52 protein-coding genes (2 of these 52 cut by a window edge) are annotated in these 56575 nt (G+C 66.4%); 31 read left to right on the plus strand and 21 right to left on the minus strand.

Features of this window, described 5'->3' with window-relative positions; genetic code table 11:
- The 4 genes from AC5QAB_RS15865 to rpmH form a co-directional block, all read right to left on the minus strand.
- On the minus strand, window positions 1-610 hold the 5' end (the start) of the coding sequence (locus AC5QAB_RS15865; protein ID WP_197561542.1) for a polysaccharide deacetylase family protein. It extends 2063 nt beyond the left edge of the window; 610 of the gene's 2673 nt are visible here — the first part of the coding sequence; its start codon is at window positions 608-610; the stop codon falls past the left edge of the window.
- Between the two features lie 115 nt (window positions 611-725).
- A complete protein-coding gene (gene yidC / locus AC5QAB_RS15870; protein ID WP_014648955.1) occupies window positions 726-2441 on the minus strand; it encodes a membrane protein insertase YidC in 1716 nt (571 codons plus the stop codon).
- The gene (gene rnpA / locus AC5QAB_RS15875; protein WP_080053031.1) at window positions 2441-2935 is read right to left on the minus strand and encodes a ribonuclease P protein component; all 495 of its coding nucleotides are present in this window, start codon (window positions 2933-2935) and stop codon (window positions 2441-2443) included. The genes yidC and rnpA overlap by 1 nt, the downstream gene beginning before the upstream one ends.
- Before the next feature lie 5 nt (window positions 2936-2940).
- On the minus strand, window positions 2941-3081 hold the full coding sequence (rpmH, locus tag AC5QAB_RS15880; RefSeq protein WP_005411729.1) for a 50S ribosomal protein L34: 141 nt from the start codon (window positions 3079-3081) through the stop codon (window positions 2941-2943).
- Between the two features lie 255 nt (window positions 3082-3336).
- Here rpmH and dnaA point away from each other — a divergent pair, with 255 nt between their 5' ends.
- The 15 genes from dnaA (at window position 3337) to AC5QAB_RS15955 (ending at window position 20325) form a co-directional block, all read left to right on the plus strand.
- Complete coding sequence (dnaA, locus tag AC5QAB_RS15885) at window positions 3337-4668, plus strand: chromosomal replication initiator protein DnaA (RefSeq protein WP_014645405.1); 1332 nt, start codon at window positions 3337-3339, stop codon at window positions 4666-4668.
- A 275-nt stretch (window positions 4669-4943) separates the two neighbouring features.
- On the plus strand, window positions 4944-6044 hold the full coding sequence (gene dnaN / locus AC5QAB_RS15890; RefSeq protein WP_005411731.1) for a DNA polymerase III subunit beta: 1101 nt from the start codon (window positions 4944-4946) through the stop codon (window positions 6042-6044).
- A gap of 990 nt (window positions 6045-7034) precedes the next feature.
- Complete coding sequence (gene recF / locus AC5QAB_RS15895) at window positions 7035-8129, plus strand: DNA replication/repair protein RecF (RefSeq protein WP_197561541.1); 1095 nt, start codon at window positions 7035-7037, stop codon at window positions 8127-8129.
- 112 nt (window positions 8130-8241) lie between these two features.
- Complete coding sequence (gyrB, locus tag AC5QAB_RS15900) at window positions 8242-10701, plus strand: DNA topoisomerase (ATP-hydrolyzing) subunit B (protein WP_014645407.1); 2460 nt, start codon at window positions 8242-8244, stop codon at window positions 10699-10701.
- 67 nt (window positions 10702-10768) lie between these two features.
- Window positions 10769-11617, plus strand: a complete 849-nt coding sequence (locus tag AC5QAB_RS15905) for a CPBP family intramembrane glutamic endopeptidase (RefSeq protein ID WP_197561540.1) — start codon at window positions 10769-10771, stop codon at window positions 11615-11617.
- Window positions 11618-11688: 71 nt separating this feature from the next.
- On the plus strand, window positions 11689-12495 hold the full coding sequence (locus tag AC5QAB_RS15910) for a M48 family metallopeptidase (protein ID WP_014645409.1): 807 nt from the start codon (window positions 11689-11691) through the stop codon (window positions 12493-12495).
- A gap of 132 nt (window positions 12496-12627) precedes the next feature.
- Window positions 12628-13821, plus strand: coding sequence for a tetratricopeptide repeat protein (locus tag AC5QAB_RS15915; RefSeq protein WP_014035419.1), 1194 nt, complete (start codon window positions 12628-12630; stop codon window positions 13819-13821).
- 143 nt (window positions 13822-13964) lie between these two features.
- Window positions 13965-14633, plus strand: a complete 669-nt coding sequence (locus AC5QAB_RS15920; RefSeq protein ID WP_049408447.1) for an energy transducer TonB — start codon at window positions 13965-13967, stop codon at window positions 14631-14633.
- 94 nt (window positions 14634-14727) lie between these two features.
- Window positions 14728-15489, plus strand: a complete 762-nt coding sequence (gene exbB, locus AC5QAB_RS15925; RefSeq protein ID WP_005411738.1) for a TonB-system energizer ExbB — start codon at window positions 14728-14730, stop codon at window positions 15487-15489.
- A gap of 61 nt (window positions 15490-15550) precedes the next feature.
- Window positions 15551-15976, plus strand: coding sequence for an ExbD/TolR family protein (locus tag AC5QAB_RS15930; RefSeq protein WP_005421196.1), 426 nt, complete (start codon window positions 15551-15553; stop codon window positions 15974-15976).
- A gap of 3 nt (window positions 15977-15979) precedes the next feature.
- Window positions 15980-16393, plus strand: coding sequence for an ExbD/TolR family protein (locus tag AC5QAB_RS15935; protein ID WP_005411740.1), 414 nt, complete (start codon window positions 15980-15982; stop codon window positions 16391-16393).
- 174 nt (window positions 16394-16567) lie between these two features.
- The gene (gene cls, locus AC5QAB_RS15940) at window positions 16568-18028 is read left to right on the plus strand and encodes a cardiolipin synthase (protein ID WP_014645411.1); all 1461 of its coding nucleotides are present in this window, start codon (window positions 16568-16570) and stop codon (window positions 18026-18028) included.
- A 40-nt stretch (window positions 18029-18068) separates the two neighbouring features.
- Entirely contained in the window at window positions 18069-18338 is a 270-nt protein-coding gene (locus tag AC5QAB_RS15945; protein ID WP_014645412.1) for a hypothetical protein, read from the plus strand.
- 9 nt (window positions 18339-18347) lie between these two features.
- Window positions 18348-19091, plus strand: a complete 744-nt coding sequence (locus AC5QAB_RS15950; protein WP_014645413.1) for a pyridoxine 5'-phosphate synthase — start codon at window positions 18348-18350, stop codon at window positions 19089-19091.
- A 142-nt stretch (window positions 19092-19233) separates the two neighbouring features.
- Window positions 19234-20325 carry a PA0069 family radical SAM protein gene (locus tag AC5QAB_RS15955; protein WP_197561539.1) on the plus strand — a complete coding sequence of 364 codons (1092 nt, stop codon included), beginning with the start codon at window positions 19234-19236 and terminating at the stop codon, window positions 20323-20325.
- Window positions 20326-20381: 56 nt separating this feature from the next.
- On the opposite strand, the gene AC5QAB_RS15960 is transcribed toward AC5QAB_RS15955, so the two are convergent.
- The 3 genes from AC5QAB_RS15960 to AC5QAB_RS15970 all read right to left on the minus strand — a co-directional run bounded on the left by AC5QAB_RS15960 (window position 20382) and on the right by AC5QAB_RS15970 (window position 23757).
- Entirely contained in the window at window positions 20382-21089 is a 708-nt protein-coding gene (locus AC5QAB_RS15960; protein ID WP_197561538.1) for a 2OG-Fe(II) oxygenase, read from the minus strand.
- 108 nt (window positions 21090-21197) lie between these two features.
- Complete coding sequence (locus AC5QAB_RS15965; RefSeq protein WP_032957939.1) at window positions 21198-22214, minus strand: class 1 fructose-bisphosphatase; 1017 nt, start codon at window positions 22212-22214, stop codon at window positions 21198-21200.
- A gap of 340 nt (window positions 22215-22554) precedes the next feature.
- Window positions 22555-23757, minus strand: a complete 1203-nt coding sequence (locus tag AC5QAB_RS15970; RefSeq protein WP_014645417.1) for an amino acid aminotransferase — start codon at window positions 23755-23757, stop codon at window positions 22555-22557.
- Between the two features lie 171 nt (window positions 23758-23928).
- Here AC5QAB_RS15970 and AC5QAB_RS15975 point away from each other — a divergent pair, with 171 nt between their 5' ends.
- Entirely contained in the window at window positions 23929-26022 is a 2094-nt protein-coding gene (locus AC5QAB_RS15975; protein ID WP_197561537.1) for a TonB-dependent receptor domain-containing protein, read from the plus strand.
- 79 nt (window positions 26023-26101) lie between these two features.
- Here the strand turns inward: AC5QAB_RS15975 and AC5QAB_RS15980 are convergent, their stop codons facing one another.
- Window positions 26102-26446, minus strand: a complete 345-nt coding sequence (locus tag AC5QAB_RS15980) for a hypothetical protein (protein WP_014645419.1) — start codon at window positions 26444-26446, stop codon at window positions 26102-26104.
- A gap of 146 nt (window positions 26447-26592) precedes the next feature.
- Here AC5QAB_RS15980 and AC5QAB_RS15985 point away from each other — a divergent pair, with 146 nt between their 5' ends.
- The 3 genes from AC5QAB_RS15985 to ligD all read left to right on the plus strand — a co-directional run bounded on the left by AC5QAB_RS15985 (window position 26593) and on the right by ligD (window position 30572).
- Window positions 26593-26991 (plus strand): hypothetical protein, encoded by a 399-nt coding sequence (locus AC5QAB_RS15985; RefSeq protein WP_014035432.1) that lies wholly within the window; start codon window positions 26593-26595, stop codon window positions 26989-26991.
- 164 nt (window positions 26992-27155) lie between these two features.
- On the plus strand, window positions 27156-28076 hold the full coding sequence (ku, locus tag AC5QAB_RS15990) for a non-homologous end joining protein Ku (RefSeq protein WP_197561771.1): 921 nt from the start codon (window positions 27156-27158) through the stop codon (window positions 28074-28076).
- Between the two features lie 3 nt (window positions 28077-28079).
- Window positions 28080-30572, plus strand: coding sequence for a DNA ligase D (gene ligD, locus AC5QAB_RS15995; RefSeq protein ID WP_495233493.1), 2493 nt, complete (start codon window positions 28080-28082; stop codon window positions 30570-30572).
- A 71-nt stretch (window positions 30573-30643) separates the two neighbouring features.
- On the opposite strand, the gene AC5QAB_RS16000 is transcribed toward ligD, so the two are convergent.
- From AC5QAB_RS16000 to AC5QAB_RS16015, 4 genes are all read right to left on the minus strand, one after another.
- Window positions 30644-31036, minus strand: coding sequence for a hypothetical protein (locus tag AC5QAB_RS16000; RefSeq protein WP_049408881.1), 393 nt, complete (start codon window positions 31034-31036; stop codon window positions 30644-30646).
- A 166-nt stretch (window positions 31037-31202) separates the two neighbouring features.
- Window positions 31203-32231 (minus strand): alcohol dehydrogenase AdhP, encoded by a 1029-nt coding sequence (adhP, locus tag AC5QAB_RS16005; RefSeq protein ID WP_014645423.1) that lies wholly within the window; start codon window positions 32229-32231, stop codon window positions 31203-31205.
- A 96-nt stretch (window positions 32232-32327) separates the two neighbouring features.
- Complete coding sequence (gene eda, locus AC5QAB_RS16010) at window positions 32328-32966, minus strand: bifunctional 4-hydroxy-2-oxoglutarate aldolase/2-dehydro-3-deoxy-phosphogluconate aldolase (RefSeq protein WP_014645424.1); 639 nt, start codon at window positions 32964-32966, stop codon at window positions 32328-32330.
- A 117-nt stretch (window positions 32967-33083) separates the two neighbouring features.
- Window positions 33084-33674 (minus strand): cysteine dioxygenase family protein, encoded by a 591-nt coding sequence (locus AC5QAB_RS16015; RefSeq protein WP_014645425.1) that lies wholly within the window; start codon window positions 33672-33674, stop codon window positions 33084-33086.
- 240 nt (window positions 33675-33914) lie between these two features.
- Here AC5QAB_RS16015 and AC5QAB_RS16020 point away from each other — a divergent pair, with 240 nt between their 5' ends.
- The gene (locus tag AC5QAB_RS16020) at window positions 33915-34970 is read left to right on the plus strand and encodes a LacI family DNA-binding transcriptional regulator (RefSeq protein WP_041862907.1); all 1056 of its coding nucleotides are present in this window, start codon (window positions 33915-33917) and stop codon (window positions 34968-34970) included.
- Between the two features lie 106 nt (window positions 34971-35076).
- On the opposite strand, the gene phhA is transcribed toward AC5QAB_RS16020, so the two are convergent.
- Window positions 35077-35970 (minus strand): phenylalanine 4-monooxygenase, encoded by an 894-nt coding sequence (phhA, locus tag AC5QAB_RS16025; RefSeq protein ID WP_032958411.1) that lies wholly within the window; start codon window positions 35968-35970, stop codon window positions 35077-35079.
- Between the two features lie 125 nt (window positions 35971-36095).
- Between phhA and AC5QAB_RS16030 the strand changes: the two genes are divergently transcribed.
- Entirely contained in the window at window positions 36096-36581 is a 486-nt protein-coding gene (locus AC5QAB_RS16030) for an Lrp/AsnC family transcriptional regulator (RefSeq protein WP_049446786.1), read from the plus strand.
- A gap of 39 nt (window positions 36582-36620) precedes the next feature.
- Here AC5QAB_RS16030 and AC5QAB_RS16035 read toward each other — a convergent pair whose 3' ends face one another.
- Both AC5QAB_RS16035 and AC5QAB_RS16040 read right to left on the minus strand, forming a co-directional pair.
- A complete protein-coding gene (locus tag AC5QAB_RS16035; protein WP_032958418.1) occupies window positions 36621-37613 on the minus strand; it encodes a patatin-like phospholipase family protein in 993 nt (330 codons plus the stop codon).
- 203 nt (window positions 37614-37816) lie between these two features.
- Window positions 37817-38836 (minus strand): TIGR00266 family protein, encoded by a 1020-nt coding sequence (locus tag AC5QAB_RS16040; RefSeq protein WP_032962348.1) that lies wholly within the window; start codon window positions 38834-38836, stop codon window positions 37817-37819.
- Window positions 38837-38993: 157 nt separating this feature from the next.
- Here AC5QAB_RS16040 and AC5QAB_RS16045 point away from each other — a divergent pair, with 157 nt between their 5' ends.
- Complete coding sequence (locus tag AC5QAB_RS16045; protein ID WP_046427638.1) at window positions 38994-41264, plus strand: TonB-dependent receptor; 2271 nt, start codon at window positions 38994-38996, stop codon at window positions 41262-41264.
- Between the two features lie 171 nt (window positions 41265-41435).
- Here the strand turns inward: AC5QAB_RS16045 and AC5QAB_RS16050 are convergent, their stop codons facing one another.
- Window positions 41436-42275 (minus strand): acid phosphatase, encoded by an 840-nt coding sequence (locus AC5QAB_RS16050; protein ID WP_100450846.1) that lies wholly within the window; start codon window positions 42273-42275, stop codon window positions 41436-41438.
- Window positions 42276-42533: 258 nt separating this feature from the next.
- Between AC5QAB_RS16050 and AC5QAB_RS16055 the strand changes: the two genes are divergently transcribed.
- Together AC5QAB_RS16055 and AC5QAB_RS16060 are read left to right on the plus strand one after the other, a co-directional pair.
- On the plus strand, window positions 42534-43412 hold the full coding sequence (locus AC5QAB_RS16055; protein ID WP_197561773.1) for a hypothetical protein: 879 nt from the start codon (window positions 42534-42536) through the stop codon (window positions 43410-43412).
- Window positions 43413-43423: 11 nt separating this feature from the next.
- Window positions 43424-44626, plus strand: a complete 1203-nt coding sequence (locus AC5QAB_RS16060; protein WP_046427650.1) for a DUF4785 domain-containing protein — start codon at window positions 43424-43426, stop codon at window positions 44624-44626.
- A gap of 130 nt (window positions 44627-44756) precedes the next feature.
- Here AC5QAB_RS16060 and AC5QAB_RS16065 read toward each other — a convergent pair whose 3' ends face one another.
- Window positions 44757-45578 carry an ABC transporter ATP-binding protein gene (locus AC5QAB_RS16065; protein WP_032962356.1) on the minus strand — a complete coding sequence of 274 codons (822 nt, stop codon included), beginning with the start codon at window positions 45576-45578 and terminating at the stop codon, window positions 44757-44759.
- Window positions 45579-45729: 151 nt separating this feature from the next.
- On the opposite strand from AC5QAB_RS16065, the gene AC5QAB_RS16070 reads away from it, so the two are divergent.
- From AC5QAB_RS16070 to AC5QAB_RS16090, 5 genes are all read left to right on the plus strand, one after another.
- Window positions 45730-46932 (plus strand): DesA family fatty acid desaturase, encoded by a 1203-nt coding sequence (locus tag AC5QAB_RS16070; RefSeq protein ID WP_014645436.1) that lies wholly within the window; start codon window positions 45730-45732, stop codon window positions 46930-46932.
- Window positions 46929-47261: an EF-hand domain-containing protein gene (locus AC5QAB_RS16075; RefSeq protein WP_014645437.1), complete on the plus strand. Its 333-nt coding sequence runs from the start codon at window positions 46929-46931 to the stop codon at window positions 47259-47261. The genes AC5QAB_RS16070 and AC5QAB_RS16075 overlap by 4 nt, the downstream gene beginning before the upstream one ends.
- A gap of 198 nt (window positions 47262-47459) precedes the next feature.
- Window positions 47460-48278, plus strand: coding sequence for a hypothetical protein (locus AC5QAB_RS16080; RefSeq protein WP_197561774.1), 819 nt, complete (start codon window positions 47460-47462; stop codon window positions 48276-48278).
- Window positions 48279-48354: 76 nt separating this feature from the next.
- Window positions 48355-49167: a bifunctional DNA-formamidopyrimidine glycosylase/DNA-(apurinic or apyrimidinic site) lyase gene (gene mutM, locus AC5QAB_RS16085; RefSeq protein ID WP_014645439.1), complete on the plus strand. Its 813-nt coding sequence runs from the start codon at window positions 48355-48357 to the stop codon at window positions 49165-49167.
- 104 nt (window positions 49168-49271) lie between these two features.
- Window positions 49272-50876: an OpgD/OpgG family glucan biosynthesis protein gene (locus AC5QAB_RS16090; protein WP_046427647.1), complete on the plus strand. Its 1605-nt coding sequence runs from the start codon at window positions 49272-49274 to the stop codon at window positions 50874-50876.
- Window positions 50877-51407: 531 nt separating this feature from the next.
- Here AC5QAB_RS16090 and AC5QAB_RS16095 read toward each other — a convergent pair.
- The 3 genes from AC5QAB_RS16095 to AC5QAB_RS16105 all read right to left on the minus strand — a co-directional run bounded on the left by AC5QAB_RS16095 (window position 51408) and on the right by AC5QAB_RS16105 (window position 53477).
- Complete coding sequence (locus AC5QAB_RS16095) at window positions 51408-52028, minus strand: thymidine kinase (protein WP_024958734.1); 621 nt, start codon at window positions 52026-52028, stop codon at window positions 51408-51410.
- 9 nt (window positions 52029-52037) lie between these two features.
- Complete coding sequence (locus AC5QAB_RS16100) at window positions 52038-52607, minus strand: SEL1-like repeat protein (protein WP_014645442.1); 570 nt, start codon at window positions 52605-52607, stop codon at window positions 52038-52040.
- 198 nt (window positions 52608-52805) lie between these two features.
- On the minus strand, window positions 52806-53477 hold the full coding sequence (locus tag AC5QAB_RS16105) for an SEL1-like repeat protein (RefSeq protein WP_197562168.1): 672 nt from the start codon (window positions 53475-53477) through the stop codon (window positions 52806-52808).
- Between the two features lie 99 nt (window positions 53478-53576).
- On the opposite strand from AC5QAB_RS16105, the gene AC5QAB_RS16110 reads away from it, so the two are divergent.
- Together AC5QAB_RS16110 and AC5QAB_RS16115 are read left to right on the plus strand one after the other, a co-directional pair.
- The gene (locus AC5QAB_RS16110) at window positions 53577-55553 is read left to right on the plus strand and encodes a UvrD-helicase domain-containing protein (RefSeq protein WP_053496055.1); all 1977 of its coding nucleotides are present in this window, start codon (window positions 53577-53579) and stop codon (window positions 55551-55553) included.
- Between the two features lie 84 nt (window positions 55554-55637).
- Complete coding sequence (locus AC5QAB_RS16115) at window positions 55638-56162, plus strand: GNAT family N-acetyltransferase (RefSeq protein WP_111205507.1); 525 nt, start codon at window positions 55638-55640, stop codon at window positions 56160-56162.
- A gap of 131 nt (window positions 56163-56293) precedes the next feature.
- Here AC5QAB_RS16115 and AC5QAB_RS16120 read toward each other — a convergent pair whose 3' ends face one another.
- Window positions 56294-56575, minus strand: partial view of a DUF480 domain-containing protein gene (locus AC5QAB_RS16120; RefSeq protein ID WP_197561590.1) — the 3' end only. Its footprint extends 369 nt past the window's final position; the window shows 282 of its 651 coding nt (coding positions 370-651); its start codon lies off the right edge, out of view; the stop codon is at window positions 56294-56296.

The following is a 56575-nucleotide window of genomic DNA, read 5'->3' on the forward strand; positions in this document are numbered from 1 at the left end:
GCTTCAGCTCGATGGCACGGGTGCGCTCGAAGCGGCTGAAGATGCGGGTCAGTTCCTGGTTGTAGTTTCGCTCGATCTCGTCGAGTGCCTCCAGGTCCTCGCCGATGCGCTGGTGCAGCTTGACCGCCGGCAGCGACGAATCAGTGCCGACCCGCTCATGCAGATCACGCAGCACTTCGCGGAAGGCCAGGCGGTCGGCGTCGAACAGTTCCGACGCCGACTCGATGTAGTCCAGCACGGTGCCGAGGGTGGCGAAGCGCTGCGGGCTGGAGCCGCGCAGCAGGGTGTCGAAATGCGCGGCGACCGCCGTGCGCTGTTCCAGGCCATCGTGGAACAGCTGCTGGCCCACACGCGTGGAGGTGACGCGGTCGGCGGCCGATTGCTGTTCCTCGTCTGCCAGCAGCACGATGATCCGGCGGTAGCCGTCGAGCTGCTTCTGCAGCGCCGCCAGCAACGGCGCGGCGGCCGGATCGGCGGCGGCCGCGGCCTGCGCGCTTGGCTGGGTGACGGTGGTCGCCGGCGCCTTCGCGTCCTTGTCGCCGCAGCCGGCAACAACCAGGGTCAACAACAGCGAGGGCAGGAACAGGCGGAACGACGACGCACGCGGCATGGCGGACTCGAAGGTGGGAGGAACGGTGTGCCGGCGATTCTACCGCCGCATGCGAAAAGCCCGCCTTGCGGCGGGCTTTTGCTGGGGTCAGCCGGCCAGCGGCCGGCTCTACCGATTACTTCTTCTTGACCGGGGCCGGAGCGGTGGTGGCCGCAACCGGCTCGCCGCCATGGCGCTTGGTCATCCACCACTGCTGCAGCAGGCCCAGGCCACCGTTGACCACCCAGTACAGGACCAGGCCGGACGGCATGAAGGCCATCATGACGCCGAACACCAGCGGCATGAACTGCATCATCTTCTGCTGCATCGGGTCCATGCCCGGTGCCGGGGTCAGCTTCTGGGTGAACCACATCACTGCCACGTTGATGACCGGCAGGATGAAGTACGGGTCGCGTGCGGTCAGGTCCTGGATCCAGCCGAACCAGGGCGCCTGGCGCAGTTCGACCGATTCCACCAGCACCCAGTACAGGGCGAAGAAGATCGGCATCTGGATGAGGATCGGCAGGCAGCCGCCCATCGGATTGATCTTTTCCTTCTTGTACAGCTCCATCATCGCGGTCTGGAACTTCTGGCGGTCATCGCCATAGCGTTCCTTCAGCTGCGCGATGCGCGGCTGGAAGCGGCGCATCTTGGCACCGCTCTTGTACTGGGTCGCCGACAGCGGGTACAGCACCAGCTTCAGCAGCACCACCAGGCCGACGATCGCCCAGCCCCAGTTGCCGACCAGCTTGTGCACCTGGTTCAGCACCCAGAACAGGCCCTGGCCGATCACCGCCATCATCGAGAAGCGGCTGTAGTCGACCACGCGGTCCAGGCCCGGCACGTCTTCCTTGGCGATCAGGTTGACCAGCTTCGGGCCGACCCACAGGCGGGCCTCGGTGCTGGTGGACTGGCCCGGGGCCACGGTGAAGGCCGGGCCACGCGCTTCAATCAGGTCACGACCGGCCACCTGCGACAGCACGTAGTGCGCGGTCTGGTCCTTCTGCGGGATCCAGGCGGTGAAGAAGTGATGCTGCAGCATCGCCAGCCAGCCGCCGGTGATGTTCTGGTTCAGTGCGCCGTCGTCCAGGTAATCCTTGAACGCACGACGCTGGTACTTCTTGTCGTTGTCGTACCAGGTGGCGCCGTTGAAGCTGAACGAATCCGGGTTGGTCATGCTCCGCGACAGGATGGTCGGGGTGCGGTCCAGGGTGCGGTAGACGTAGCCGTTCCACGGTGCGGCGCCGGCATTGCTGACTTCGTCCTTGAAGCGCACGGCGTACTCGTTGCGCGAGACGGTCAGGGTGCGCTTGATGGTCACGCCGTTGTCGGCGGTCCACACGAACGGGATCTGCAGTTCGTTCTGGCCCTTGGCCAGCACGAAGTCCTTGGTATCACCGACCAGCTTGAAGCCGTCAGCGCCGGGAACCGGGGTGTTCTTGTCTTCGCTGGCCCAGCCACTGATCGCGCTGTACGGATGCGCGGGGTCTTCGGTCAGCAGGCGAACCGGCGGGCTGCCTTCGTCCTTGGTCTGCGGGAACTGCAGCAGCTCGGCATCCAGCACACGGCCGCCGTCCAGTACCAGGCGCAGCACGTCGGTGGTGACGGTCACGCGCTGGCTGGCCGGGGTGGCGCTGGCCTGGGCCTGCACAGCGGCCTGGCCCGGCGCACCCGGGACCTGCGCGCTGGGGATGCTGCCCGGGGTCGCGCCCGGAACACTCTGTGCAGCAGCCGGGGCCGACGTGGTCGTCGGTGCCGGGGTCGGAGCAGCCTTTTCACGGCTCCACTCCATCCACAGCAGCACGGCCACCATCAGCCAGGCAAAAATGAGGAATACGCGGGTCTGGTTCATCAGCGGACAGGCTCGGCGGGGCCGGGACGCGATGCCGGCTCGGTCAAAGAAGGAGTTGCGATGCCATCAGGCGGCGGCATTGTGCCGTCCACGCCCGGCGCGGGCAATGCACGCAGGCGACGCAGCAGGCGCAGGAAGGCCTGGCGGATCTCGTCGTTGCTGGCGGAACGCGCAGCACTACGCGCCACGACGACGAAGTCGCCTGGCTGGATTTCGGTACGTGTCTGACGCAGGATGTCGCGCAGGACGCGCTTGATCCGGTTACGCCCCACGGCGTTCGGATCAACCTTGCGGGAAACCGCCAGACCCAGCCTGGCCGGCCGGTCAGCCGGCAGCCAGTGCAGGGTCATCAGCGGATCGGACACACGGCGGGCGCCGTTGAAGACCGTTGAATATTCGGCACGCGTGCGAACCCGCGCAGAGCGAGGGAATCGCTTGCGCGGGTCTGCAGTATTCACTGTCGAAGGGATTGCGTCTGCCGCGGGGTGCGGCATGGCAATCAGGCGCTCAGGACTTTGCGGCCCTTGGCGCGGCGACGCGACAGGATCTTGCGGCCGTCAGCGGTCTTCATACGGGCACGGAAGCCGTGGTCGCGCTTACGCTTGAGGTTGCTGGGCTGGTAGGTGCGCTTCGTGGCCATTGGGGGCCTCTCGTATGAATGGGACGGAAAGAACCGGAAATTCTAGAGAGGTACCCTACCCCGCGTCAACCCCTGGCAGCTACGCGAATTCACCGGGCTGTGCAATAGCTGTGGATGTTTTTGTGAATAAGTAGGGGACAAGCATTCCGAAGGCGGGCGCTCGGTGGTAGTCTGAGCCATCCATTTCCCCCCTTTCCGGCCTGTGTTTGGGCGCCTTGTCGCGTCCATGCCCCGGCCACCGGACGATTATTGCTGATGGATGCCTGGTCCCGTAGTCTCGAGCGCCTCGAAGCGGAGTTCCCGCCGGAAGACGTTCATACCTGGTTGAAGCCGCTGCAGGCCGATCTGCGCGTGGACAGCCTGGTGCTGTATGCACCGAATGCCTTCATCGTCGACCAGGTCCGCGAGCTGTACCTGGCCCGGATCCGCGAGCTGCTGGCGCATTTCGCCGGTTTCAGCGACGTTTTTCTTGAAATCGGCTCGCGCCCGCGCCCTGTGGAGGCGCAGAACGCGCCGGTTTCCACGCCCTCGGCGCATGTGTCCAGCGAACCGCAGGTGCCCTTCGCCGGCAATCTGGACAGCCACTACACGTTCGCCAACTTCGTCGAAGGCCGCAGCAACCAGCTGGGCCTGGCCGCCGCCTTCCAGGCAGCGCAGAAGCCGGGCGACCGGGCGCACAACCCGCTGCTGCTGTACGGAGGCACGGGCCTGGGCAAGACCCACCTGATGTTCGCCGCCGGCAACGCCATGCGCCAGGCCAATCCAGGTGCAAAGGTGTTGTACCTGCGTTCGGAACAGTTCTTCAGCGCGATGATCCGGGCCCTGCAGGAAAAGACCATGGATCAGTTCAAGCGCCAGTTCCAGCAGGTGGATGCGCTGCTGATCGATGACATCCAGTTCTTTGCCGGCAAGGACCGCACCCAGGAAGAGTTCTTCCACACCTTCAACGCGTTGTTCGATGGCAAGCAGCAGATCATCCTGACCTGCGACCGCTATCCGCGCGAAGTCGAGGGCCTGGAAGCGCGCCTGAAGTCGCGGCTTGCCTGGGGCCTGTCGGTCGCGATCGAACCGCCGGACTTCGAGACCCGCGCCGCGATCGTGCTGGCCAAGGCGCGCGAACGCGGTGCCGAGATTCCCGATGATGTTGCGTTCCTGATCGCCAAGAAGATGCGCTCCAACGTGCGCGACCTCGAGGGCGCGCTGAATACCCTGACCGCCCGCGCCAACTTCACCGGCCGCGCGATCACCACCGAATTCGCCCAGGAAACCCTGCGTGACTTGCTGCGCGCCCAGCAGCAGGCGATCAGCATTCCCAACATCCAGAAAACCGTTGCCGACTACTACGGCCTGCAGATCAAGGATCTGCTGTCGAAGCGTCGGACCCGCTCGCTGGCCCGTCCCCGCCAGGTCGCCATGGCCCTGACCAAGGAACTGACCGAGCACAGCCTGCCCGAGATCGGCGACGCCTTTGCCGGTCGCGATCACACCACGGTGCTGCATGCCTGCCGCCAGATCCGGACCCTGATGGAGACCGACGGCAAGCTCCGCGAGGACTGGGACAAGCTGATCCGGAAGCTGAGCGAATGATGCACGGATGCCGATGAGGCGTCATCGCACAAAACGGTGCAGAATCCGGTAGCAAGCGCGGGACACGTTGTGGATAAAAATGCCGTTTGAAATCGCGCCAGATTTATCCACAGCTTTCCCCACCCCTTGGGGGTCGGTAATGCAGAGGGTTTCGAGGTCTGAAATACCTTTAATTACAAAGACTTAGCATTGTTTTCCAGCGATTCTGTCTCTACCAGCACCACCAAGCTTTTGATTTATTCCACATTTTTTAAAGCATAGGGGCACGGAACCACATGCGTTTCACACTGCAGCGCGAAGCCTTTCTCAAGCCGTTGGCACAGGTCGTCAACGTGGTCGAACGCCGCCAGACCCTTCCGGTTCTGGCCAATTTCCTGGTCCAGGTGCAGAACGGCCAGCTGTCGCTGACCGGTACCGACCTGGAAGTGGAGATGGTGTCGCGGATCGCGGTTGAAGATGCCCAGGACGGCGAAACCACCATTCCCGCCCGCAAGCTGTTCGAGATCATCCGCGCCCTGCCCGACGGCAGCCGGATCACCGTCTCGCAGACCGGAGACAAGATCACCGTGCAGGCCGGTCGCAGCCGTTTCACCCTGGCCACGCTGCCTTCGAACGACTTCCCGTCGGTGGATGAAGTGGAAGCCACCGAGCGCGTGGCCATCGGTGAGGCGACCCTGAAGGAGCTGATCGAGCGCACCGCGTTCGCGATGGCCCAGCAGGACGTGCGCTACTACCTCAACGGCCTGCTGTTCGACCTGCGCGGCGATGCCCTGCGTACCGTTGCCACCGACGGCCACCGCCTGGCGCTGTGTGAAACCGATCTGGCCAAGCCCAGCGGGTCCAAGCGCCAGATCATCGTGCCGCGCAAGGGTGTGACCGAACTGCAGCGCCTGCTGGAAAGCGGCGATCGCGAGATCGAGCTGGAAGTCGGCCGCAGCCACGTGCGCGTCAAGCGCGACGATGTCACCTTTACCTCGAAGCTGATCGACGGCCGCTTCCCGGACTACGAAGCGGTGATTCCGATCGGTGCCGACCGTGAAGTGAAGGTTGATCGCGAAGCGCTGCGCGCCTCGCTTCAGCGCGCCGCGATCCTGTCCAACGAGAAGTACCGCGGCATCCGCGTGGAAGTCTCGCCGGGCAACCTGAAGATCAGCGCGCACAACCCGGAACAGGAAGAAGCCCAGGAAGAGATCGAAGCCGATACCACGGTCAGCGATCTGGCCATTGGCTTCAACGTGAACTACCTGCTGGATGCCCTCTCCGCCCTGCGCGATGAGGAAGTCATCATCCAGCTGCGCGACTCCAACTCCTCGGCGCTGGTACGTGAGTCCAGCAGCGAGAAGTCGCGCCACGTGGTGATGCCGCTGCGTCTCTGACAGCTGCTGTTCCACGTGGAACCGAACGACGCCCGGGATCTTCCCGGGCGTTTTTTTTGCAGGTTCCACGTGGAGCATCGAGAAGACGCAGTTCTCCGGACGACGTCACTTCCGTCGATGGGCTCGGTTGAAATCCGTTGCCTTTCCGGGATGTTCGTCTCGATCGTTGAAAACAGGATCGCTGGATCGTAGCAATGACGAGTCGCGATTGATCGAAAGTCCAGGTGCAGGATCCGATACTCGTCGCCTGTCCCCAGATCTGGCCAGACAGGGACCGATGATCCTGCATCGCGGCGCGATGGACTTCCCTCTGCAAACGCCGCTGTCCACAGGGAAGATTCGATGCAGATTGGGGCAAGCCTAGCTTCTAAATCTGGGTATAAATCTAAAGCATGGTGGTGATGGTAGAGCCAGATCTCGTGGAAAAACACCTTATCTGACTGATTTAAAAGAAATTTATGCAACTGAAACCCCCTGTATATCGGCCTCCCAGCCTGGGGGGGAACCTGTGGATAGTTTCGAAGGCATAGCAAAAGGGCTTTTTATCCACAGATTGCCCATACCTTGTGTATAAGTCATACAGGGCAGCTGTGGACAGCGTGGAACGATCGGTCTGATTTCTTTGAAATCTGTGGAACCGCCCAGGGCGTGGGACCGTAGATTTCGAGGAATCTGCAGGTTCATCCGCTGGTACTCGTCGGCGACGAGGCAAGCGCTGTCCACGGCATCGCCTGAAATCGGCGAAATCCAAGGCTCACACCCCCGCTACCCTTCGCAGAATCGAAGGATTTCCGGGCTTGCCGAGACCCGCATCTGCTGGGATGAGGAAACAGCGCCACGTGGAACCAGCGGTCAGGGCGCAGGCAGACCTGCGGTACCTGCTCCATAGCCGGCCGGATAGCTGGCCGGGCACGTCCGGCTTGACCGATGCAGTAAGCTGATGGATTCCCTGCCCCTCTGCCGCCCCGTGCGGATGGTCTTTCGCGCCCCATGCTTATCCGCCGCCTCGCCCTGCACCAACTGCGTCGCTTCAATGCGGTGGAGCTGTCGCCCCAGCCGGGATTGAACCTGCTGACCGGCGACAACGGTGCCGGCAAGACCAGCGTGCTCGAGGCCCTGCACCTGATGGCCTATGGGCGCAGCTTCCGTGGTCGTGTCCGCGATGGATTGGTGCGCCAGGGCCAGGAAGCGCTGGAAATCTTCGTGGAATGGGACGAACAACGTGCCAATCACCCGCCGCACCGCCGAAAGGCCGGCCTGCGGCACAGTGGCCAGGATTGGAAGGGGCGTCTGGACGGCGAAGACGTGGCCCAGCTCGGCAATCTGTGCGCAGCGCTTGCGGTAGTCACATTCGAGCCAGGCAGCCATGCGTTGGTCAGCGGTGGTGGTGAACCCCGCCGCCGATTCCTCGATTGGGGCTTGTTCCACGTGGAACCTGATTTCCTGTCCCTGTGGCGCCGGTATTCGCGAGCACTGAAACAGCGCAATGCCCTGCTCAAGCAAGGTGGTCCGTCGCGTATGCTTGATACCTGGGATCACGAACTGGCTGAAGCCGGCGAACCGTTGACCAGCCGTCGGCAGCACTACCTGGAGCGTCTGCAGCAGCGCACCGTGGCGCTGGCTTCCAGCCTGGCCCCGCAGCTCGGCATCCAGGCACTGGAACTCAGCCCGGGCTGGCGTCGGCACGAGCTCCCTCTGGCCGATGCGCTGCTTCTGGTCCGGGAACGTGACCGCCAGGCCGGGTACACCTCGGTTGGACCGCACCGGGCGGACTGGAGTGTGGATTTCCAAAGCATTCCGGGTCGCGATGCACTGTCGCGTGGTCAGGCCAAGCTGACGGCATTGGCCTGCCTGCTGGCGCAGGCCGAGGACTACGCGGAACAGCGCGGCGAATGGCCGGTGATCGCATTGGACGATCTGGCCTCGGAGCTGGATCGCACCCACCAAGCGCGGGTTCTGCAGCGTCTGCTCGGTGGGCCGGCGCAGATCTTCATCACCGCCACCGAAACGCCGGCGGCGCTGCAGGAACTGACCCACATCGCCCGGTTCCACGTGGAACATGCACAGATCGTGGCTGTGCCATAGTGCGCACACCAGGGCCGCTCGACCCCGGCTGGTATAATTCGGGTTGGAATCCTTTCATTCTCGGCACATCGCTCCAAGCGGTGGCCGACCTGCGGAGCCTACGGCAAGCGCAATGAGCGACGAACAGAACACCCCGGCAAACAACGGCAATTACGACGCCAACAGCATTACCGCCCTGGAAGGCCTGGAGGCTGTCCGCAAGCGACCCGGCATGTACATCGGCGACGTGCATGACGGCACCGGTCTGCACCACATGGTGTTCGAGGTCGTCGACAACTCGATCGACGAAGCGCTGGCCGGCCACGCCGACCATGTCGCGGTGACGATCCACGCCGACGGCTCCGTCTCGGTGTCCGACAACGGTCGCGGCATTCCGACCGGCAAGCACGAGCAGATGAGCGCCAAGCTCGGTCGCGAAGTGTCGGCCGCCGAAGTGGTGATGACCGTCCTGCACGCAGGCGGCAAGTTCGACGACAACAGCTACAAGGTGTCCGGCGGCCTGCACGGCGTCGGCGTCAGCGTGGTCAACGCGCTGTCGCAGAAGCTGCTGGTGGACGTGTTCCAGAACGGCTTCCACTACCAGCAGGAATTCAGCAACGGCGCCGCCGTGACCGCGCTGGCCAAGCTGGAAACCACCACCAAGCGCGGCACCACCGTGCGCTTCTGGCCGTCGACGGTCGCCTTCCACGACAACGTGGAATTCCACTACGACATCCTGGCTCGCCGCCTGCGCGAGCTGTCGTTCCTGAACTCCGGCGTCAAGATCGTCCTTGCCGACGAACGTGGCGATGGCCGCCGTGATGACTTCCACTACGAAGGCGGCATCCGCAGCTTCGTGGAGCATCTTGCCCAGCTGAAGACCCCGCTGCACCCGAACGTCATCTCGGTCACCGGCGAGCACAACGGCATCGTCGTGGATGTGGCGTTGCAGTGGACCGACTCCTACCAGGAGACGATGTACTGCTTCACCAACAACATTCCGCAGAAGGACGGCGGCACCCACCTTGCCGGCTTCCGCGGTGCGCTGACCCGTGTGCTCAACAACTACATCGAGCAGAACGGCATCGCCAAGCAGGCCAAGATCAACCTGACCGGCGATGACATGCGCGAAGGCATGATCGCGGTGCTGTCGGTAAAGGTGCCGGACCCGAGCTTCTCCAGCCAGACCAAGGAAAAGCTGGTCAGCTCCGACGTGCGCCCGGCGGTGGAAAACGCCTTCGGCGCGCGCCTGGAAGAGTTCCTGCAGGAAAACCCGAACGAAGCCAAGGCGATCGCCGGCAAGATCGTCGACGCTGCGCGTGCACGCGAAGCGGCGCGCAAGGCCCGCGACCTGACGCGCCGCAAGGGCGCGCTGGATATCGCCGGCCTGCCGGGCAAGCTGGCCGACTGCCAGGAAAAGGACCCGGCGCTGTCCGAACTGTTCATCGTCGAGGGTGACTCGGCAGGTGGCTCGGCCAAGCAGGGCCGCAACCGCAAGAACCAGGCGGTGCTGCCGCTGCGCGGCAAGATCCTCAACGTGGAACGCGCACGCTTCGACCGCATGCTGTCCTCCGACCAGGTGGGTACGCTGATCACGGCCTTGGGCACCGGCATCGGCCGTGACGAGTACAACCCGGACAAGCTGCGGTACCACAAGATCATCATCATGACCGACGCCGACGTCGACGGCGCCCACATCCGCACCCTGCTGCTGACCTTCTTCTACCGTCAGATGCCGGAGCTGATCGAGCGCGGTTACGTCTACATCGGCCTGCCGCCGCTGTACAAGATCAAGCAGGGCAAGCAGGAGCTGTACCTGAAGGACGACCCGGCGCTGGACAGTTACCTGGCCAGCAGTGCGGTGGAAAACGCCGCGCTGGTGCCGGCCACCGGCGAACCGGGCATCGAAGGCCTGGCGCTGGAAAAGCTGCTGCTGGCCTATGCCGCCGCGCTCGATTCCATCGAACGCAATGCCCACCGCTATGACCGCAACCTGCTCGAAGCGCTGGTCGATTTCGTGCCGATGGACATGGACAGCCTGCGCAATGCGGGCGAAGGCGAAGGCCTGGATGCGCTGGCCAAGCGCCTCAACCAGGGCAGCCTGGGCAGCCCGCGTTTCAGCCTGGAACTGCAGGAGGCCAACGAGGAGCGCCCCGCCGCCGTGCTGGTGACCCGTCGCCACATGGGCGAGGAGCACATCCAGGTGCTGCCGCTGTCGGCGTTCGAAAGTGGCGAACTGCGCGCGATCCACCAGGCCTCCAAGCTGCTGCACGGGCTGGTGCGCGAAGGTGCAACGATTTCCCGCGGCGCCAAGTCGATCGAAGTCGACAGCTTCGCGAAGGCGCAGAACTGGCTGCTCGAGGAGGCCAAGCGCGGCCGCCAGATCCAGCGATTCAAGGGTCTGGGTGAAATGAATCCGGAGCAGTTGTGGGATACCACGGTGAACCCGGAGACCCGTCGCCTGCTGCAGGTGCGCATCGAGGATGCGGTCGCTGCCGACCAGATCTTCAGCACCCTGATGGGCGATGTGGTCGAACCGCGTCGTGACTTCATCGAAGACAATGCGCTGAAGGTCGCCAACCTGGATATCTGACACAATCGGGACCTGGCCGGTGCGCGGGGAGCTGCACCGGCCTTCGTCCCTTGAACGCAGGTACCTGATGTCCGCATCCGCCCCGGTCTCCGCCGCTCCGCCTCCGGTTCCGCCGCCGTCTACCCCGCCGCGCGCCGTGGCACCGTTGGCAGGTTTCTTCATCGACCTGGGCATCGCCGCCGTCACCCTGGTCGGCCTGAGCATGGTCACCGGACTGTTCTGGGGCTTCTACCGTGCGATCGTGGTCAGCCGCGCCAACGTCGCGGCCAATGGCGGTGCACTCACACCTGACAGCGCCGGCGCGGCAGTGGGCCAGCCCGGGGCCCTGGCCCAGATCCTGATGGCCCTGATCGCCACCGGTGGTGCCGCACTGCTGCTGTACTTCTGGCGGCGCCCGGCGAACGCCGGCGAACGCCTGGCCTCGCGACAGGCGCTGCGGCGTCCTTCCACCTGGGGCTGGACCCTGCTGGTGGCCACGCTGATCGTGGTTGGCAGCAACGGCGTCGCCTTCCTTTCCAAGCAGTTCGGCATCGAGCCGGTGCCGACCAACGTGGAACTGATGCAGAGCGCGATCGCGCGCTTCCCGTTGTTCCTGGTGCTGTTTGCGGTCGTCCTCGCCCCCGCCTACGAAGAGCTGCTGTTCCGTCGTGTCCTGTTCGGGCGCCTGTGGCAGGCCGGCCGCCCCTGGCTGGGCCTCATCCTCAGCAGCCTGGCGTTCGCCCTGGTCCATGAAGTGCCCGGTGTCAGCAAGAACTCGCTGCTGGGCATGGCGCAGCTGTGGCTGGTCTACGGCGGCATGGGTGCCGCCTTCTGCTGGCTGTACCGCCGCACCGGCACCCTGTGGGCGGCGATCACGGCGCATGCGCTGAACAACGCGGTGGCGCTCGCCGCAATGGTGTTCCTGGGGTCAACGTAACGCCGTGCCCGCTTGACGAAAGATTAAGCAGGTACGCTACACACTGCGCACATGAACACGGGGGCGGACCCATGAAACAACTGCTGCTGGCTCTAGTCATCACCACCGTGGTCAGTGCCTGTGCGACCACCACCTCGCCAACCGGAAGACGGCAGATGGTGGGCGGCGTATCGCAGGCACAGCTTGACCAGCTCGGCGCGCAGGCGTTTGCCGAGACCAAGCAGAAAGAGAAGATCAGCACCGATGGCCGCCAGAACGGCTACGTGCAGTGCGTGGTCAACGCGTTGGTCGCGCAGTTGCCGCCTCAGTACCGTGGCGTACGGTGGGAGACCGCCGTGTTCGTCGACAAGGAACCGAACGCCTTTGCCCTGCCCGGCGGAAAAGTGGGCGTGAACACCGGCATTTTCACCGTCGCCAAGAACCAGGACCAGTTGGCTGCCGTGATCGGCCATGAGATCGGCCATGTCATCGCGCGTCACCACGAAGAACGCATCACCCGGCAGATGGGCGCGCAGACCGGCCTGGCCGTGCTGGGCGCGCTGGCCGGTGCCGCCTATGGCGATGGCGCCGCCAGCACGGTCAACCAGCTGGGTGGGATGGGCGCGCAGGCGGCCTTCCTGCTGCCGGGTTCGCGCACGCAGGAAAGCGAGGCAGACGTGATTGGCCAGCGGCTGATGGCGCAGGCTGGATTCAACCCGGCCCAGGCCGTGGACCTGTGGCAGAACATGATGGCCGCCAGCGGCGGTCGCAGCCCGCAATGGCTGTCCACCCACCCCGATCCGGCCAACCGGATCCAGGAGCTGCGACGTGATGCACCGGGCCTGACGCCGGTCTACCAGCAGGCGCAGGCGGCCGGGCTGCGGCCAAAGTGCGGATGAGTGCGCAGTTCTATGCTGTATTGCAGCACATAAAACGATTTCTCACGCCATCTGTTTCTGATACGTTTGGCGGCTCAGATTTTTCTGACAGTCCGACTTTGCCGCTATCCGGCGGTTCGATCGAGGTGAACGATGATTTTCCGTAACCACAAAGCTGTGCTTTCCGTCCTCGTCGCGACCGCCCTGACCGGCGCCGTGGTCACCGATGCCTTTGCGCAGTCCTCGCGTTCCTCCGACCGTGGCAGCCGCGGCGGTAGCAGCAAGCAGGCCAAGGCCGAACCGCTGTACCCGAATGCGACCCGCCAGGAGCCGACCGCCAAGGCCTCGGCCAAGATGGGCAGCAAGCTGCAGAAAATGATCGACAGCTACAATAAGGAAAAGTTCCCGGAGACGCGCGAACAGGCTGACGCGATCCTGGCCGACAGCGCTTCCAACGAGTACGACAAGTCGCTGGCCGCGCAGCTGGCCTCGCAGGCCGCCTACCAGACCGACGACGTGCCGGGCGCCATCGCGTACCTGAAGCAGGTGATCCAGTTCAACGGCCTGGACAACAACGGCCACTTCCAGTCGATGCTGATGCTGGGCCAGCTGCAGCTGCAGGAAGACAAGACCGCCGAAGGCCTGGCCACCCTGGACAAGTACTTCGCAGAGAGCAAGTCGACCAAGCCGGAAGAGCTGATCGCCAAGGGCCAGGCGCTGTACCAGCTGGAGCGCTACCAGGAAGCGATCCCGGTGCTGAAGCAGGCCATCGCCGGCGCCGCCGAGCCGAAGGACAACTGGAACCAGCTGCTGATGGCGGCCCTGTCCGAAGCCGGCCAGACCGGTGAGGCCGTGCAGGCCGCAGAAGCGCTGGCGGCCAAGAACCCGACGGACAAGAAGGCCCAGCTGAATCTGGCCAACATGTACATGCAGGCTGACCAGATGCCGAAGGCCGCCGCGGTGATGGACAAGCTGCGCAGCAGCGGCCAGCTCACCGAAGAGCGCGAGTACAAGCAGCTGTACTCGATCTATGCCAACACCGAGAACAAGGAAAAGGACGTCATCGCGGTCATCAACGAAGGGTTGCAGAAGGGCATCCTGAAGCCGGATTACCAGGTCTACCTGGCGCTGGCCCAGTCCTACTACTACTCCGACCAGGTGCCGCAGGCGATCGATGCGTGGCAGAAGGCTGCCCCGCTCTCCAAGGACGGTGAGACCTACCTGAACCTGGCACGCGTCCTGCATGCCGAAGGTCGCGTCCCCGAGGCCAAGCAGGCCGCCCAGCAGGCGCTGGCGAAGGGCGTGAAGAACCAGGCGGATGCCAAAAAAATCATCAACCTGAAGTAAGTAGGAATAACGCCTGAATGCCTGCTCAGTTGATGCGCAGGCGCTCAGGATTGGTATAAGCTTGGAGGTTCCTGCGGTGTCATGCACCGCTGATCAGGGATCCCGCCCCCGGGATTCCGGCCCCACTATTGAGCTCTTGGCGCATGACGGAACAACTAGTCGTTCACCGGTACGAACAACCCGATGACAAGGGGCTGAGCTGGCCTCGCATCGTCGGCATCGCGTTTGTAATTGCCCTGCATCTGGCCGCCTTCATGATGCTCCTCATTCCCGCCGTGGCTCCCAAGGCCGTCGCGGAGAAGGAGCGCAACGTCATGGTGACCATCGTCGACGCGCCGCCGCCGCCCCCACCGCCGCCGCCGCCGCCGCCGCCGCAGGATACTCCGCCACCGCCGGTGAAGAATCTGTCGCCGCCGAAGCCGTCGCCCGTACCGCCGCCGCCGCAGGCGCCGGTCGTGGACGTGCCGGAGCCGCGCCCGAACGATATCGTCACCCCGCCGTCGCCCCCGTCGCCGCCGGCTCCGCCGACCTCGATCGAGGCCAGCGTGGACATCTCGTCGAAGGCCATGAATCCGCCGCGCTATCCGCCGGCCGCCTTCCGCGCGGGTATCCAGGGCGAAGTGATCCTGATCATTGATGTCGATGCCAACGGCAACGTCACCAATGTCACGGTGGAAAAGTCCAGCCGTAACCGCGACCTGGACCGTGCTGCGATGGAAGCAGCTCGCAAGTGGCGCTTCAACGCCGCTGAATCTGGCGGTAAGAAGGCGGCAGGTCGCGTTCGCGTCCCGGTCAACTTTGCGCTGAACTGATGCGTCCGGGTGGCCCTCCGGCCACCCCCGCTCCCGGTTCGATTGTTTAGCTTAGCTACATCCTTTATCACCACACACAACAAAGGTAAGCGTCATGCTGCAGGAAATTTTCATCGCCGCTGCTGCCGGGGGCAATCCGTCCAACGCCCTGTCGCAGATGGGCTTCGAGCACCTGATCCACGAAATGACCACCAAGCCGGGTGATTTCGCGGTTTCCTGGGTCGTGCTGCTGACCCTGATCGCCATGTCGGCCATGTCCTGGTACTGGACCGTCATCAACATCTTCCGTGCCACCCGCCTGAAGAGCGCCGCTGACCGCGTCGTCAGCCTGTTCTGGGACACCCCGAACGCGCAGGACGCCATCCGTGCGATGGAAGAGCAGCCGGCTTCGGAGCCGTTCTCGAAGATCGCCCTGGACGCTGCCCAGGCCGCTGCCCACCACCAGCGCGCTGAAGGCGGTGCTACCGGCGGCGTCGGTGAGAACCTGAGCCGTTCGGAGTTCGTCGACCGCGCTCTGCGCCAGGCCGTCACCCGCGAAAGCAACAAGCTGCAGTCGGGCATGACCCTGCTGGCCACCGTCGGCGCGACCGCTCCGTTCGTCGGTCTGCTGGGTACCGTGTGGGGCATCTACGGCGCGCTGATCAAGATCGGTGCCACCGGCTCCGCTTCGATCGACGCCGTTGCCGGCCCGGTGGGTGAAGCGCTGATCATGACCGCGATCGGTCTGTTCGTCGCAATCCCGGCCGTGTTCGCCTTCAACTTCTTCAGCAAGATCAACAGCGCGACCATCAGCAAGTTCGATACCTTCGCGCACGACCTGCACGACTTCTTCGCCACCGGTTCGCGCGTCCGCTAATTGCGGCGCGCGTCACCCAGCGACGAAGTAAGTAGTCACCAAGATCTAGACGGAGCCCGTTATGGCTTTCAGTAGTGGTAACAGCGGCGGCCCCATGGCCGACATCAACGTTACGCCCCTCGTGGACGTGATGCTGGTGCTGCTGATCATCTTCATCATCACGGCGCCCCTGATGTCCCACAAGGTCAAGGTGGATCTGCCGGAAGCCAACCTGATCCAGAAGCCGGAAGATGCTGAAAAGCGTCCGAACCCGATCACGCTGGCAGTCAAGGAAGACGGCTCGATCTACTGGAACGACGAAGAAATCAACAAGCAGACTCTCGAGTCCCGCTTGGCGACCGCCGCACAGCAGACCCCGCAGCCGCCGCTGAACCTGCGTGGTGACCGCACCACCAAGATGCGCGTCATCAACGACCTGACCAAGGTCGCGCAGGAACAGGGCATGCTGGACGTCGGCTTCGTTGCGACCAAAGAAAAGGGGCAATAAGCCATGGCATTCAGTAGTGGTGGTGGCAAGGGCCCCATGGCAGACATCAACGTCACGCCCCTCGTGGACGTGATGCTGGTTCTGCTGATCATCTTCATCGTGACCGCGCCGATCATGACGTACCCGATCGCCGTGGACCTGCCGCAGCGCGTGCTCAACCCACCGCCGCAGCTGGTCGAACCGCCGCCGCCGATCGAACTGAAGATCGACGCCAGCAACCAGGTCTCGTGGAACAACAGCCCGATCAATACCAGCGAGCTGCAGCAGCGGATGGAGCAGGAGGTCCAGCGTGACCCGACCAACCAGCCGGAACTGCGCATCGACGCCAGCCCGGATTCCGAGTACGACGTGATGGCCAAGGTTCTGGCCGCCGCGAAGAATGCTCAGATGAAGAAGATCGGATTTGTGCAGCAGTAAACGCTACACCGCAATACAACAGTCATGACGCGACTGCAGACGCCCCTGGAAACAGGGGCGTTTTTTTGTGTTCTCGTCGTGGCGCACGGGTTGGGGTCAGATCCCTTTTCCTGAGGAAAAGGGATCTGAGCCCATCCGACCCCATCCGGCAGCAGGCGCCGCTATGATCGGCGGATGCTCGCCCTCTTCGACTCCCTGCGCCATTGGCTCGACGGCATCGCCCACCTCGGCACGATCCTGGCGGTGGCCTACCTGCTCTACCTGTTCGCGCTGGCGGGCTGGATCATGCTGCAGAAGCGCGAGCCGGTGGCCACGCTGAGCTGGATCCTTTCGCTGGCACTGCTGCCCTACCTCGGGCTCTTCATCTACTACCTGCTGGGGCCGCAGAAGGTGAAGCGGCAACGGCTGCGTCGTGGCCGTGCACGCTCGGGCATGGAGCACTACAGCGATGTCTGCCCGCCCGATTCGGACTGCACCGAGCTGGCCAAGGTTGCCCAGGCCACCACCGGACTGGCGCCCAGCAGTGCCACCGAGGTGACCTGGCTGGTCGACGGCGCAGCCACCTATGCCGCGCTGCTCGACGCGATCGCGCAGGCGCGCGACCACGTGCACCTGGAGTACTACATCTTCAACCCCGACCATGCCGGCACCGCACTGCGCGATGCCCTGGTCGAACGTGCGCAGGCCGGTGTGCAGGTGCGCCTGCTGCTGGATGCGGTGGGCTCTTCCGCCCTGCCCCGGCGCTTCCTGCAGCCACTGCTGGACGCCGGCGGCGAAGCGATCTGGTTCCATCCGCGACAGCTGCTGAAGCCGTTCAAGCGCCCGTGGCTGAACCTGCGCACCCACCGCAAGCTGGTGATCGTCGACGGTCGCCTCGCCTTCACCGGCGGCATCAACATCACTGACGAGGAAGACGAGAGCCGCAGGCCCGACGCTTACCGCGACCTGCACATGCGTATCCGCGGCCACGTGGTGCGCAGCCTGCAGCTGGTGTTCGCCGAGGACTGGCTCTATGCCAGTGGCCAGGACCACTCGCGTTTCGACATCGCCCGCCTGTGGCCGGCCGACATGCCGCTGCGTGCGGATGGATCGATCAGCGCCCAGGTGCTGGTGTCCGGGCCCGACTCGGGCTGGGAGACCATCCACCGCCTGCACGTGGCGGCGATCCAGGAAGCACACGAGCGCGTGTGGCTGGTGACGCCCTACTTCGTGCCCGGTGAAGCAGCGAGGATGGCGCTGACCTCGGCCGCGCTGGGCGGCCTGGACGTGCGCCTGCTGGTGCCGAAGATGAGCGACTCCTGGTTCGTCACCCAGGCCGCACGGTCCTACTTCGACGAACTGCTGCACGCGGGCGTGAAGATCTACGAGTACGGCCCGCGCATGCTGCATACCAAGGCGTTCATCGCCGACGACGATGTCTGCATCGTCGGCAGCGCCAACTTCGACCACCGCAGCTTCCGGCTGAACTTCGAACTGTCGATGATGATCAGCGACCGTGACCGCGTCGCTGCGCTGGCCGAACTGCTGCAGGGCGAATTCGACCGTTCCACGCGGGTGCACGACCAGGCCGGCCGCTCGCTGTGGCTGCACCGCCTGCCCGAGGCCTTCGCCCGGCTGGCCTCGCCGCTGCTCTGACGCAGCGCTACACTGCGGCGATCATCCGGGGAGCCCGACTATGTACTGGTTGTACCTGCTGCTGGCGCTGGGCTGCTTTGCCTTCGCCCTGAAGACCCCGAGCGCGGGGTTGATGACCCTGTGCCTGCTGGCGGCGCTCGGCTTCCTGCTGGCCTGGGTGCGCGGCCGCTACGTGGCCCGCTTCGGTGACCTGCAGCGCGACCCGGCCACGCTGATCGATGCCGAGGAGCTGCGCCGCCTGCGCGAACAGGCCCAGGCCCGCCGCACTGACGACCACAACGACCACGACCCGTCCCCTCTTTCCAAGTAGTCCCGTTCCATGACCCAGCTCAGCGTCAACGTCAACAAGATCGCCGTCCTGCGCAATTCGCGCGGCGGCGCCGAACCGGACGTGGTGCGCGCCGCCCAGGCCTGCCTGGATGCCGGCGCGCATGGCATCACCGTGCATCCGCGGCCGGACCGCCGGCATATCACCGCCGAGGACGTGCTGGCCCTGTCCACGCTGACCCGCGCGCGTGGCGTTGAATTCAACATCGAAGGCAATCCGTTCGCGCCGCCGCGCGAGGGCTACCCGGGGCTGCTGCCGCTGTGCGAACAGACCCGTCCGGCGCAGGCCACCCTGGTCCCCGATGATGATGGCCAGATCACCTCCGACCACGGTTTCGACTTCGAACGCGATGCCGAGCGCCTGCGTCCGCTGGTGGCTGCGCTGAAGGCCATGGGGTGTCGGGTCAGCCTGTTTGTTGACGCGGGCAACCCATTGCTGGAGCAGGCAGCCGAGGTGGGGGCGGACCGCATCGAGCTGTATACCGGGCCCTATGCAGAGGCGCATGCGGCGGGCGATGCCGATGCGATGCTGGCGCTGTTCGCCACTGCTGCCCGACGAGCGCAGGCCGTCGGCCTGGGTGTCAATGCTGGCCACGACCTGTCGCAGGACAACCTGCGCGACTTCCTGGCCCACGTGCCGGAGGTGCTGGAGGTGTCGATCGGTCATGCGCTGATCGGCGAGGCACTGTACGACGGGCTGGATGCCACCGTGCGCGGGTACCTGGCGCTGCTTTGATGCATTGCAGCCGAGCGTAGGCTCGGCTCCACAAGGTCTCTGCATCAACTGTAGAGCCGAGCCCATGCTCGGCTCAGCCTCGCCCTGAACCCTTCAGGCGGCCGTCGCAGCCATTGAGACGGCCACGACGTACCCTGCCGCAATGGGTATTGCGATCAAGGGCCGAGGTTCCACGTCCCACCTTGCCGGGCGCTTTGAAAGCACCGTCAGCGAGGCGGTGGACGACGGCTGGGCGGTCGACGAAAGCGAAGAGTTCCTGGCCCCGCGCCTGCGCACCGAAGTACGCGCCGAAACCGCGCGCAGCATCATCACCCGCAACAACTCGCCCGACGTCGGCTTCAGTCAATCGGTGAATCCCTACCGCGGTTGCGAGCACGGCTGCTCGTACTGCTTCGCCCGCCCTTCGCATGCCTATCTGAACCTGTCGCCGGGGCTGGACTTCGAGACCAAGCTGTTCGCCAAGACGAATGCGCCGCAGCTGCTGCGCAAGGAACTGTCGAAACCGGGCTATGTGCCGCAGCCGATCGCACTGGGCATCAACACCGATGCGTACCAGCCGATCGAACGCAAGTTCAAGCTGACCCGCCAGCTGATTGAAGTGATGCTGGAGACCCGGCATCCGTTCTCGCTGATCACCAAGAACGCACTGGTCGAGCGCGACATCGATCTGCTCGCGCCGCTGGCCGCGGAGAACCTGGTCAGCGTGCACTTCTCGGTGACCTCGCTGGACCCGCATCTTTCCGCGAAGCTGGAACCGCGTGCATCAGCGCCACATGCACGGCTGCGCGCGATGAAGCGCCTGCATGACGCCGGCATTCTGGTCGGTGTGATGGTGGCGCCGGTGATTCCCTGGATCAACGACAGCGAGCTGGAAGCCGTGCTGGAGGCTGCGCACGACGCAGGTGCGAGCACCGCCGGTTACGTGCTGCTGCGCCTGCCGCTGGAAGTGGCACCGCTGTTCCGCGACTGGCTGGATACGCACCATCCCGATCGCGCTGCGCACGTGATGAGCACCATCCAGCAGCTGCGCGGTGGCAAGGACTACGACAGCCAGTTCGGCACGCGTATGCGTGGCCAGGGCGTGTATGCCGATCTGTTGAACAACCGCTTCAAGCTGGCACGCAAGCGTCTGGGCTTCAATGCACAGAACAGCCATTGGCCGAAGCTGGATTGCAGCCGGTTCCAGAAGCCGCTGCCGCCGAAGAAGGAGTCGCCGCAGGGCTCGTTGTTCTGAGTCCGTCAGTCGAGCATGGCTCGACTCTACATACGCGGCCGACGAGCAGCTCGGCATTACCCCCCAAACAACTTCTGCGCACTCTGGAACAGGATCCAACTCGTCGCGATGAACTTGTCGCCACCCTGCGGCCGGTTGCCACGATGGGTGTGGGTGAACGCCGTCGGGGCGATCAGCAGGCTGCCGGTACGCGGCGCGATCTTGCGGCCCTGGAACAGGAACTCGGTTTCACCTTCGTCAAAGTCGTCGTTGAGGTACAGCGTCCACAGCACATGCCGGTGCAGTGTCTCGGCCTGCGCATCCTTCGGGTACAGCTCGCAGTGCCAGTACGGGTAGCCGCCCTCGCCCGCCGCATACCACTGCAGGTTGATCGCACCCGGGCGCAGGCAGGTGCGGGCCAGATCGGCCAGCTGCTGCTGCGGCATGTCGGGGAAGTCCTCGGCAGACAGGCGTCGCGGTTGGCCGTTGCTGTCCTGGATCTGCAACATCAGCGGCGCGATCAACGCCTGTGGATAACGGCGTAGATAAGTCAGCAGGCCGTTGAACACCGCAATCTGCAGCTGCTGATCAACATCCTGCCAGCCGTCCAGGCCACTGATGCGCAGATCCTTGCTGTGCTTGAGTTCCGGGAACACACCACTGCCCACCGCACCGGGCAGCAGGCCACGCGTGGCACGCATGCGCTCGACGATCGCCGCGCAGACCTCGCTGGGGACGGCGTTGTGGATGACTTCGACGAAATCGACCGGGCCCTGCTCGTGCATGCGTGCATTCCTTAGGCGGCAACGGCTTGATGGTGCCGTTTGCCGCCCTCGGTGTCACCCCACGGTCATGTCATCGATCTGCCATGACCGCTGTCAGGCGATCGGTTGTCAGCCCTGTGCGTCGTCGTGTGCGTGGTGGTAGCGCACGGCCTCGGCCACTTCCTCGCGCGAACCGAGGAACACCGGCACGCGCTGGTGCAGCTGGTCGGGCTGGATGTCGAGGATGCGCTCGCGGCCGGTCCAGGCGGCACCGCCGGCCTGCTCGACCAGCAGGCCCATCGGGTTGGCTTCGTACATCAGGCGCAGCTTGCCGGCCTTGGACGGGTCCTTCTTGTCCCACGGGTAGATGAAGATGCCGCCGCGGGTAAGGATGCGATGCACGTCGGCCACCATGCTGGCGATCCAGCGCATGTTGAAGTTCTTGCCGCGTACGCCTTCCTTGCCCGCCAGCAGGTCGCCGACGTAGGCCTGCATCGGCGCTTCCCAGTGGCGCTGGTTGGACATGTTGATCGCGAATTCCTGGGTGGCCGCCGGGATCTGCATGTTCTCGGTGGTCAGCACGAACTCGCCCTTCTCGCGGTCCAGGGTGAAGGCGTGGGTGCCATGGCCGACGGTCAGCACCAGCTGGGTGCTGGGCCCGTAGATGCAGTAGCCGGCGGCGATCTGCTTGCTGCCCGGCTGCAGGAAGGCGTCGTCGCCCGGCAGCTCGACATTGGTCGGGCAGCGCAGCACGGAGAAGATGGTGCCGACGGAGACGTTGACGTCGATGTTGGAGCTGCCATCGAGGGGATCGAACAGCAGCAGGAAATCACCGCGGGGATAGATGTCCGGCACCGGCTGGCTGTGGTCCATTTCCTCCGAGGCGCAGGCGGCGAGGTGGCCACCCCAGGCGTTGGCTTCGAGCAGGATCTCGTTGCTGATGACGTCGAGCTTCTTCTGCGCTTCACCCTGCACGTTGCCGGTACCGGCGTCGCCGAGCACGCCACCGAGGGCGCCCTTGCTGACGGCGATGGAGATGCTGGTGCAGGCGCGGGCGACGACCGCGATCAGCTGGCGCAGGTCGGCATTGATGCGGCCGGCGTGCTGTTCCTGGATCAGGAAGCGGGTCAACGAAGTACGGGACATGAGCGGGCAGGTCTCGGCAGCGGGAAAACGCCTATTGTCGCCCGTCTGGCGGGGGCGTGCGTGAGCGCGGGAAGGCGTAATCGTTTCCAGATGCGTTGCGCTTGTGGCGCCTTCCTTTTGTCGAGGCGCGTGGAAGGGGGAGGCGATGCAGGACACGCTGCAAGTACGTCCATGTAAGCTCGATGGCGCCATCCATGGCGCCAACGGTCCTGCATCACCTCCCCCTCCCACGCGCTTCAGGGTTCGCCGCGAGCGCGGTGGGGATGGCAAAGGCAAGAGCAAAAGCAAAAAACAAAGGCGCCTTTCGGCGCCTTTGTCCTCAAGCTACTGGAGCGTTGCTTCAGCCCTTGGCGACGGTGGCCACGGCCTTGGCGACGTATTCCAGGTTGTTCTGGTTCAGCGCGGCCACGCAGATACGGCCGGTGCCGACGGCGTAGATGCCGAACTCGTCGCGCAGGCGCTCGACCTGCTCACGGCTCAGGCCGGAGTAGGAGAACATGCCGGCCTGCTCGTTGATGAAACCGAACTGCGGTGCACCGGCAGCGGCCAGCTTCTCGACCAGGCCGTGGCGCAGGGCGTGGATGCGCTCGCGCATCTCGGTCAGCTCCTGCTCCCACATCGCACGCAGTTCCGGGTTGGTCAGCACGCCGGCCACCAGTGCAGCGCCGTGGGTGGATGGGCTGGAGTAGATGGTGCGGATCACGCGCTTGACCTGCGATTGCACGGCCTTGGCGTCAGCGGCGGTCGGCGCCACCATCGACAGCGCACCCACGCGCTCGCCATACAGCGAGAACGACTTGGAGTACGAGTTGGCGACGATGAAGCTGTCGATGCCGGCTTCGGCGATGATGCGCACCGCTGCGCCGTCCTGCTCGATGCCCTTGTCGAAGCCCTGGTAGGCCATGTCGATGAAGGGGAACAGCTGCTTGTCCTTCAGCAGTTGCGCGACCTGCTTCCACTGGGTGACCGTGAGGTCAGCGCCGGTGGGGTTGTGGCAGCAGGCGTGCAGCAGCACCACGGTGCCGGCTTCCAGCTTGCCCAGGTCGGCCAGCATGCCGTCGAAATCGACGCCATGGGTGCCCGGGTCGAAGTAGGTGTAATCCAGCACCTCGAAACCGGCGGCGCTGAACACCGCACGGTGGTTTTCCCAGCTCGGGTTGCTCAGCGCAACGGTGGCGTGCGGCAGCAGCTTCTTCAGCACGTCGGCGCCGACGCGCAGCGCACCGCTGCCACCAACGGTCTGCGCGGTGGTCACGCGGCCGGCGGCCAGCAGCGGCGAATCCTTGCCGAACACCAGCTCACGCGTCGCCTGCGTGTACGCCGGCAGGCCATCGATCGGCAGGTAGCCGCGCGGTTTGGCTTCAGCGGCGAGCTGCTGCTCGATCTGCTTGACGGCGCGCAGCAGCGGAATGCGGCCGCTCTCGTCGTAGTAGATGCCCACACCCAGGTTGACCTTGGTCGGGCGGCTGTCGGCGTTGTACGCCTCGGTCAGGCCCAGGATCGGGTCGCCTGGGACCAGTTCCACGTTTGCAAAGAAGGACACGGCGGTACTCGTTCGGTAGACGGAAAGGGGGAGGAAGTGCGCTACGCGGTCCGCGGCTTTTCGGCCGGAAACAGCCCATCGTAACAAAGCCTGCCGGGGCTGGCCGCCGCCATCGTCATCCGCGGCCCCGTACCATGGCGTGCGTTGCCGCCCGATCCATCAACCTGAATCATGAATCCCGCCGCACGACGCCGTTGCCTGCCGCTGTCCGCCCTGCTGCTGTCGCCTTGGACGGCGGTGGCCGAGCCTGCGCCCACCGCCCTGCCTGCGGTGCAGGTACAGGCCGCCCGGGTGCCGGGCATCGATCCGTTCGCGCTGCCGGCCAGCCAGGACACGGTCTGGATCGACGCCAGCCGCGCGGGCACCGGTGCGCAGCTGTCTGAGGCCTTGGCCGGGGTCCCCGGACTGCTGGCACGTGACCGGCAGAACTTCGCCCAGGACACGCAGCTGTCGATTCGTGGCTTCGGCGCACGCTCGACCTTCGGCGTGCGCGGGGTGCGGGTGCTGATCGACGGCGTGCCGGCCACCATGCCTGACGGCCAGGGCCAGCTGTCGCATGCCAGCCTGTTGGGCGCCGAGCGCATCGAGGTGCTGCGCGGGCCGTTCTCGGCGCTGTACGGCAATTCCTCCGGCGGCGTGCTGCAGGTCTGGAGCGCGCAGGGCCAGGCCGGTGACCCGTGGCGGTTGCGCGTGAATGCCGGCGCCGACAACACCCTCAGTGTCGGCGCACAGCTCAAGGGTGCCGGCCCAGCGCTGGACTACAACATCGCGGCCAATCACTTCCGCACCGATGGCTGGCGGGACCACAGCCGTGCGCGCCGCGAATCGCTCAACGCACGCATTGGTGGTGATCTGGGCGGTGGGCGGCTGGAGCTGCTGCTCAATGCGCTGGATGCCCCCGATGCGCAGGATCCGCTGGGCCTGAGCCGTGCCCAGGTGGCGGCTGATCCGCGCCAGGCCACGGCAGTCGCGCACCAGTACAACACCCGCAAATCGGTGCGCCAGCAGCAGGCTGGCCTGCGCTGGACCCGGGAGACCGGGGCAGAGCGCTGGCAATTGATGGGCTATGCCGGCCAACGCACGGTGACCCAATACCTGCCGATTCCGCCGGCACCCCAGACCAACAGCCCGCTGCATGCCGGCGGCGTGATCGATCTGCAGGGCGGGTATGGCGGGCTGGACGCGCGCTGGGGCTGGCACGGCGATCTGGCCGGCCGGCCGCTGGACCTGGTGGCCGGGCTCAGCGCCGACCGCCAGCGCCAGCACCGCACCGGCTACGAGAACTTCGTGGGCAGCGCCCCCGGGGTGCGCGGGCGCCTGCGCCGTGACCAGATCGATACCGTGCAGAACGTGGACCAGTTCGCCCAGGCCTGGTGGCAATGGAGTCCGCGCTGGTCGCTGCTGGCCGGGGTGCGCCACAGCGCGGTGCGTTTCGACTCGGACGATCGCTACATCACCACCCGCAACCCGGATGACAGCGGCCACCGGCGCTACCAGGCGACCACGCCGGTGGCAGGCGTCAGCTTCGAGGCCAGCCCGCAGTGGCGCCTGCATGCCGCCGTGGGGCGTGGATTCGAGACCCCCACCTTCAACGAGCTGGGGTATCGCGCCGATGGTCAGGCGGGCCTGGCGCTGGATCTGGCGGCCGCCCGCAGCCGCAGCCTGGAGCTAGGCAGCAAGTGGCACGCACAGGATGGAACCCAGCTCGATGTCAGCCTGTTCCGTGCAGATACCGACGATGAGCTGGCAGTTGCCAGCAACATCGGCGGTCGCAGCACGTATCGCAACATCGGCCGCACCCGCCGCCAGGGTGTGGAACTGCAGTATCGCCAGCCGCTGGCCGAGCAGCTGGAGCTGCAGCTGGCGTGGACCTGGCTGCAGGCGCAGGCGCGTTCGCCGTACCTCACCTCCAACACCCTGGTTGCCGCCGGCAGCCGCCTGCCCGGGGTACCGCGCCAGCAGGCCTTTGCCCGGCTGCAATGGTCGCCCGGCCAGTGGCAGTGGGCGCTGGAGGCCTCCGCCGGCAGTGATACCGTAGTCAACGACGTGGCGACCGAACGCGCGCCCGGCTTCGCCCTGCTGCATCTGGAAGGCGGCCGTCGCTGGGCCCTGCCGGGTGGCGAGCTGCGCGCCTTCGCCCGGATGGAGAACGTACTGGACCACGCCTACATTGGCTCGGTGATCGTCAACGATGGCAACGGGCGCTTCTACGAACCGGGACCGGGACGGCGGGCCAACGTCGGCCTGCAATGGTCGTGGCGTTGAAGGGGTAGTGCCGGCCGCTGGCCGGCATCGCGCCGTGCAGGACGTCAGGAGGTTGCCGGCCAGCGGCCGGCACTACCCGTCAGTCGGGGGCCTTGGCTGGCACGAACGGCGATGTCGGGTCGCTGGCCGGGAAGGTCTCCTCCAGCGCTTCGTCCTGGTTGTCGCTGGCGCGCTGCTTGCGTTCGCGGCGCTTGAGCGGGCTTTCCTGGCCACCGCGATGGCGGTCACCGCCATCCTTGCGGTCCTGCGCTGCCTGTTCAGCCTCGTGCTTCACCGGCAGATGGTCGCTCCCGTGCTCGGCATCGAAGAACGGTGCGCCGGTGCCACGGTAGTCGGCGTTGTCGGCATCGCGTTTGCCGCGCTGCTCGCCCGGAATGGGCGGGTGGTTCGCGCGCAGCGGGTCGCGGGAGGTCTCTCGGCTCATGGTCTGGCTACCTGCGCTCGGGGTTCCCACTACACCGCGACGCAGGTAAAGCCGCCGCGAACCTGGCGTCATGAACATCTCGCTCACCCGCTGGTAACGGCACCGCGCGTATTCCTGCCCACCCGCCCCCGCTGCAGGAGCCGGCCATGCCCCGTCTTGAACGACCCGCACCGTCCGTGTTCAACGCCCTGCTCGATCCGCTCGGCCAACGTACCGCGCAGCGCCGCACGCGCCGCCATGAGGATCCGCAGGCGGTGGCCCAGGACTATCTGCAGTACATGCTCAGTGACTACGAGGAACGTCGCGGGCAAAGTCATCGCAACTGGCGTGACCTGTGCCCGGTCTATGCCTTCGCGTTGACCACCCATGCTGCCGACTGGCCGCGCGGTGACGCTGCCGATACCTGCGAGGAATTGGCCGAGCACTGGGAACAGATGCGCGGGCAGTCGCGGCTGGGCTGGTCGCAGGCGCGGCCGGTGGTGGAGGACGCCTGGCGCGCGCTGGACCATATTCCGGCGGCGGCGGTGAGGCCGTTGCTGCAGTAGTGCCGGCCGCTGGCCGGCAACCCCAGGACACTTCAGGCCGCGAGCTCTGCCGGCCGGCGGCCGGCACTACCGCACCTGCGTGGAACCCACGTGCACGGTATCGACACGGGTGGTTTACACCGCCCATCCGAAGCTGGGTGCCCTGCCCCATCAAAGGTGCGTCCATGGCCCGCCCGATCTGGACCGGTACGCTGTCCTTCGGACTGCTCAATGTGCCGGTGTCGCTGATGTCCGGCGAACGCAAGGTTGACCTGCAGTTCCGCATGCTCGACTCGCGCGATCGCAAGCCGATCCGTTTCGAAAGGGTCAACGCCGACACCGGCGAGGAAGTGCCCTGGAAGGACATCGTCAAAGCCTATGAGTACGACAAGGGCAGTTATGTCGTGCTGGAGGAAGGCGACATCCGCTCGGCGGCGCCGGAAAGCCACGAAGCGGTGGAGGTGGAATCCTTCGTGGACGCAGCGCAGATCGACCCGCGCTACTACGAGAAGCCGTACCTGCTGGTGCCCGGCAAGAAGGCCGAAAAGGGCTACGTGCTCCTGCGCGAAACGCTGCGCAGTACCGGAAAGGTAGGCATTGCCCGGGTGGTGGTGCGCACGCGCGAGTACCTGTGTGCGGTGATGCCGCATGCGGACGCGCTGGTGCTGATGATCCTGCGCTATCCGCAGGAACTGGTGGATCCCGAGGACTACAAGCTGCCTGCCGGCAAGCTGTCCGACTACCGCATCACCAGCAAGGAAACGGCGATGGCCGAGCAGTTGATCGAGTCGATGTCCGGCGATTGGGACCCATCGCACTACCACGATGAATTCCGCGAGCGCCTGCAGCGGGTGCTGAACAAGCGCATCAAGTCCAAGGGCGGCACCACGCGGGTGGAAGATGAGCCCGCACCACACGAGGATGCGACAACGAACGTTGTCGACTTCATGGCGTTGCTGCAGAAGAGCCTGGATGCGAACAAACGCACGCCGGCGAAGAAGACCGCAACGCGCAAGGCAGCCGCAAAGTCGACGGTGAAGAAGGCCGCAAAGAAGACAACGAAGAAGGCTGCAAAGAAGGCCGCACCACGGCGCAAGGCAGGTTGAACCATGTCGCTGCACCAGTACCGGCGCAAGCGCCGGCTTGGCGGAGGCACAGGGCAGACGCCGGAGCCTGACGACACACCCGCACGCGGTGATCCGCAGCGGCGGCCAACCTTCGTCATCCAGCTGCATCATGCCAGTTCGCGCCACTATGACTTCCGCCTTGAGATGGACGGCGTGCTGAAGAGCTGGGCGGTGCCGAAAGGTCCTTCGCTTCGCGTCGGCGAGAAGCGGCTGGCCGTGGAAGTGGAAGATCACCCGTTGTCCTACGCTGGCTTCGAGGGCGACATTCCCGAAGGCCACTACGGCGCGGGGCACGTGGAGGTGTTCGATCAGGGCACCTGGGCCTGCGAAGGCGATCCACTGCAGGCGCTGGCAGCTGGAAAGATCGACTTCGTACTGCATGGACAACGCCTGGCCGGTGGCTGGAAGCTGGTGCGCACGGCAATGAAGGGACGCCAGGTGCAGTGGCTGCTGATCAAGCGCGACGACGAGCAGGCGCGCGATGCCGAAGCAGACGATCTGCTGGACGCGCACGTGCCCAAGCGCGCATCCACCGTGATGAAGCGCACTGAGGGGAAGGCAGGGCGTGCTGTGCCCGCCGCACGCACGGCTACCCGCAAGGCCGATGCACGCTGGCATGCGCGCGCGCTGAAACTGGACGGCGCACGTGACACGCCCTACCCGCATGGGTTCAAACCGCAATTGACCGATCATCGCGACAGCGCGCCGGACGGCGCGCGTTGGCTGCACGAGATCAAGTGGGACGGCTATCGCCTGCTGGCCGATCTGCACGACGGCGAGGTGAAGCTCCGCTCCCGCAATGGCCTGGATTGGACCGATGACTTCCCCGAGGTCGTGCAGGCCGTGCAGGCGCTGCCGGTGCGCGATGCGCGCCTGGACGGTGAGCTGGTGGTGCTGGACAAGGAAGGGCGCAGCGATTTCGCAGCGTTGCAGCGCGTGATCGATGGAAGCTCGAAGCAACCGCTGCGCTACATCGTGTTCGATCTTCCGGGTGTGGCCAACGCGGACATCAGTCGTGCGCCATTGCTGGAACGCAAAGCGCTGCTGAAGGATCTCATCGGACCGGTGCCCGGCATCCTGGCCTTCAGCGAACATGTGATCGACCAGGGCCCGCAGGTGTTCGATGCCAGTGGCCAGGCCGGATTCGAAGGCATCGTCAGCAAGCAGGTGGATGCCCCGTACGTGAATACCCGCGCGCGCAGCTGGGTGAAGGTGAAGCACGAAGACACCGACGAGTTCATGATTGTCGGCTACACGGCCCCCAGGGGCTCGCGGGTGGGTTTCGGATCATTGTTGCTGGCAACGCCGGACAAGGAGGGTCTGCGCTATGTGGGCCGCGTCGGTACCGGCTTCGACGACGAGAACCTGCGCGCGCTGCTCAAGGCATTGCAGCCACTGGCAGTAAAGACGCCCGTGCTGCAGCTTCCGGCGCATGTGCCGTTCCGCGCCGCCAGCGTGCGCTGGGTGAAGCCGGTGACGGTGGCGGAAGTGGCGTTCCGTGGCTGGGGCAAGGAAGGCCTGCTGCGCCAGGCCAGTTTCAAGCGGCTGCGCAGCGACAAGCAGAAGGAGGACCTGGGAATGAGCAACGCAACGGCAGTTGCTGAAGCCGGGGGCGAGGTCCAGATCACGCATCCGGAGCGGGTGGTGTTTCCCAGTCAGGGACTGGGCAAAGGCGACGTGGCCGACTATTACCGGCGCATGGCGCGCTGGATCCTGCCCGAAATTGCGGGACGGCCGCTGTCATTGCTGCGCTGCCCCGATGGGGTGGGCAAGGCCTGTTTCTTCCAGAAGCATCATGGCCCCGGCCTGGGCGACGCGGTGCACGCGGTGCCCCTGCAGCAGAAGAGCGGCCGCGAGGACTACGTCTATATCGACGACGCACGGGGCCTGCTGCAGCTGGTGCAGATGAACACGCTGGAGCTGCATCCGTGGGGTGCGACCGTAGCAGACACCGAGCATCCGGATCGACTGGTATTCGATCTCGATCCTGGCAACGGCGTCAGCTGGGCACAGGTGAAATCGGGTGCACGTGATGTGCGTGATCGTCTGCAGCAGGTGGGCCTGGAGAGCTTCGTGCGGCTGTCTGGCGGCAAGGGGCTGCATGTGGTGGTACCGCTGCAGCCCAAGGCTGGCTGGGACGAGGCGAAGGCGTTCTGCGAGGCCTTTGCGCAGGCAATGGCAAAGGAGCAACCTGATCGCTATGTGGCGACGATGAGCAAGGCCAAGCGCAGTGGCGTCATCTTCATCGACTGGTTGCGCAACACCCGTGGGGCCACCAGCGTGTGCTCGTGGTCGCTGCGCGCGCGCGATTCCGCCGGTGTGGCAGTGCCGCTGCGCTGGGAGGAACTGGCGCGTATCAGGGCCGCCGACGCCTTTCCCATGGGCAAGGCGCTGGCGAGGGCGCAACGCCTGAAGAGTGACCCATGGCAGGGCATCACGCAGTTGAAGCAGACGCTGCCGTCGCTGAAGCGGTAGTGCCGGCCGCTGGCCGGCAACGGCAGGATGGCCGAGGTTGCCGGCCAGCGGCCGGCACTACCTGCATGCGCTCAGCGCGGATCGCGCGAGGCGCGACGGCCGAACCACCAACCGGCCAGCAGTTGCAGCGGCAGCGATGTCAGCAGCGAAATGACGAACCAGAACGGGAAATCCGCACCGGCCGTCCACATCGCGTAGCCACAGCCCAGCGCGATCAGCGACCAGATCGAGAAGCCATGCGAACGCGGCCAGCAGGGGGCGTAATAGGTGGCAAAGGAAACGCCCGCGATGCCACCAAGAACGCTGAAGGTGAGGTCCCAGCCCAGCTGCACGCTGTTGTTGTCCGGCGACAGGCCCAGCAACGGGGGCAGCCAGCTGGCGACGCTGCTGACCAGCGCAAGCGACAGGACGCCGCCGATCAGGGCGACGATGGACAGGAACAGGGTCTTGAGCAGGCCGGGCATGCGCGCATTGTACGGCGGCCACAGAGTGCCCGCGTTGCCGGCCAGCGGCCGGCACTACCGAACCGCCTGGGGTTTGCCGGCCAGCGGCCGGCACTACCGATGAATCGGCATGGCCGCCGCGTCCGTGGGAGAGGGGGACGGAGCGACGGCGGCCATGCACGGGCGGTCAGGCGGCGAAGTCGAGTACCACGCGGCCCTCAATGGTGCCCGCGTGCATGCGCGCGAACACGTCGTTGATGTTCTCCAGGCGGTCGGTGCTGACCGTGGCCGCGACCTTGCCTTCGGCGGCGAACTGCAGCGACTCCTGCAGGTCCAGCCGGGTGCCGACGATCGAGCCGCGCACGGTGATGCCGTTGAGCACCATGCCGAAGATGTCCAGCGGGAAATTGCCGGGCGGCAGGCCGTTGAGCGAGACGGTGCCGCCACGGCGGACCATGCCCAGCGCCTGCTCGAACGCCTTCGGTGAGACCGCCGTGACCAGGGCGCCGTGCGCGCCGCCGATCTCCTTCCTGAGGAAGGCGGCCGGATCGGTGGTACGCGCGTTCACGGTGATCTGCGCGCCGAGCTGCCGGGCCAATGCCAGCTTGTTGTCGTCCACGTCCACCGCAGCCACGTTCAGGCCCATCGCACGGGCGTACTGCACCGCCATGTGGCCCAGGCCACCGATGCCGGAAATCGCCACCCAGTCGCCGGGCTTGGTGTCGGTGACCTTCAGGCCCTTGTAGACGGTCACGCCGGCGCACAGCACCGGTGCGATCTCGACGAAGCCCACATCCTTCGGAAGCAGGCCGACATAGTTGGCATCGGCCAGTGCGTACTCGGCGAAGCCGCCGTTGACCGAGTAACCGGTATTGCGCTGTGTCTCGCACAGCGTTTCCCAGCCACCCAGGCAGTGTTCGCAATGGCCACACGCCGAGTACAACCAGGGGATGCCGACCCTGTCGCCTTCCTTGACGTGCCCTACCCCGCCTCCCACGGCCACGACGTGCCCCACGCCCTCGTGGCCGGGGATGAACGGCGGGTTCGGTTTCACCGGCCAGTCGCCCTCGGCGGCGTGCAGGTCAGTGTGGCAGACGCCACAGGCCTCGATCCTGACCAGTACCTCGCCCGCCCCCGGGCGTGGTACCGAGACTTCCTCGATCACCAGTGGCTTGCCGAACTCACGCACGACAGCGGCCTTCATGGTCGAATTCATGTTCGGATCTCCGTAGTGCGCTTGCCCAAAGAATGACGCCGGCACGAGGCCGGCGCTTTGATCACGATCAAACCTTTGAAGATTCGCGGAGCAGGTTCAGCTGGCCAGCACGGACGCCTCGCGGGCCAGGCGTTCGATCGCCTCCCAGTCGCGGGTCTGCAGCAGTGCCGGGGTGGTCAGCCACGAACCGCCCACGCACAGCACGTTGGGCAGGTGCAGGAACTGCGGTGCGGTCTGCGCACTGATGCCGCCGGTCGGGCAGAAGCGCACATCGGCGAACGGACCGTGCCAGGCGGCCAGTAGCGCGGCGCCGCCGGCCTGTACCGCCGGGAAGAACTTGAAGGTGTCCTGGCCATGCTCCAGGCCCAGGATCAGGTCCGAGGCGGTGGCGGCACCGGGCAGGTACGGCAGGTCGGCATCACGCGCGGCCGCATACAACGCCGGCGTGGCACCGGGGGACACCGCGAAGCGCGCGCCGGCCTGCTTTGCTGCCTGCATCTGCGCGGCGTCGAGTACGGTGCCGGCACCGATCACCGCGTCCGGCACGGCCTCGACCATCGCCTTGATCGCATCCAGCGCCTGCGGCGTGCGCAGCGTCACCTCGATTACCGGCAGGCCGCCGCGGAACAGTGCCTGGGCGACGTCGACCGCTTCATTCACATCTTCGGGGGTGTACACCGGGATCACCGGTGCCAGCTTCAACAGCGCGCGCAGGCGCGGATCAGCGCTGGACATGGTCTTGCTCCTTGCCCGACGGGGCATCGCGGATCGCCGCCGGGTACGGCAGCGCAGCGGCGCATGATGCCACGTGGCTCACGAAGGTGCTGGCAGCGTCGCCCCGCCCTGCCCCGGTCAGGCCGGGTCGGCCTGCAGCGCCTGGATGCGGCGCTGGTACCAGTCGCCACCGAGCGGGTCGAACACCGCCGAGCGCTCCATCTGCGACTCGTACACGTGCACAGAAATCGCCAATGCGTCGTCGCTGGCGTTGCGCAGGGTGTGGTACTCGTGCGGCGGGATCAGGCTGCCGGCACTGCCGCAGCCTCCGCGCAGCGTGGCGTGGCGGTGGAAACGCCAGCGCTCGCCGGCGCGCTCCAGCAGCTCGTAACGGGTGATCTCCAGTTCGCCCAACCACACTCCCTCCACACACCACATGGCATCGTGGTCGTGCAGCGGCGTGCCCTGCCCTGGGCCCCAGCTCATGGCGATCACGCTGTAGCCGTGTTCGCGGCTGTGGTACAGCGGACGTCGCGCGTAATGATCACTGACCGGCCGATGCACGCATTCGGGCAATTCGATGCGGCTGTCGGTTATGGCTTCCTGCAGCGCCAGCTGCAGGTCGGCGGTGATGCGCCCGGCATCACCGGCGGTCACCGCCGCGTCGACTGCAGCGATCAACCGGTCGCGGCCACGGAACGGCGGAAACGGAGAGGTCTGCAGGTCCATGCACCTGACTGTAGCGGAGCATGGTTAAGGGAATGTTGGCGTTCGCGCGCGTCGCGTCCGCATTCAGGGTGAACACGCGCAGAAGAACGGTTCAGATGCAGAGGCACTAGAGCGATCACAAGGGAACCTCGCGAAGCAAAACGTGTCGAACACGACGCGATTCAGATCCGCTGCGACGTTCCGCAACTTCGCATCCGACGGGTGCAAGGCTAGAATTCTCCGACTTACCTGGTTCTATACATGTCAGTGCGAAATATGAGCGATGCCGCGTTGCCGGCATCGAAAGGCAAGGCTGCCACGATCAACGACATCGCACGACTGTCGGGAGTTTCCAAGAAAACGGTTTCAAGAATCATCAACAACTCGCCGCTGGTGCGCAAAGACACCCGCGACAAGGTCGAGGCGTTGATGCGCGAGGTCGGTTACGTGCCCGACCCGCTGGCGCGCGGACTCGCGTTCCGCCGCTCCTTCCTGATCGGCCTGGTGTATGACGACCCCGGCGCCCAATGCATTGTCGACCTGCAGCACGGCGCGCTGGAAGCGCTGCGCGGCACCGGCTATGAGCTGGTGGTGCACCCGTGCAACAGCCAGGATCCGGACTGTGCGGACGGCGTGCGCCGTTTCGTGCAGCAGCAGAAACTGCATGGCGTGATCCTCGGCCCGCGCGCCTCCGAATCGATGGCGCTGGCGCAGATGCTCGACGCGATCGACTGCCGCCACATCCGCATCAACGCGCATGCGTCGGAAGAAGACGTGCAGGCGGTGGTCACCCACGATCGCGATGGTGCGGCGGCGGCGGCGGGCTACCTGCTCTCGCTCGGCCACCGCGACATCGCGGTGATTGCCGGTCCCGGTGACCGGCGCGCTGCCCGGGAGCGGACCCACGGCTTCCTTGATCGGCTGGCCCAGGTCGGCGTGACCCTGCCGGGCGAGCGCGTGCTGGAAGCGGGCGACACCTTCGAGTCCGGCGTGCATGCCGCCGAACGCCTGCTGATGGGCGGACAACGCCCCAGTGCGATCTTCACCGGCAACGACGAAATCGCCGCGGGCGTCTACCAGGTGGCATTGCGTGCGGGCATCGCGGTGCCGCAGCAGTTGTCGATCGTCAGCTACGACGACAGCCCGCTGGCGTCGCGGCTGTGGCCGCCGCTGACGTCGGTACGCCGCCACGTCTCCGACATCGGCCGCATGGCTGCCGCGATGCTGGTGCAGACCGACGTACCGGAGGCGCCGGCTGCGGCCAGCGTGCATCCGCAACTGATGGTGCGCGGTTCCTGCCGGGCCGTGGACGGCTGAGTGTCCTGCCCTCGCCTGCGCCGTCGCGACAGAACGGTGCAGGCAACAACGAAAACGGCGCACCAGGGTGCGCCGTTTCCACTGCGAAGCGGTGTGCGTTACGCGCTTACACGTCGCCGCCGTCGGCCCAGCCTTCACCCGTGCCCTTCTGGAACACGCGGTCATCGCCCTGCACCTCGCCGGCCGGCAGATGCGCCTGGTCGGCCAGTGCCGCGTAGATCGGGGTGAAATCCGGCGACGTCGCCTGCATCAGCTGTTCGAAGCTGTCGATGACGAAGTAGGTCTTCTGGAAGGTGTCGATGCGGTACTTGGTGCGCATGATCCGCTGCAGGTCGAAACCGATGCGGTTGGGCGCGGGCGACTCCAGCGAGTACAGCGACTCGCCCTTCGACGACACGATGCCGGCGCCGTAGATGCGCAGGCCGTCGGGCGTATCGATCAGGCCGAATTCCACCGTGTACCAGTACAGGCGGGTCAGGTTCTGCAGTGCATCCGGGCCGATCGCGTGGGCCTTGACGCCGCCACGGCCGTACGCCTCCATGTAGTCGGCGAACACCGGGTTCATCAGCAGCGGCACGTGGCCAAACAGGTCGTGGAACAGGTCCGGTTCGGCGATGTAGTCGATCTGGTCCGGGCGACGGATCCACCAGGTCACCGGGAAACGGCGGTTGGCCAGGTGGTCGAAGAAATCCAGTTCCGGCAGCAGGCCTTCAACGCCGACCAGGGTCCAGCCGGTGGCGGCGCCCAGTACTTCGTTGAGCTGGTCGAAGCGCGGAATCATGTGTGCGCTCATGCCCATCTCGTCCTGCGCGTCCAGGAACTCCTGGCAGGCGCGGCCGACCAGCAGTTCGCGCTGGCGCTGGTACAGCGTGCTCCAGGTGGCGTGGTCATCGGCGCTGTAGGTGTCCCACGGCTGCTCGACGAGCGCGGTGGTATACACCGGCACGTAGCCCTTGTCGGTCTGCTGGTGTTCGACGCGGCGGGGCTGGGCGAGGTCCATGGGGCACTCCTTGACGGGATACCCACGATGCTAGGGCAGGGCGCGCGCAACAGGGTTGCAAAAGTTGCGTCGATTGGCCTTGTTGGCGCAATATCCTTGCGTACTCACCATGTTGCGGGGCAACAATGGCCGGAGAAGTCCAGTTCGATCGCACGGATATACGTCTACTGGCTGAAATCCAGCGGGATGGGCGCGCCACCAACGCCGAGCTGGCGACACGGGTGAACCTCTCGCCCTCGGCCTGCCTGCGCCGCCTGCAGCGGCTGGAAAGCGAGGGCGTGATCGTCGGCTATGGCGCGCGGCTGGAACCGCGCCAGCTGCGCCTGGGCCTGCAGGCCTTCGTGCGCGTGCAACTGGAAAAGCATGACCAGGCCGCCATCGGCCACTTCGTGGACAGCGTGCAGGGCTGGGATGAAGTGGTGGCCTGCCATGCGCTGACCGGCGACATGGACTACCTGCTGCACGTCTACGTGCGCGACCTGGAGCACTTTTCGCACTTCCTGCTGGACCGGCTGCTCAACGCCGGCGGCGTGGCCGATGCCAATTCCAGCTTCGTGCTGCGCACGGTGAAGGGTTTCCAGGCGTTGCCGTTGTCGCAGCTGGAGCCCTGAGCAGCCACCAGGCGTGCCCGGTGGCCTGGCATCAATGGATCAGCACTTGTCCTTGCGGCCCATCAGCTTGCCCAGGCGCGAGGCTTCCTCGCACTTTGGTGCGGCCACCGGCGCGGGTGCCGCCGCGGCGGCGCGCGCGCGCTGCAACTGCTGGATCTTCGCGCGGATCTGCGGCATGGCCGCCATTGCGGCCTTCTCGCCTTCCAGGATCGCGGTGCCGCGCTGGCTGAAATCGGCGGCGCCGATGTCCAGTACCTTCGGACGGATGACGATGTCGGCGCGCGCCAGCTCCTGCTCGCCCAGGCGCTGGCCCATGATCGAGATGGACTGGTTGACGATGCCCAGCATGTCCGTCGGTGCCTTGCCGCTGGCCTTGCTGGAGATGTCCACGGCGATCACGAAGTCGGCGCCGAGCTGGCGCGCGGCATCCACCGGCACCGGGCTGACCACGCCGCCGTCGATGTAATTGCGGCCGCCGATCTTCACCGGCTCGAACACACCGGGGATGCTGCTCGACGCGCGCACCGCCTGGCCGACGTTGCCGCGCACGAAGATCGCGCGCTCGCCCGTTTCCAGCTGGGTGGCAACGGCGGCGAACGGTTTCTTCAGGCGCTCGGCGGGACGGTTGGCGACCTGCTCGTTGACGTAGTCCTGCAGCTTCTGGCCCTGCACCAGGCCACCGGAGAACAGGCGTACGTCGCGGATGCTGGCTTCGTCCAGCGCGACTGCCTTGCTCTGCATCTGGAAGGCGTCCATGCCGCTGGCATACAGCGCACCGACCACGCTGCCGGCGCTGGTGCCGGAGACCACGGCCGGCTCGAAGCCGTTGGCTTCCAGCATCTTGATCACGCCGATGTGCGCGAAGCCCTTGGCCGCGCCGCCACCGAGGGCGATGCCGATCCTGATCGGCTTGGCCTGCGGCACCACGGTCGGCGCCGGTGGCGGCGTGGGGCGGACCGGGTCGCCACCGCAGCCGGCCAGCAGGCCGATCAGGGCGACGGACAGCAGCATGCGGGGGCGGAACAGGCTCATCGGCAGTGCGCTCGCGGCGCTGGATTCAGGAAAGGGCGCCAGCATACCGAAGCCGTGGCGGGGCGGGCAGGGTGGGGGGAACTCCCTATTCAGCAAAAAAACGTGAATCGCTTCTGGTGGGTGCGGACCTTGGTCCGCACAAATGCCTGGTCGCGCGCTGAAGGAATGTGCCAACCAAGGTTGGCACCTACCAAATGAGTGGGTCAGAACCGGTTGTCACCATCCAGCATCCGGCCCAGGCCGCCCAGCACCGAGCCTTCGCCGCGGCTCTGGCCGCCGCCCTGCGGTGCGGCCATCCACATGCGGCCGGCCAGGCGCGAGAACGGCAGCGACTGCAGCCAGACCTTGCCGGGGCCGGTCAGCGTGGCCAGGAACACGCCTTCGCCGCCGAACAGCATGCTCTTGATGCCGGCCACCCGGCGCACGTCCATGTCCACGCTGGAGTGATAGGCCACCACGCAGCCGGTATCCACGTCCAGGCGCTCGCCGGCGGCCAGCTCGCGCTCGATCACGCAGCCGCCGGCGTGGATGAACACCCAGCCGTCGCCTTCCAGCTTCTGCATGATGAAGCCCTCGCCGCCGAACAGGCCGGTCATGATCCTGCGCTGGAACTGCACGCCGATCTGCACGCCGCGCGCGCCGGCCAGGAAGCTGTCCTTCTGGCAGATCAGGCGGCCGCCGTGCTGGTCCAGTTTCATCGCCAGCACCGTGCCGGGGTAGGGCGCGGCGAAGGCGACCTTGCCCTTGCCATGCCCGCTCTGGGTGTAGACGGTGGCGAACAGGCTCTCGCCGGTCAGCACACGGCGGCCGGCGGCCATCACCTTGCCCATGAAGCCGCCCTGGTCACCGTTGGCAGCGCCAAACACCGTGTCCATCTGCACCGTGGCGTCCTTGAACATCAAGGCGCCGGCCTCGGCGATGGCGCTCTCGCCGGGGTCGAGCTCGATCTCCACGAACTGCATTTCATGGCCGACGATGCGGAACTCGATGTCGTCGGCGCGGCCGCCGGCGCCGGCGGGGACCGGGACCGGCGGCGGCGTGTTGGGCATGCCCGGGGCTGGAGCCTGCAGCTCGGCCACCTCGGCGATCGGCGTCCACCCACTCATGCCCTGGCACCATGCCAGGGCGCGTGGATTGGCCTGCGCGTAGCGGCGTGCGGCCCCGTCATCAAGCGGGCCGATGCGCTCGGCCTGGGCGGAGGCATGGAAGTACCACTGGGTCATGGCGGCGGGTCCGTCGCGTGGAAACCCCGAGTCTAGCGAGCGCCCGGGGGTGCCGGCGACGGGGCCATGAACGGCGGGCATTTGCGGCGTAGGTGCTGTATTGCAACAATTATCTGGTAGCGCCGTTTTACCACCCCTCCAAACACAGCCTACCGCCATGTCCCCGACCCGCACTTCCCGTGGCCGATTCCCGGTCGCGCGCCCCCTCGTTGCCGCTCTTTCCGCCCTGCTGCCGCTGGTAGCAGCCGCCCAGGAAACCCCCGCTGCCAAGGATCCGGTTGCCCTCGACGCCCTGCAGGTGACCGCGCAGCGCCGTGTCGAGAACGCCAAGGACGTGCCGGTCGCGCTCTCCGCGATCCAGGGCGAGAAGCTGGATGTGCTCGGTTCGGCCGGCGATGACATCCGTTTCCTGGCCGCACGCGTGCCCAGCCTCAACATCGAGTCGTCCTACGGCCGTGCCTTCCCGCGCTTCTACATCCGCGGCCTGGGCAACACCGACTTCGACCTCAATGCGTCGCAGCCGGTTTCGCTGGTGTACGACGACGTGGTGCAGGAAAGCCCGCTGCTGAAGGGCTTCCCGCTGTTCGACCTGGCCAACGTGGAAGTGCTGCGTGGTCCGCAGGGCACGCTGTTCGGCCGCAACACCCCGGCCGGCGTGGTCAAGTTCGATTCGGCGCGTCCGTCGCAGGATGCCGATGGCTACATCCGCGTCGGCTACGGCAGCTACAACAGCTGGAACGTACAGGGCGCCTACGGCGGCCCGCTGACCGATCGCTGGTCGGCACGCGTCTCGGCGATCTACCAGCGCCGCGATGACTGGGTCGACAACACCCGCGTCGGCGCTCCCAACAGTGGCTTCGAAGGCTATGACGAAGCCGCCGGCCGCGTGCAGTTCCTGTACGAAGGCGATGACTTCGAAGCGCTGTTCAACCTGCACAAGCGCAAGCTCAATGGCACCGCCCGCCTGTTCCGCGCCAACATCATCGAGAAGGGTGGCAACTCGCTGGTCGAGAACTTCGACCGCGACAAGGTGGCCAACGACGGCGTCAACTTCTCCGACCTGAAGACCTGGGGTGGCAGCGCGCGCCTGCAGTGGAACCTCGGCTCGGTGACGCTGCACTCGATCACCGGCTACGAAACCGCCGAATCGCTCAACCGCGGTGACATCGACGGTGGCTACGGCGCGGCGTTCCTTGGCGCCGGCAACTACGGCCCCGGCCTGATTCCGTTCTCGTCGGAGTCGGCTGACGGCCTGCCGCATCACCGCCAGTGGACGCAGGAAGTCCGCATCGAGTCCAACGAGTGGGGCCGCTTCGACTGGCAGGCCGGCGTCTTCTACTTCGATGAAGACGTGACCATCAACAACTTCAACTACGACTCGCTGGCCCCGGGCAATCCGCAGACCGGCCACGTGGTGCAGAACCAGCGCAACAAGGCCTGGGCGGTGTTCGCCTCGGGTGACTTCGATGTCACCGACCGCTTCAAGCTGCGTGCCGGCGTGCGCTACACCCAGGACAAGAAGGACTTCAGCGCCAGCGTGCTGCAGGCCGTTCCGTTCGGCACCCCGGTCAGTGGCCCGTACCTGGCCAACACCGACGTCAACGACGTCAGCTGGGATGTCAGCGGCGTCTACAAGCTGACCGACGACATCAACGCCTATGCCCGCGTGGCCAAGGGCTTCCGCGCGCCGTCGATCCAGGGCCGCCTGGCCTTCGCGCCAGGCCTGTCGCAGGCCGATTCGGAGAAGGTGATCTCGTACGAGGCCGGCATCAAGGCCGACCTGTTCGAGCGCCGCGCGCGCCTGGGCCTGAGCGTGTTCCGCTACAACGTCGATGGCCAGCAGCTGATCGCGGTGGGCGGCAGCAACAACACCGCCACCCTGCTCAACGCCGACAAGACCATCGGCCAGGGCGTCGAGCTGGACCTGGAGGCCTACCTGGCCGACAACGTCCTGCTGACCTTCGGCAGCAGCTACAACGACACCGAGATCAAGGACAAGAACCTGGCGGTGGCGATCTGCGGCGGTGGCTGCACCATCACCGACCCGACCACGGTGATCAACGGCCAGACCTATGCGCTGGTGAACGGCAACCCGCTGCCGCAGGCGCCGAAGTGGATCCACAACGCGACCCTGCGCGTGGGCTTCCCGCTCAGCGATGGCAGCGAGCTGTACGCCTACACCGACTGGGCCTACCGCAGTGCGGTGAACTTCTTCATCTACGAGTCGCCGGAATTCCGCGGCCGTAGTTCGCTGGAAGGCGGCCTGCGCCTGGGCTACAACTGGGATTACGGCCAGTACGACGTGGCGGTGTTCGGTCGCAACCTGACCAACCAGACCCGCGTGGTCGGCGCGATCGACTTCAACAACCTGACCGGCTTCCTCAACGAGCCGCGTACCTGGGGCGTGGAGTTCACCGCGAAGTTCTGATGCGGTGGCTGCGTTGATGCAATGCAGAAGGGCCGGCGCAATGCCGGCCCTTCTGCTGTGCGGGGTCAGAGCCCTTCCCTGCGGAAAGGGATCCGACCCCGATGGGGTCGGCATTCCGCGCCGGGGTCAGATCCCTTTCCGCAGGGAAGGGCTCTGACCCCGGACCATCACTTACAGCGCGCTCTGCGGGCGGATCTTCAACACCGCATTCTCGGTGGCGCAGTCGCGGCTGGAGTGCCGACCGGCCTTGCGCGCCGCCTCGATCTCCTTGCGTGCGGCCAGCAGGTCCTTGTTGAAGGCAGCGTTGTCATGCAGGCGGGCCACGGCGGCCGCGCCCATGAAGCGGCCTTCGAGGATGTCGCTCTGCCAGTGCACGTTGCACACCAGGCGGCTCTCGCCGTAGTTGCGGCCGCGGGCCTGGATGGCATCGGCGCGGTCCGGCGCGATCTCCGACAGGATCAGGGCCCAGGCCCAGCCGATCGAGGTGTGGCCGGACGGATAGGAACCGTTCTTGCGCAGGCCGTCCTCGTCCTTCGGCGAGCAGGTCGGCTCACCGTTGACCATGAACGGGCGCGGGCGCTGGTAGTGGTTCTTGGCCGCCTTGGTGGCGGCGCTGGCGTCGATCCGGCTGCGCTCCAGCAGTCGGTACAGCGCCGGGGTCTTCACTGCATCGACGTCGATGTCGGCGGCGCAGGAGAAGTGGTTGGCGCCTTCGGGGAAGCCGAGTTCCGCATCGACGCCGGCCTGGGCGAAGCGCGGGCTGCCACGCAGCGCGCGGGCTTCACGGCTGACCTGTTCGTCCAGGGCGAGGGCGGCCGAACCGGCCGCCGGTGGTGCCGGCACCAGGTCCAGGCTGGCCGGAACCGCGCTCGTGTCCAGATAGCCCACCGCCTTGGTGGTGATGTTGGCTTCGACGGCGGTCGGCTTGCTGGCGGTGGCTGCGCAGCCAGCCAGGACCGCGACAACGGTGAGACCGAGCAGTGGGCGGGCGGTGTGGGAAATCAGCGACATGGACGGCTCCAGAGGAAAAACATCGCGTCATGATCGCAGCCCGTATGCGACACCGCAGTGGCCATCGGTCATACGGCCAGACCCGGCATGGTCATCGGGGCAGTATGAAAAACGTCATCGAGTGTCGTCAGTCTCCTGAATCCGGGCGCAGCGCACGGACTTTCACGCGCCTGCGCCGCGAGCATCGACACAACGGGGTCGAGAGGCCGTCCAGTTCCAGCCGGGTCGGGGGGATCCACTGACAGAGGGAGAGAAGCGATGCGCAGCACCGCAACAGGAAGTACCGTCCTGGCCCTGCTCCTCGGGCTGGCAACCGCCCCGGCGCAGGCCGCCGACGTGGTCGGCGTGGCCTTCGTGCATGGCACCGGCGCGCAGACCAATGCCACCCAGGACTACTGGCAGCCGGCGATCATCGACACCGTGCGCCAGGGTCTGCCGAACAGCAGCAACTACGTCGTCATCAACTGTGACTTCACCCAGTACATGTGGAAACCGGAAGCGGCCGGTTGCCTGGCCAACCAGCTGACCGGCTTCATCGACAGCCGTGGCATCACCCAGCTGGTGGTGATCACCCACTCCAACGGCGGCAATGTGATGCGCTGGATCCTGTCCAACCCGACCTACGACAGCCGCTATCCGAAGATCATCCGCACGGTGCGCAAGGTCAATGCACTGGCTCCGTCCTCGGCGGGCACGCCGCTGGCCGATGCGGTGCTCAACGGCAATACCTTCGAAACGTCGCTGGGCTGGCTGCTGGGCTACAAGAACGACGCGGTACGCCAGCAGCAGGTGGCGAGCATGGCCACCTACAACGCGCAGAACCTGTACGGCACGGCCGGTCGCCCGGCGCTGCCCAAACCGTTCCGTGCGGTGGTCGGCAGCGATGTGGAATCGGCGGTGTGGGACAGCAACAGCTACTGCGGTGGCTACGCCGCCAATGTCGGCCTGGAGTTCACCCAGAGCTGGCTGTCGTCCTGCTCCGATGGCTTCCTGGAGTGCAGCAGCCAGAAGGCTGCCGGCACCACCTGGTTCACCGACAAGGCACGCACCCAGGGCGCCGAACCACTCAGCCACAACCAGAGCCGGCGCGAGTGCTTCGGCCTCGGCACCCTGCTGCGCAACGACCTGAACCAGTGAGGGAGATGACCATGACGAACCATTCCACCCTGCTGGCCAGTGCTTTGCTGGCCGTGCTGTCCCTTTCCGCAGCGCAGGCCGCGCAGCCGCTGCAGGCCGCCCGCGCGGGCGATCAGGTGCCTGCCGCACTGGTGGCCGCGCCGCTGCCCGCCGATGAAAGCGAGCACGCGCCGCTGTCCTTTGCCTGGGCGCTGGACCCGGCACAACCGCTGCAGGCGGCCACGCCGTATGCCTCGGTCAGCCGCAGCTACTGGCAGCAGGTCGATGGCACGCAGCTGCAACGCGGCCTGGACCTGCCGCTGACGGCGCCCGATGCGGTGATACAGCTGAGCCCGGCCGCAGGTGCCCGCGCGCTGCCGGCCAACACCCTGCAGGTGCGCGACCCGGCCGGCCGCAGCAGCGTGGCCCGCAGTGTCGATGCGCGCGCGCTGCAGGATGCCGGCATGCCGGTGAGTGATGGCAGCAGCATGCTGCGCACCGGCGCGACCAGTTCGGCCGGTGCGTACACGCTGCAGAGCACGCAGGCGCAGGGCCGCTATGTGGTGCAGGTGCTTGAGCCGAACAGCCCGCTGCGGCTGGAAGTGCAGGCCAACCAGGCGCAGGTGCTGGCTGGTGGCAACGTGCAGCTGCAGGCACGCCTGCTGGAAGACGGCGCCACCACCGCGCAGCTGGCATCGCGCCGTGGCGGCCTGGGCGGTGAAGCCCTGCTGGTCGCACCGGATGGCCGCAGCTGGCCGCAGCGCCTGCTGCGCACCACCGACGGCAGCCTGCGCGCGCAGGTGCGCATCCCCGCCGATCTCGGCAGCGTGCAGGGGCTGTGGGAACTGCAGGTGTTCGCCCAGGCCGATGGCGTGCTGCGCGACGGCAAGGTGGCTTTCGCGGTGGCACGGCCGACCGCGCGCTTCAGTGGCCAGGCGGCACCGGACCCGTCCAGCCGCCAGGTGGCACTGCCGCTGCAGGTGGCCGCCGCTGGCCGCTACGAAGCACGCGGCACGCTGTACGCCACGGCCCGCGATGGCCAGTTGAAGCCGGTCGCGCAGGCACATGCGGCGGCGTGGTTCGATGGCCCCGGTGCAGGCCAGCTGGTGCTGCCGTTCGACCAGGCCGCATTGCCGGCCGGTTTCGGTGCGCCGTACGAACTGCGCGACCTGCAGCTGCAGGACCAGAGCCGGATGGCACCGATCGAGTCGCGCGCGCTGGCGTTGCGGTTCTGAGCACGGCGGTGGCGGGCCGGGATATCCGGCCCGCTGCATTGCATCCTGTAGAGCCGAGCCGATGCCCGGCTGCTGTTTGTCGTGATCAGGAGCAGCCGAGCATCGGCTCGGCTCTGCAGTGGCATGTCGATCACCCCGCGTACGCGGTCAGCCGGCCTTCCTGCTCGCATACGGTGATCGCGCCGCCGAACACCGCCGACAGCGGTTCGTTGCGCAGCAGCTCGGCGCGGGTGCCGTCGGCCAGTACGCGACCATCGCGCAGCAGCACCACGCGCTCGATCTCGGGAATGATCTCTTCGATGTGGTGGGTCACCAGCACCAGGGTGATGCCCTGCTGCGCCAGCACCCGCATGGTCGCCACCAGCTGCTCGCGGGCGACCAGGTCCAGCCCGGTGGAGGGTTCGTCCAGCAGCAGTGCCTGCGGTCGATTGACCAGCGCGCGGGCGATCAGCACGCGGCGGGTCTCGCCGGCCGACAGCTCGGCATAGGCGCGCTCGCGCAGCGTCAGGGCGCCGGTCATCGCCAGCGTTTCACCGACGCGTGCACGCATGTCGGCGGTCACCTCGCGGAAGGCCGGCACCACGTAGCTGGCGAAGAAGCCGGACAGCACCGCCTGTTCCACGGTCAGGCCGGGCATGTCGGCCAGGTTGCTGCTGAGGTCGCCGGTGACGATGCCCAGCTGCGAGCGCAGCCGGTCCACCTGCCAGCGGTTCTGGCCCAGCACCTTCACCGCCACCGTGCCGTCGCCCTGCGCCAGTGGATACAGTTCGCGGGTGATCAGCTTGATGAAGGTGGATTTGCCGCAGCCGTTGGGGCCGAGCAGGGCGGTGTGCTGGCCCTGCGCGATGCGCAGGCTGAGCCCGTGCAGCACCTTCACCTGGCCGCGCACCACGGTGGCGCGGTCCAGTTCGATCAAGGGGGGCAGCTCCGCGACGGGCGGGGCGGCGGTCATGGCGCTGGCGCGTGGATCAAGGCTCGACAACTCAGGTCCCCAACTGTGAACGGTGCCACGGATGGCGATGCGATACATCGCCGCAGGGATGCAGTTTGCAACGCAAGCGGCCATCATGTCTGCCATCCCCGCGTCGATCCGGAGAGCCGTCATGCCTGATGCCCTGATGTCCCTGTTGACCGGTGGTGTGCTCGGCCTGGGGTGGTGGGCCATGCTGGCAGTGCTGCTGGTCTTCACCCAGATCACCATCTTCTCGGTGACCCTGTACCTGCACCGCAGCCAGGCCCATCGCGGGGTCGATTTCCACCCGGCGCTGGCCCACGTGTTCCGTTTCTGGCTGTGGCTGACCACCTCGATGATCACCCGCGAGTGGGTGGCCATCCATCGCAAGCACCACGCCAAGGTGGAGACCGAGGACGACCCGCACAGCCCGGTCACCCGCGGCATCGGCAGGGTGTTCTGGCACGGCGTGGAGCTGTACCGGGAGGCACGCGGCATGCGCGCGGACATCGAACAGTACGGGCGCGGTACCCCGGACGATGCGATCGAGCGCCACCTGTATACCCCGCACGCCACGCTGGGCCCGGTGCTGCTGCTGGTGATCAACAGCGTGCTGTTCGGCCTGCCCGGCGTGGCCCTGTGGGCGATCCAGATGGCATGGATCCCGTTCTGGGCGGCCGGCGTGGTCAACGGCCTGGGCCACTGGTGGGGCTACCGCAACTACGAGTCTGCCGATACCTCCACCAATCTCACGCCGTGGGGGTTCTGGATCGGTGGCGAGGAGCTGCACAACAACCACCATGCCTTCCCCAGCTCGGCGCGCTTCGCGATGCGGCGCTGGGAATTCGACATCGGCTGGAGTGCGATCCGCCTGCTGCAGGCGCTGCGCCTGGCCAAGGTGCTGCGGGTGGCACCGGCCATGGACGTGCGTCCGAACATCGCCGTGCCCGATGCCGAGACCCTGAAGGCGCTGCTGTCGCACCGCTTCCAGGCGATGACCGACTACCAGCGCAATGTGTTCATGCCGGCCCTGCGCGAGGAAGCCGCCCAGGCCGGAGCCAAGCTGCGCCGCCTGCTGCCGCGCCGGCTGCGCCGTGGACTGGTCAACGATGGTCGCTGGCTGAAGCCGGACAGCCGTGCCCAGCTCAGCGCATGGGTGGCACAGCGCCCGCGCATCCGCACCCTGGTCGAGTACCGCGCGCGGCTGGCGGCGTTGCTGGAAGCCCGAGGCCACGACGCCGCCGAGCGCCTGCACCAGTTGCAGGCGTGGTGCCGCGAGGCCGAGGAAAGCGGTATCGCGGCGTTGCAGGCCTACGCCGCACGCTTGAAGGGCTACAGCCTGGTGGGCGCGTGAGGGCAGGGTACGGGCTTCTGCTGGCGGCGCTGCTGCCGGGCGCGGCGCTGGCCCAGGTCACCGACACCGCCAGCTATCTGCAGCGGATGGACAGCGATGGCGACGGCAGGGTCAGCGAGGCCGAGTACGTGCAGTGGATGCTGTATGCCTTCGACCGCATGGACCGCAACGGTGATGGTGTGCTGACGGCCGAGGAGCTGCCCGGTGGCAAGGGCAGGGCGATCAGCCGCGAGCAGCAGCGGCAGGTGATCGTGCAGCGCTTCCACAAGCAGGATGCCAACGGTGATGGTTTCCTGGATGCGCGCGAACTGGCGGCGCCTCCGCGCTAAAGATTCCCGGCGTGCTGCCGATGGTGGGTTCGACGCGATCCCGGGTACCGGTCGATCCGCACGGGTAAGGCGATCTGGCATGTCGACCGCGATGGATCGCGGTAGGGGGAAGGACATGGAAGGGAGTGCGGTGCCATTGCGATGATCGATGCCGAACGGAATCGCCTGCACTGGCCCGACACGACCCAAGGATCCCCCATGAAATCGAACCCACCCCTGCTGGCGGCCGCGCTGCTCGGCAGCCTCGTCATCGCCTCGCCTGTGCTGGCCAATGAGCCACCCCCGACCGCCCCGTCCGACACGGCGACGGCTGCAGACGTTCCCGCCGCTGATGCTGGCGTTGTCGCCGCCGTGGCGGAGCTGCCTGCCTGGGAAAGCCGGGTGCCGGTGAGCGTAAAGCTGCAGATGGGCGCGGATGGCCAGCCAGTCGGCGACAAGACGCTGCGCCTGGTGCAGCGTTCCACCACCGGCAAGCTGGTGGCCGCGCAGGTTGCCGTGTCATTGTTTTCCGGCACGCTCGGCGGCAGCTCGTTCAAGAAGGACCAGCTGAAGGGAACCCGGGTGGAGACCGTTCCGAACCCGGCCTTCGGTTACCTGCAGGACCAGGTGCGCATGCGCCTGGCCGAGTACTTCACCGCGCATCCGGGCGCCGTGCCGGCAGAGGTACGGCCGGTGCAGATCACCGCCGATGGCTTCACCCTGATCTACAAGGAACTGGGCGATGCCGATACCCAGTACGAGCTGCGCCAGACCCAGCACGTCGGCTTCCCGTATACCCGCAAGCTGTTGCGCCTGGTCGGTGGCGAAGGCGTGCAGTGCCAGGTCGACGCACCGGTGGCCGCACCCCTGGAAGCCTGGCAGGCCGACGACTATGCGTTGGTCAAGCAGACGGCCGAGCGCTACAGCGACCAGTGCCTGGCCCGGTTCGTGGAAACGCTGCCGTCGCTGTTCCCGGACCGTCCCGCCGCTGCGGCACCGGTTCCGGCGGAGCCTGTGCGCGCCGGCCAGGGCGCCTGACACCGGTCGATGCCGGGGATCATTCCCCGGCATCGACGGCCAGGTGCCGGCCGCAGAGCGGGGATAGAATCCCTGCATGCCTGAACTGCCCGAAGTCGAAACCACCCGCCGCGGCCTGGCGCCGCACCTGCAGGGCCGCCGCGTGCATGGCGTGATCCTGCGCCGCGCCGACCTGCGCTGGCCGATTCCACCGGAAGTGGCCGAGCTGCTGCCGGGGCAGCGCATCGAGGACATCCGCCGGCGCGCCAAGTACCTGCTGCTGGATACCGCCATCGGCAGCGCGGTGCTGCACCTGGGCATGTCCGGCAGCCTGCGCGTGCTGCCCGGTGACACACCGCTGCGCGCCCACGACCATGTGGATATCAGTCTGGACAACGGCCGCCTGCTGCGCTTCAACGACCCGCGCCGATTCGGCAGCCTGCTCTGGCAGCCCGCCGGTGAGATCCACCCGCTGCTGCAGGGGCTGGGCCCGGAGCCACTGGACGAGGGATTCGACGGCGACTACCTGTTTGCGCGCAGCCGTGGCCGCAGTGCGCCGGTGAAGACCTTCCTGATGGACCAGGCGGTGGTGGTGGGCGTGGGCAACATCTACGCCGCCGAGAGCCTGTTCAAGGCCGGCATCAGTCCGCTGCGCGAGGCTGGGAAGATCTCGCGCGAACGCTACCAGCGGCTGGCCGACGCGGTGAAGGAGATCCTGGGCTATGCCATCACCCGTGGCGGCACCACCCTGCGCGATTTCATCAGCCCCGATGGCGCGCCGGGCTACTTCGAACAGGAACTGCTGGTGTACGGCCGTGACGGGCTGCCCTGCCCGAACTGTGGCCGCGCGCTGAAGCACGCCACCATCGGCCAGCGCGCCAGCGTCTGGTGCAGCCACTGCCAGCGCTGAGCCGCTGCCAGCGGCAGCTGAACGGGCAGGGCGCGTCTCCGCTGCCCGTTAACGTTTGTCTGCCTATGATGGCCGACCTTCCTCCCTGTGCCTGACGCGCCTGCATGCAACGACGCGACTTCATCCGCAATGCCTCCCTCGCCCTGGCTGCATTCGGCCTGCCGTCCCTGCCCGCGTGCGCGGCCAGCAGGAGCGGCCAGATGGGCCTGCGCCGCCTCGGCCAGCCGCAACCGTTCGACTTCGCCACCCTGAAGGGCCAGGCGCGCGCGCTGGCGCAGGCGCCCTACAAGAGCCACAAGCGGGTGCTGCCGGGCCGTCTGGAAGGACTGGACTGGGACCAGTACCAGTCGATCGGCTACCGCCAGGACCATGCGCTGTGGGCCGACCAGCCCGGCAAGTTCCAGGCCAAGTTCTTCCACCTGGGCCTGTACTTCCATTCGCCGGTGCGCATGTTCGACGTGGTCGACGGCAAGGCGCAGGAGCTGGCCTATGACGGCGCGGCGTTCAACTACGGCAAGAGCGGCATCAAGGATGGCGAGCTGCCGGCCGACCTCGGCTTCGCCGGCTTCCGCCTGAACACCCGCAAGGACACTGACCGCGACTTCGCCGCCTTCCTCGGCGCCAGCTACTTCCGCGCGGTAGGCAAGGAAGGCCAGTACGGCCAGTCCGCGCGCGGCCTGGCGATCGACACCGGGATGGGCAAGCCGGAGGAATTCCCGGATTTCATCGCCTACTACCTGGAACAGCCATCGGCTGATTCGGACACGATCGTGGTCTACGGCCTGCTGGATTCACCCAGCGTGGCTGGCGCCTATCGCTTCGCGATCACCAATGGCGACGTGCTGCTGATGGACATCGACAGCGCGCTGTACCCGCGCAAGCCGATCGAGCGGCTCGGCATCGCACCGTGCACCAGCATGTACCAGGTGGGCGAGAACGACCGCCGCATGGCATGGGACTGGCGCCCGGAGATCCACGATACCGATGGCCTGTCGCTGTGGACCGGCGCTGGCGAATGGATCTGGCGGCCGCTGCTGAACCCGCGCAACCTGCGCTTCAACATGTTCGTGGACCGCAACCCGCGCGGCTTCGGCCTGCTGCAGCGCGACCGCAATTTCGACCATTACCAGGACGACGGCGTGTTCTACGAGAAGCGCCCGTGCCTGTGGGTGGAGCCGAAGGGCGAATGGGGCGAGGGCTCGGTGCAGCTGGTGGAGATTCCCACCGTGGACGAGACGTTCGACAACATCGTGGCGTTCTGGAACCCGAAGGATAAGCCGCAGCCGGGCCAGGAGCTGCTGGTCGGCTACCGCCTGTACTGGGGCGCCGAACCGCCGGCGCGCCCGCCGCTGGCGCACTGCGTGGCCAGCCGCACCGGCCTGGGCGGTGTGGTCGGCAAGAAGCGCGAGTACTTCAGCTGGCGCTTCGCGGTGGACTTCGAAGGGGGCGAGCTGGCCAGCCTGATCGACAAGGGTGAGGTCGAGGCGGTGGTGGAAGCCAGCCGTGGCCGGGTCGAGATCGTGTCGGCGCGCCCGCTGCGCGAGATCAACGGCTATCGCGCGATGTTCGACCTGGTGCCCCCGGAAGGCAGTACCGAGCAGATCGACATCCGCCTGTTCCTGCGCAGTGGCGGCAAGACGCTTACGGAAACCTGGCTGTACCAGTACACCCCGCCGCCGGCGGGTGCGCCGGAGCGCACGCTGTACTAAGAGGGGGTTGGGTTTGCAGGGCTTGCAGCCCTGCACCTGCAGAGGCCAGAGCAACAGCAACAGCCGAAGCAGAAGCTGGTTTCCTGAGGGTAGGCGGGGTGGGTCCGGTGGCGGGAGACGCCGTAAACCCGTCCCTGGGGGCTTGGTCGCGGCATCCATGCCGCGAACACTCCCGCCACCGGACCCACCCCGCCTTCGACAGATCGCCGCGATCTGTCCGAGCACGGGGTCGGATCCCGTTGCTGCGCAACGGGCTCTGACCCCAGATGAATTTCGATAGATGAATTTCGATATCTGACAGATGTGTCGACCAAGGTCGACACCTACCAACAGCCGCGGCCAACTGTCAGAGGTGGGGCGGTGTCGGAGTGCGGGGTGTCAGCCGCATGGATGCGGCTGACAAGCTTACAGGGACGTACTTGCAGCGTCCCCGCACTCCGACACCGCCCCGCCATCCCACGGAATGCCCGCTGTTGCCGTTGCTGTTGTCTCTGCAGGTGCAGGGCTGCAAGCCCTGCAAAAGAACACCCCTTACAGCGGCAGCGGCGCCTGCGCCGGGTCGATCCGCCCTTCGCCGCGGGTGATCTTCTTGAACTCCGCACGGCTGACCGACACGTAGCGGTCGTTGCCACCGATCTCCACCTGCGGGCCATCCTGCACGGCGTGGCCATGCTCGTCCACGCGCACGGTCATGGTCGCCTTCTTGCCGCTGTGGCAGATGGTCTTGATCTCCTGCATCTCGTCGGCCCAGGCCAGCAGGTACTGGCTGCCTTCGAACAGCTCGCCGCGGAAGTCGGTACGCAGGCCGTAGCACAGCACCGGAATTCGCAGCTGGTCGACTACCTCGCTGAGCTGCCAGACCTGGGCCCGGGTCAGGAACTGCGCCTCGTCCACCAGCACGCAGCCCATCGGCCCGTTCGTCGCCAGATCCTGCTCCACCCAGCGCTGCAGGTCGGTATCGCGGTCGAAGGCCATGCCATCGGCGCGCAGGCCGATCCGCGAGGCGACCACGCCGGCGCCGGCGCGGTCGTCCAGGCGCGGGGTCAGGATCGCCACCCGCATGCCGCGCTCGCGGTAGTTGTGTGCGCTCTGCAGCAGAGTGGTGGTCTTGCCGGCGTTCATCGCCGAGTAGTAGAAGTAGAGCTTGGCCATCGGGCAATTCTAGTCGCCCCCCGGCCCGCCGTCGCGGATCTGCTGCGGCGCACCGATCTCGATGCTGGGCGCAAGCGCTGGCCGCCAGTAGTTGTCCTGCAGGCACCAGTAGTCGGCGGCCTTCCAGTAGTCGTTGTCGTAGACGATGTTGCCTGGCGTTGCGATGCCCTGCTCGTCGCCGCGGCGCTGCACGACGACCAGGGCCGAGCTCACGTAGCCGACGCGGCTGCCGGTGATCTGCCGGCGCCCGTCGCTGAGCGCCCGTTCCATGCGGGGCTTGGCTACGCGGTCGCCATAGTCGGCGTATACCTGTTGGCCGCGCTCGATCGCCTGTGCCTGCTGCAGCGGATCAAGGCGTGCCCAGTAGTGTTCCCGCAGGACCAGGAAGTCGTGGTACATGCGCTCGGCGGCCAGGTCCATCCAGATGTAGGCCATCACCGGGTCCGGCGCAGTGCCGATACCCTCCTGGTACAGCCTTGCCACCATTGCCTGGGAGAACTTGTCGGCGTAGCGTGCCGAGCGTTTGTAGTAGACCAGGGCCCTGGCGGGCTGTTTATCCTGTTCGGCCCGTTGGGCCATGCTTCGCCAGAAGAGGTCCGGGTGCGAATCGAAAAACCCTCCGGTCAGGACGGTGGGCGGAATCCGTCGCGGGGCCTCAACCGGACATTCCTTTGCGGCGACGGCAGCGGCCGTCGACAGAAGCAGCAACAGGCAGAGTGGAGCGTGTTTCGCCTTCATGATGGCCCTCCTGGCCATGGCCATGGAAAAAAACCAACGTCATCGCCCCGACTTCGCCAACGCCTCGTCCTGCCATTGCCGGTAGGCCACCGGATCCCAGTAACGGGCCAGCTGGTGCTTCTCCGGTTGCAGCACGCGCGGCCCGGCATCGCCGCGGCCCTGGCTGCGCATGGCGCCGCTCCAGCCGGCGCGGCTGCCGGTCTGCTGCATGCTGCCGGCGCGCAGTTCGCGTTCCAGCCGCGGTGTGGCGGCGGGGTCACCGAACTCGGCGTACAGCGCGCGGCCCTCGCGCACCGCGCGCTCGCGTTCGTCGGCGGACAGCGCCTCCCAGAAGCGTTCGCGCTGCACCACCAGCCACTCGGTGCCGCGCTCGGCCGCCAGGTCCATCCACGCGTAGCCCAGGGCGCGGTCAGCCGGGCCGCCTTGCCCGTTCCAGAGCATGTCGGCCAGCGCTGCCTGTGACAGCTTGTCGCCGTAGCGCGCGGCATTGCGGAAGTCGATGCGGGCTTCTTCGTGGCGGCCCCGTTCGCGGGCCTGCATGCCGAGCCCACGGAAGCGCAGGTCCGGATGGTAGACGAGGAACTCGTGCGACTGCAGCACGATCGCTTCATAGGCATCCGTGCGCGGCGGCGGGCCGGACCCGGCCGCAGGCTGGGCCAGCAGGCCGAGCAGGGCGGCCGCAAGCGGACGGGCGATGACAGTCGGGGACATGGACCACGCTCCTGTGTTCCGGTGCCGATTCAATACCTTACGGGCGGGCGCCATGCAAGTCAGGTGGGCCTGCCGGCACCCCGCTACAATCCTGTCCCCATGCACGGTCTGAATCCTCCCCAAGCTGCCGCGGTCCTGCACGTCGAAGGCCCGTTGCTGGTGCTCGCCGGCGCCGGCAGCGGCAAGACGCGCGTGATCGTGGAGAAGATTGCCCACCTGATCGGCTGTGGCCGCTACCCGGCCCGCCGCATCGCCGCGATCACCTTCACCAACAAGTCGGCCAAGGAAATGCGCGAGCGCGTGGCCAAGCGCCTGCGCGAGCAGGACGCCGACGAGGTGACCATCTGTACCTTCCATGCGCTGGGCCTGAAGTTCCTGCAGATCGAACATGCCGCCGTGGGCCTGAAGCGCGGTTTCTCGATCTTCGATGCCGATGATGCCGCCGCGCAGATCAAGGACCTGATGTACGGCGCCAAGCCCGATGACATCGAGGACATGAAGAACCTGGTGTCGCGCGCGAAGAACGCTGGCCTGTCGCCCGAACAGGCGATGGCCGCCGCGCGCAGCAACCGCGAGAAGGAAGCGGCCAGCGTCTACGAGCGCTACCAGCTGCGGCTGACCGCGTTCAATGCGGTCGACTTCGACGACCTGATCCGCCTGCCGGTGCAGATCCTGGAAGAGAACCCGGAGATCGCGCTGGCCTGGCGCGAACGCATCGGCTACCTGCTGGTGGACGAATGCCAGGACACCAACGACGCACAGTACCGCCTGCTCAAGCAGCTGGCCGGCGAGAAGGGCAATTTCACCTGCGTGGGCGACGATGACCAGTCGATCTACGCCTGGCGCGGCGCCAACCCGGAAAACCTGCAGCAGATGGGGCGTGATTACCCCGCGCTGGAAATCATCAAGCTGGAGCAGAACTACCGCTGCTCCAACCGCGTGCTGCGTGCGGCCAATGCGCTGATCGCCAACAACCCGCATGAGCACCTGAAGAAGCTGTGGAGCGACCAGGCCGACGGCGAACGCATCCGTGTTTGGGAATGCCGCAACAGCGAACATGAAGCGGAGAAGGTCGCCGCCGAGATCGCCTTCGTGGCGCAATCGCGCAACGTGCCGTGGAGTGACTTCTGCATCCTGTTCCGCGGCAACTTCCAGTCGCGCCCGCTGGAAAAGGCGATGCAGCTACTGCGCATTCCCTATCACCTGACCGGCGGCACCATGTTCCTGGAGCGCCAGGAAGTGAAGGACACGCTGGCCTGGCTGCGCCTGCTGGTGAACCCGGACGACGACACCGCGTTCATGCGTGCGGTGCAGTCACCCAAGCGCGATGTCGGTGCCGGCACGCTGGCCAGGCTGGCCGAACTGGCGCAGGAGAAAGACATGCCGATGGCGCAGGCCGCCGAGGCGATCGGCGCCCTGCAGCAGTTGCCGCCGCGTGCGGCCAACAGCCTGGCGCGTTTCACCGACATCCTGCGCGACCTGCGTGCGCAGATGCGCCAGGTCAGTTCCGGCGACATGATCCGCAAGGTGGCCAAGGAGTCCGGCCTGCTCAGCGAACTTCGCCAGCAGGCCAAGGAAGAAGCCAGTTACCAGCGCCGTGCCAACAACATCGAGGAACTGGCGCAGTGGTTCGAGGGCGGCCCGCGCGGTGCCACTGCGGCCGACCTGGCCGGACAGCTGGCGCTGCTGTCGCGCAGCGACAAGGACGAGGGCGGCAACCAGGTGCGCATGATGACCATGCATGCCTCCAAGGGCCTGGAGTTCCCGTACGTGTTCATCGTCGGCTGCGAGGACGGCGTGCTGCCGCACCAGGTCAGCCTGGACGAGGGCAACCTGCAGGAAGAACGTCGCCTGCTGTACGTGGGCATCACCCGCGCCAAGATCCAGCTGTGGATGAGTTACAGCAAGCTCACGCGCAAGTTTGGCGAGCACGTGCGGCTGAAGCCGAGCCGGTTCTTCGATGAGATCCCGGCCGAGGAGATCCAGCGCGATGGTGCGGACCCGGTGGCCGATGCGGCGCGGAAGAAGGAGCGGGCGAGTGCCGGGTTGGCGGCGATCGAGGCGTTGTTCGATTGACCGGGGCCGGACCGCTTCCCGATGGGAAGGGATCCGATCCCAGCTCACGGCTCTACAATCGGTTTTTCCATTGGAGGTCTGCGCGTGCATCCGATTGAAAGTGAACGCCTGCGCCTGCGTGCGATCGAACCTGATCGCGATGCGGAGCCGATGCTGGCGCTGTTGAACGATCCGGGTTTCCTGCGCTTCATCGGCGACCGTGATGTGCGCAGTGAGGCGCAGGCGCGGGAGTACATCGCGCTGCGGGTACTGCACAGCTATGCGTTGAACGGGTTCGGCATGTATGCCATCGAGCGCTTGTCCGATGGTGCCTGGCTGGGCAACGCCGGGCTGGTGCGGCGTGATGGCCTGCCGGGGCCGGATATCGGCTATGCGGTGCTTTCGGAATTTGCCGGGCAGGGCTATGCCGGCGAGGCGGCGCGGGCGGTGTTCGCGCATGCACGCGGAGCGCTGGGCCTGCACGATCTGTATGGCATCACCGACCTGGACAACGTGGTGTCCGGAAAGATCCTGCTGGGCCTGGGCATGCAGGAACGCGGGGTGATCCAGCTGCCGGGCGTGGACAGCCCGAGCCGGCTGTATGCCACGCCGGGCGCGGCCGAGGTTTGATCATGGTGGGTGCCGACCGTTGGTCGGCACCGCATCGGCAGGACATCCGGTAGTGCCGGCCGCTGGCCGGCAACCCGGGATAGCACTGGGGTCAGAGCCCGCCTTGCGGGATCCGACCCCAGTAGATTGCTTCAGACGCGCAGTTCGGCCAGCTGTGCCTGCAGTTCGGCCACGGCCGCTTCCAGCTGGGCCACGCGCTCGGCCAGGCCCGGTTCGGCCGCATCGCTGCTGCCGCTGCTGCCGGCGTACTTCGCCGCCAGCGCCGCGCCATCCACTTCACCGCACAGCAGGTGCATGTAGCGGTCTTCGCGCTGCCCACTGGCACGCGGCAGCACCACCAGCAGCGCGCGCTGCTGCAGGCGCTCGATGGCGTGGCGGGCTTCGTCGGCGTCGGCGAAGCGGTACAGGCGCTC

Source organism: Stenotrophomonas sp. YJH_SMC_127 (genome assembly GCF_059372445.1).

Coding starts and splice junctions, on each gene's coding strand:
- yidC (WP_014648955.1), bottom strand. CDS start 2,441: ATGAACCAGACCCGCGTATTCCTCATTTTTGCCTGGCTGATGGTGGCC.
- rnpA (WP_080053031.1), bottom strand. CDS start 2,935: ATGCCGCACCCCGCGGCAGACGCAATCCCTTCGACAGTGAATACTGCA.
- rpmH (WP_005411729.1), bottom strand. CDS start 3,081: ATGGCCACGAAGCGCACCTACCAGCCCAGCAACCTCAAGCGTAAGCGC.
- dnaA (WP_014645405.1), top strand. CDS start 3,337: ATGGATGCCTGGTCCCGTAGTCTCGAGCGCCTCGAAGCGGAGTTCCCG.
- dnaN (WP_005411731.1), top strand. CDS start 4,944: ATGCGTTTCACACTGCAGCGCGAAGCCTTTCTCAAGCCGTTGGCACAG.
- recF (WP_197561541.1), top strand. CDS start 7,035: ATGCTTATCCGCCGCCTCGCCCTGCACCAACTGCGTCGCTTCAATGCG.
- gyrB (WP_014645407.1), top strand. CDS start 8,242: ATGAGCGACGAACAGAACACCCCGGCAAACAACGGCAATTACGACGCC.
- AC5QAB_RS15905 (WP_197561540.1), top strand. CDS start 10,769: ATGTCCGCATCCGCCCCGGTCTCCGCCGCTCCGCCTCCGGTTCCGCCG.
- AC5QAB_RS15910 (WP_014645409.1), top strand. CDS start 11,689: ATGAAACAACTGCTGCTGGCTCTAGTCATCACCACCGTGGTCAGTGCC.
- AC5QAB_RS15915 (WP_014035419.1), top strand. CDS start 12,628: ATGATTTTCCGTAACCACAAAGCTGTGCTTTCCGTCCTCGTCGCGACC.
- AC5QAB_RS15920 (WP_049408447.1), top strand. CDS start 13,965: ATGACGGAACAACTAGTCGTTCACCGGTACGAACAACCCGATGACAAG.
- exbB (WP_005411738.1), top strand. CDS start 14,728: ATGCTGCAGGAAATTTTCATCGCCGCTGCTGCCGGGGGCAATCCGTCC.
- AC5QAB_RS15930 (WP_005421196.1), top strand. CDS start 15,551: ATGGCTTTCAGTAGTGGTAACAGCGGCGGCCCCATGGCCGACATCAAC.
- AC5QAB_RS15935 (WP_005411740.1), top strand. CDS start 15,980: ATGGCATTCAGTAGTGGTGGTGGCAAGGGCCCCATGGCAGACATCAAC.
- cls (WP_014645411.1), top strand. CDS start 16,568: ATGCTCGCCCTCTTCGACTCCCTGCGCCATTGGCTCGACGGCATCGCC.
- AC5QAB_RS15945 (WP_014645412.1), top strand. CDS start 18,069: ATGTACTGGTTGTACCTGCTGCTGGCGCTGGGCTGCTTTGCCTTCGCC.
- AC5QAB_RS15950 (WP_014645413.1), top strand. CDS start 18,348: ATGACCCAGCTCAGCGTCAACGTCAACAAGATCGCCGTCCTGCGCAAT.
- AC5QAB_RS15955 (WP_197561539.1), top strand. CDS start 19,234: ATGGGTATTGCGATCAAGGGCCGAGGTTCCACGTCCCACCTTGCCGGG.
- AC5QAB_RS15960 (WP_197561538.1), bottom strand. CDS start 21,089: ATGCACGAGCAGGGCCCGGTCGATTTCGTCGAAGTCATCCACAACGCC.
- AC5QAB_RS15965 (WP_032957939.1), bottom strand. CDS start 22,214: ATGTCCCGTACTTCGTTGACCCGCTTCCTGATCCAGGAACAGCACGCC.
- AC5QAB_RS15975 (WP_197561537.1), top strand. CDS start 23,929: ATGAATCCCGCCGCACGACGCCGTTGCCTGCCGCTGTCCGCCCTGCTG.
- AC5QAB_RS15980 (WP_014645419.1), bottom strand. CDS start 26,446: ATGAGCCGAGAGACCTCCCGCGACCCGCTGCGCGCGAACCACCCGCCC.
- AC5QAB_RS15985 (WP_014035432.1), top strand. CDS start 26,593: ATGCCCCGTCTTGAACGACCCGCACCGTCCGTGTTCAACGCCCTGCTC.
- ku (WP_197561771.1), top strand. CDS start 27,156: ATGGCCCGCCCGATCTGGACCGGTACGCTGTCCTTCGGACTGCTCAAT.
- ligD (WP_495233493.1), top strand. CDS start 28,080: ATGTCGCTGCACCAGTACCGGCGCAAGCGCCGGCTTGGCGGAGGCACA.
- AC5QAB_RS16000 (WP_049408881.1), bottom strand. CDS start 31,036: ATGCCCGGCCTGCTCAAGACCCTGTTCCTGTCCATCGTCGCCCTGATC.
- adhP (WP_014645423.1), bottom strand. CDS start 32,231: ATGAATTCGACCATGAAGGCCGCTGTCGTGCGTGAGTTCGGCAAGCCA.
- eda (WP_014645424.1), bottom strand. CDS start 32,966: ATGTCCAGCGCTGATCCGCGCCTGCGCGCGCTGTTGAAGCTGGCACCG.
- AC5QAB_RS16015 (WP_014645425.1), bottom strand. CDS start 33,674: ATGGACCTGCAGACCTCTCCGTTTCCGCCGTTCCGTGGCCGCGACCGG.
- AC5QAB_RS16020 (WP_041862907.1), top strand. CDS start 33,915: ATGTCAGTGCGAAATATGAGCGATGCCGCGTTGCCGGCATCGAAAGGC.
- phhA (WP_032958411.1), bottom strand. CDS start 35,970: ATGGACCTCGCCCAGCCCCGCCGCGTCGAACACCAGCAGACCGACAAG.
- AC5QAB_RS16030 (WP_049446786.1), top strand. CDS start 36,096: ATGGCCGGAGAAGTCCAGTTCGATCGCACGGATATACGTCTACTGGCT.
- AC5QAB_RS16035 (WP_032958418.1), bottom strand. CDS start 37,613: ATGAGCCTGTTCCGCCCCCGCATGCTGCTGTCCGTCGCCCTGATCGGC.
- AC5QAB_RS16040 (WP_032962348.1), bottom strand. CDS start 38,836: ATGACCCAGTGGTACTTCCATGCCTCCGCCCAGGCCGAGCGCATCGGC.
- AC5QAB_RS16045 (WP_046427638.1), top strand. CDS start 38,994: ATGTCCCCGACCCGCACTTCCCGTGGCCGATTCCCGGTCGCGCGCCCC.
- AC5QAB_RS16050 (WP_100450846.1), bottom strand. CDS start 42,275: ATGTCGCTGATTTCCCACACCGCCCGCCCACTGCTCGGTCTCACCGTT.
- AC5QAB_RS16055 (WP_197561773.1), top strand. CDS start 42,534: ATGCGCAGCACCGCAACAGGAAGTACCGTCCTGGCCCTGCTCCTCGGG.
- AC5QAB_RS16060 (WP_046427650.1), top strand. CDS start 43,424: ATGACGAACCATTCCACCCTGCTGGCCAGTGCTTTGCTGGCCGTGCTG.
- AC5QAB_RS16065 (WP_032962356.1), bottom strand. CDS start 45,578: ATGACCGCCGCCCCGCCCGTCGCGGAGCTGCCCCCCTTGATCGAACTG.
- AC5QAB_RS16070 (WP_014645436.1), top strand. CDS start 45,730: ATGCCTGATGCCCTGATGTCCCTGTTGACCGGTGGTGTGCTCGGCCTG.
- AC5QAB_RS16080 (WP_197561774.1), top strand. CDS start 47,460: ATGAAATCGAACCCACCCCTGCTGGCGGCCGCGCTGCTCGGCAGCCTC.
- mutM (WP_014645439.1), top strand. CDS start 48,355: ATGCCTGAACTGCCCGAAGTCGAAACCACCCGCCGCGGCCTGGCGCCG.
- AC5QAB_RS16090 (WP_046427647.1), top strand. CDS start 49,272: ATGCAACGACGCGACTTCATCCGCAATGCCTCCCTCGCCCTGGCTGCA.
- AC5QAB_RS16095 (WP_024958734.1), bottom strand. CDS start 52,028: ATGGCCAAGCTCTACTTCTACTACTCGGCGATGAACGCCGGCAAGACC.
- AC5QAB_RS16100 (WP_014645442.1), bottom strand. CDS start 52,607: ATGGCCCAACGGGCCGAACAGGATAAACAGCCCGCCAGGGCCCTGGTC.
- AC5QAB_RS16105 (WP_197562168.1), bottom strand. CDS start 53,477: ATGTCCCCGACTGTCATCGCCCGTCCGCTTGCGGCCGCCCTGCTCGGC.
- AC5QAB_RS16110 (WP_053496055.1), top strand. CDS start 53,577: ATGCACGGTCTGAATCCTCCCCAAGCTGCCGCGGTCCTGCACGTCGAA.